Origin of the sequence: uncultured Methylobacterium sp., from assembly GCF_964242245.1 — a bacterium.
GTDB lineage: Bacteria > Pseudomonadota > Alphaproteobacteria > Rhizobiales > Beijerinckiaceae > Methylobacterium.
In genome coordinates this window covers 41059-95652 of record NZ_CAXTBY010000004.1, presented here as the reverse complement: position 1 = coordinate 95652, position 54594 = coordinate 41059, and the positions used below count along the sequence as shown (strand labels likewise).

Genomic DNA, 54594 nt, shown 5'->3' with positions numbered 1-54594 from the left:
GCTTCAACGCCCAGGAGGCCTACGGCCTTCTGGGGCTCGCCGCGCACGCCGACGCGACGGGCGTCAGCTTCCTGCTGAACTTCGATGTCGCGGGGCGGGCGGAGGTCGATGCGCTCGTGCCCGTCGCGGTGGCGGCCGGAGCGAGCCTGATCAAGCCGCCCTACGAGACCTACTACCACTGGTATCAGGCCGTCCTCACCGATCCGGAGGAAAACGTCTTCCGGATCAACACGGTCCTATGAGGGCCTCGGTCGACGGCCGCGTCACGATGAGCGCCGAAGCCGAACGGCGCCGAGGTTCCCGAAGCCTCTTCGCGCGGGGCGGACACCGGCGCGCGCGAAGACGATGCGACGTCACGAGGCTTCAACCCATTTCCACCCGGCCCCGCACCGACGGGGCCGTCCAACCGGGGGTTTGCACGACATGATCCGATCCGTTCTCAAGGCCCTGACCGCAGGAACCGTCTGCCTCCTGCTGTCGACCCTGCCGGGCGCGGCGGCGCCGTTCAAGCTCAAGGGCGAGCCCAAAATCGCCATGGTGCTCTTCGGGGAGAAGAACGACGGCGGCTGGTCCCAGGCCGCCGAGGAGGCGCGCGTGCGCATCGAGGCGGCGCTTGGCCTCAAGATCCCGGTCGTGGAGGGCGTGAAGGAGAACGCCACCGCCATCCGCCCCGTGGTCGAGCTCTTCATCAAGCGCGGGCACAACATCATCCTCGGCACGGCGTTCGGCTACTCCGACACCTTCAAGGAACTCGCCGAGAAGTATCCCGACGTCGCCTTCCTCAACCTGTCGGGGACCACCAACGGCCCGAACCTCGAAGCCGTCTACGGGCGCACCTACGAGAGCCAGTACCTGTGCGGCATGGCCGCGGGCGCCGCCTCGAAGACCGGCAAGCTCGGCTTCGTGGCCGCCAACCCGTTCGGCGTGGTGAACTGGACGATCAGCGCCTACGAACTCGGGGCGCGCAAGATGAACCCCAACGCCACCCTCAACGTGATCTACACCGGCGCCTGGAACGATCCGGTCAAGGAGCGGGCGGCGGCGCAGGCGCTCTTCGAGCAGGGCATCGACGTGCTGGGCCAGCACGTGGACACGCCGGCCACCCAGATCGTCGCGCAGGAGCGCGGCATCCTCGGCACCGGCCACCACCGCGACATGCGCGCGTTCGCGCCGAAGGCCACGATCTGCTCCTCGGTCTGGACGTGGGACAAGTTCTTCATCCCCGAGATCAAGAAGGTCATCGCCGGCACCTGGGAGCCCGGGCCCTACGGCGCCTTCATCACCATCAAGAACGGCGGCACCGACATCGCCTGCTGCGGCGCGGCGGTGCCCAAGGAGGCCGCCGACAAGATCATGGCCGAGCGCCAAGCCATCGTCGACGGCAAGCAGGTCTTCGCCGGCCCGCTGGCGGACGGCAGCGGCCGGGAGCGCGTGGCGGCCGGTCAAGTGCTCAGCGACGCCGATCTCTGGAAGATGGATTGGTTCGTCAAGGGCGTGACCACCCAGAAGTAGCACCCGGGCGCACACCACTGTCAGGCAAGGGAGGCGGCCCCGTCCATGGTCCCGGCACTCGAACTCCTCGGCGTCTCGAAGACCTTCGACGGATTCCAGGCGCTGACCGGGGCGGATTTTGCCGTCCTCCCCGGCGAGGTTCACGCGCTCCTGGGCGAGAACGGCGCCGGCAAGTCGACCCTGATGAACGTCGCGGCCGGGCTGTACCGGCCCGACGGGGGCCGCATCCGCGTGCGCGGGGCCGAGGTCGAGATTGCCGGGCCCGTCGCGGCGCGGCGCCTCGGGATCGGCATGGTCCACCAGCACTACAAGCTCGTGAAGGCCTTCAACGCCGTCGAGAACATCCTGCTCGCCCGCGGGGGGCGGCGCTACGGGCGGGGCCTCGCCGAGGTCGAGGCGGCGATCCGCGCCCAGGGCGAGGCCGTGGGCTTCTCGGTCGACCTGACCCGCCCGGTGGGCAGCCTGTCGGTGGCCGAACAGCAGCGCATCGAGATCCTGAAGGTCCTGGTCGAGGGCGCGCGCATCCTCATCCTCGACGAGCCCACCGCCGTCCTCACCGATCGCGAGGCGGAAGGCCTGCTCGCGACCATGCGCGCGCTGGCCGGCAAGGGCGCGGCCGTCGTCCTCGTCACGCACAAGCTCGGCGAGGTGATGCGCCACGCCGACCGCGTCACGGTCATGCGCGGCGGCCGCGTCGTGGGAAGCGCCGACCCCGCCGGCCTCTCGGCCGCGTCCCTCACCGAGATGGTGGTGGGCGCCACGACCCGCCAGGAGCGCCGTCCCGGCGCCGGCGCCGGCGCGCCGGTCCTCGACATCGCCGGCCTCGTGGGCACCCGCGCGGACGGCCTGCGCACCCTCAACGGCGCCAGCCTCACGGTCCGCCGGGGCGAGATCTACGGCATCGCCGGGGTCGGCGGGAACGGCCAGACCGAGCTCGCCGAGGTGCTGATGGGGGTGCGCCGGCCGCAGGCCGGACGCATCCTTCTCGACGGCGACGACATCACCGCGGCCCCGCCCCGCCTGCGCCGCGCCCGCGGCCTCGTCGCCATCCCCGCCGACCGTCAGACCTACGCGCTCGCCGGCGAGCTCTCGGTGGCGGACAACTACGCGGTGAGCGGCATCGGCTCGGGACGCTTCGGCGGCTGGCTGCGGGTGGACCGCGCCGCGGTCCGGGCCGGCACCCTGGCCGCCCTCGCGGCCTTCGACGTGCGCGGCGCGCGCAGCCCGCGCCAGAAGGCGAGCCTGCTCTCCGGCGGCAACGCGCAGAAGCTCGTCATCGCCCGCGAGTTCGCGCAGGCCCCGCGCTTCGTCGTCGCGCACAGCCCGGCCCGCGGCCTCGACGTGCGCGCGGCCCTCGACGTGCACCACCGCCTGCGCGAAGCCCGCGACGCGGGCGCCGGCGTGCTCCTGATCAGCGAGGACCTCGACGAGGTGATGCTCGTCGCCGACCGCATCGGCGTGATGAGCCGGGGCGCCATCGTCGGCGAGTTCACGGCCCCGGCCGACCGGCAGGCCATCGGCGCGGCGATGGTGCACCATGCCTGACGCGCGGCCCGAGGCCCTCGCCATCCCGTCCGGCGCCATCCGGCGCGTCTCCGAGCCGCCCCGCCGGGGGCGGGTGAGCGTCGAGATCCGCCAGCACGCCCCGGGCTGGTACCAGGCCCTGCTGCTGGCCGGCGGCATCGGGGCGGGCCTCGCCGTGGCCGCGGCGATCCTGGTGGCGACGGGCGTGGGCCTGTCCGACCTCGTCCAGGAGTTCGTCGTCGCGGTGGTGACGAACCCGACCAACCTCTCGGCCGTGCTCGTCCAGGCGGCGCCCCTGGCGATCGTGGGGCTTTCCGCCGCGGTGGCGTTCCGGGTGCGGTTCTGGAACATCGGCATCGAGGGCCAGATGATCTTCGGCGCCGTTGCCGCGACCGCCGTGGCGATCCACGACGTCGGACCCGCCCCCGTCCGCATCGTCCTGATGCTGCTGGCCAGCGCGGCCGCCGGCACGGCCTGGATGCTCGCGCCAGCCCTCCTCAAGATCCGCCTCGGGCTCAACGAGATCATCTCGACGCTGCTCCTGAACTACGTCGCGTTCAACGCCCTCCTGCACCTGCTCTACGGCCCGTGGCGCGATCCGGCGAGCAGCTTCCCGAACTCCGAGCAGTACGACGCCGCCGAGCGCCTGGGCCCACTCGGCTGGGAGAACCTGACCTGGGCGCTGCCCCTGGCGGTCGCCCTCATCGCCCTCGGCTGGTGGTTCCTCGCCGTCAGCCGCTTCGGGTTCCTCGCCCGCGTGGCGGAGGCCAACCCGCGCCTCGGCGAGGCGCAGGGCCTGCCGATGACCGGGGTGATCCTGTCCGCCGCCCTGCTCTCGGGGGCGCTCGCCGGCATCGCCGGGTTCACCGTCTGCGCCGGGGTCGAGTACCGGATGACCCAGTCGTTCTTCAGCGGCTACGGCTTCTCGGGCATCCTGATCGCGTTCCTGGCGCGCAACGATCCCCTCGGCGCGCTGGCGGCCTCCGTCCTCGTCGGGGTGCTGTTCGTGGCCGGGCAGAGCCTCCAGGTGTTCTACGCCGTCCCCGCATCGATGGTGCAGCTCATCCAGGCGGTGATCGTCATCTGCGTGGCCGCGTCCGACTTCTTCGTCCACCACCGGGTGCGGTGGGTCTCGGGGCGGGGGTCGGATGGCTGACTTCCTCGTCCACTGGCTCGCCAACACGCCGGGCTTCGCCCTGCCCTACGCCTTCGCGGCCCTGGGCCTCATCATCACGGAGAAGGCGGGCGTGCTCTCGCTCGGGGCGGAGGGCTTCCTGCTCGTCGGCGCCATGAGCGGCATCGGCGTCATCCTCGGCGTCGGCGACCATCCGTTCCTCGCCCTCGGGGCCGCCGCCGCCGGCGCCGCCCTCCTGTCCCTCCTGTTCTCGTTCCTCGTGGTCACTCTGCGGGTGAACCAAGTCATCGGCGGCCTCGCCCTCGTCTTCCTCGCGCAGGGGCTCACGGGCGTGATCGCCACGCGCCAGGGCTGGACGAACCGGCCCGTCGCGGGCCTCGGGCCGCTGCCGCTCGGCCCGCTTGCCGACATCCCCGGGCTCGGGCCGATCCTGTTCGGCCACGACCTCGTCGTCTACCTCACGGTGCCGCTGTTTGCGCTGGCGACCTGGGCGCTGGCGCGCACGATGGTCGGTTTGAAGCTGCGCGCGGTCGGGGACGGGCCCGACGCCGCCGACGCCGCCGGCGTCGGGGTCGCGGCGACCCGCTACGGCGCGGTCGCGGCCGGGGCCGCCCTCGTCGGCCTCGCCGGAGGCTACCTGTCGGTGGGCGTGGCCAAGATCTGGGTCGAGGGCATGGCCGGCGGGCGCGGCTGGATCGCGGTCGCCCTCGTCATCTTCGCGCGCTGGCAGCCCTGGCGGGCGCTGGCCGGCGCGTTCCTGTTCGGCGGCATCGAGGCGCTGATCCCGCGCATCGCCGCGGTCGGCCTCCCGCTGCCGCAGTACGTCGTGCTGATGACGCCCTACCTCGCGACCCTGGCCGTGATGGTCTGGACCTGTCTCCGCCAGGACGGCCGGGGCCACGAGCCGCGGGCCCTCGGCATCGCCCACCTGCGCGAGGAACGGCGCTGAGGCCGGGCGCTCTCGCCGGGTGAATGGATGGGCGACAGCTCAATTTCTTATATAATGATCGAAATAATTGATGGTTCGCGACAATCCCGCGCGCAGCGGCACCGTGGGCTCCCAACCGAGAAGAGCTTTTGCCTTCGAAATGTCGGGCCGGCGCTGGCGCGGATCGTCCGGCGGCAGCGGGCGTGTCACGATCTTCGACGACGAGTTCGTCATCTCGATGATGAGTTCCGCAAGCTGAAGCATCGTAAATTCGCCGGGATTGCCGATGTTGATCGGACCCGTAATCTCCGGTCCCGTCTCCATGAGCGCGAGGAAGCCGTCGATGAGATCATCGACGTAACAGAAGGATCGCGTCTGCGATCCATCCCCGTAGATGGTCAGGTCGCTGCCCTTCAGGGCCTGAACGATGAAGTTGGAGACGACGCGTCCATCGTTCGGGTGCATGCGCGGCCCGTAGGTGTTGAAGATGCGCACTACCTTGATCGGCAGCTTGTGCTGGCGGTAGTAATCGAAGAACAGGGTCTCGGCGCACCGCTTGCCCTCGTCGTAACAGGAGCGGAAGCCGATCGGATTGACGCGCCCCCAGTATTCTTCAGGCTGCGGATGAACCTCGGGGTCTCCGTACACTTCCGACGTCGAGGCCTGGAACACCTTGGCCTTTACGCGCTTGGCAAGGCCAAGCATGTTGATCGCGCCGACGACGCTCGTCTTGGTCGTCTGTACGGGATCGAATTGATAATGCACGGGCGAGGCTGGGCAAGCAAGATTGTAGATTTCGTCGACTTCGACGTAGAGCGGAAATGTGATGTCGTGCCTCATCATCTCGAAACGCGGATTGTCGATGAGGTGAGCGATGTTGCGGCGCGTGCCCGTGAAGAAATTGTCCACGCAAAGAACTTCATGTCCCTGATCGAGAATCTTCTCGCAGAGATGCGATCCCAGGAAACCGGCTCCGCCCGTGACGAGGACTTTCTTCGTGTTGGCGTACCGCACGTGGTGGATCTCCGAGTTCGGGCAGGCGATGGCGGCGAGCGAACAAGCCTTCCGTCAAAGGACGGCCAGCCTCGATACGACGAAGAGCCGGGCCCCTCATCCTGCCGCTTGCGGTAGAGGTTTCGTCGGTCGACGAGTAATGCCCGAGTCATGGTTGTGCGCGGGCGTTCGAGTCAAGCGCGCGGCAGGCGTTCCACGCGGGTGACGAGAACGAAGGTGTCCTCGGCGCTGGCGGTCCTGAGCCAGGAAGAGCCTGGGCCGGAGCCTCTTCGCCGACGGCATTGAAGCGGCGTGCCGTTTCTGCCATAAGCCGGCCCGCGTGGAACCGCCCGGCCGGTTAGGGCTGCCGTGGCGGTTCATGCTGCTCCACCAGAAGCATCCATCGAGCGCACCCCTCCGGCCGTCGTCGGACCGTCAGGGGTTTCGCGCAGCGGAGAGCCAAATGCCCAAGCTGAAGACGAAATCGGGCGCCAAGAAGCGCTTCAAGATCACCGGGACCGGCAAGGTCATGTACGCCCAGGCGGGCAAGCGCCACGGGATGATCAAGCGGACGACGAAGCAGATCCGCAACCTGCGCGGCACCACGACCCTGTTCGAGGGCGATGCCGCCAACGTGAAGAAGTACTTTTTGCCGAACAGCCGGTAAGCCTTCACGCACGCCGAGACTGACTTCATCTGATCCAGGAGAGACCCCATGGCCCGCGTCAAGCGCGGCGTGACCAGTCACGCGAAGCACAAGAAAGTCCTCAAGGCCGCCCGCGGCTATTACGGCCGGCGCAAGAACACGATCCGCATCGCCAAGCAGGCGGTCGAGAAGGGCATGCAGTATGCCTACCGCGACCGCAAGAACAAGAAGCGCAGCTTCCGCGCCCTCTGGATTCAGCGCCTGAACGCGGCGGTCCGCGAGCACGGCCTGACCTACTCGCGCTTCATCGACGGCCTGTCGAAGTCCGGCATCGAAGTCGACCGCAAGGCCCTGTCGGACTTGGCGATCCACGAGCCGGCGAGCTTCGCCGTCGTGGTCGAGAAGGCCAAGGCCGCGCTCCCAGCCCCCGCGGCCAAGGCCGCCTGAGCCTCATCCGCGCGACGATCCGGGCCAGGGCGCGGCGCTTCCCGGGGGAGCGTTGCGCCTTCGTCGTGCGCGCGCGGCACCCCACGCGGCGCGTGCCCTGAACCGCGACAGGACGGCGATGACCGATCTCGACACCCTCGAACGCGATCTCCTGGACCAAGTCGCCGCCGCTGCCGACGAGGCGGCGCTCGAGGGATTGCGCGTGGCGGCCCTCGGCAAGAAGGGCAGCGTCTCCGACCTGCTGAAGACGCTGGGTGCGATGAGCCCGGACGAGCGCAGGGTTCGCGGCCCGCTGATCAACGGCCTGCGCGACCGGGTTCAGGACGCGCTGGCGCGGCGCCGCGCGGCGCTGGCGGAGGCGGCGCTGGAGGCGCGGCTCGCGGCCGAGCGCATCGACGTGTCGCTGCCCGTCCGCGAGGCCCCGGAGGCGCGCGGCCGCATCCACCCGATCAGCCACGTCATCGACGAGATCACCGCGATCTTCTCCGGGATGGGCTTCTCGGTGGCGGAGGGGCCCGACATCGAGACGGACGAATTGAACTTCACCGCGCTGAACTTCCCGCCAGGCCACCCGGCGCGCGAGATGCACGACACCTTCTTCCTGGCGCCCGATCGCGACGGGCAGCGCAAGGTGCTGCGCACCCACACCTCGCCGGTCCAGATCCGCACCATGCGCGCGCAGGCGCCGCCGATCCGGGTGATCATCCCGGGGCGGACCTACCGGCACGATTCCGACCAGACCCACACGCCGATGTTCCATCAGGTCGAGGGGCTGGTGATCGACAGGGCGGCCAACATCGCCAACCTGAAATGGGTGCTGGAGGCGTTCTGCAAGGCGTTCTTCGAGGTCGAGAACGTCAAGATGCGCTTTCGGCCGTCGTTCTTCCCCTTCACGGAACCGTCGGCGGAGGTCGACATCCAGTGCGCGCGGAAGGGGGGCGAGATCCGCTTCGGCGAGGGGCAGGATTGGCTGGAAATCCTCGGCTGCGGCATGGTCCACCCGAACGTGCTCCGGAATTGCGGGCTCGACCCCGACGCCGTCCAAGGCTTCGCCTTCGGCGTCGGCATCGACCGCATCGCCATGCTCAAGTACGGCATGCCGGACCTGCGCCCGTTCTTCGAGGCGGACGTGCGCTGGCTGGAGCATTACGGCTTCCGCCCGCTCGACGTGCCGAGCCTAGTCGGCGGGCTGACGGGATAGGTTCTACGTAAGGGAGGTCGTGGTGCTGACGACGATCGAAATACGCGATCTCGCCGACGAGGTTTTGCGCGCGAAGCTCGGACCTTTCGGATTCGAGCGGTCCGACGTCGCCGACGACGTAGATATCGACGGCGAACAGGCCGTGCGCGTGACGGCTCACTTCCTTCCCGGATCTGGACCGGCAGACGCCCCATCGGTGATGGCAGCCCTTACAGAACTGCGTGCGCGTCTGAAGCGGGAAGGCGAAGCGCGCTTTCCCTTCGTTCGCTACGCCTATCCCGACGACGATATGCCGTATGCGGATCCTGAGGATTTCGAACCGTGACAGCGAAGACTCGCAATCCGCTTGCGAGTGGGTTGCTCGAAGTCGCGGAACATCTGGCGCAGATCCGTAGCCGCCGTATCGTGGAGCAGGCCGCCTTCAGGCGCGCAATCAGCAGCGCCTACTACGCGGCGTTCCACACGCTCTGCCAAATCTGTGCCGAAGGCTTAGGTCTGTGGACTTCGGCCCCTGACGATCTGGAGCCAATCTACCGCAACCTGGAGCATTCCAAGGCCCGCGAAGTTTTGAGTTCCGCCAAGGCGAGGGCGCTGCACGAGGACATCGAGCGGATTGGCGATGTTCTCCTCGAGCTTCGCCGATTACGAGAGAACGCTGATTACAGTCAACCTGGCCGCTTCGGAGCAACGCAGAGGCTTCTGACACGCAGCGAGACCCAAACGTTGATTGCTCTCGCGGAAGGTGCGGTCCTTCTGCTCGATGGACTACCTCTCGATGCACGCCGCAGACTGGCAGTGATGTTAACCGTCAGATCCAGCCGGCGGTAAGATTTCAAGGTATCCCATGAAATTCACCCTCTCCTGGCTCAAGGACCACCTCGACACCGAGGCGTCCCTCGACACCATCAGTGAGACGCTCACCCGGATCGGGCTGGAGGTCGAGGGCATCGCGGACAAGGCCGCCGCGCTGAGGCCCTACGTGGTCGCGCGGGTGGTCGAGGCCGCGCAGCACCCGAATGCGGATCGCCTGCGGGTCTGCACGGTCGACGTTGGCGATGGGGCACCCGTGCAGGTCGTCTGCGGCGCGCCCAACGCCCGGGCCGGGATGCTCTCGGTGTTCGCAGCCCCCGGCACCTACGTGCCGGGCAAGGACATGACCCTGTCCGTCGGCACCATCCGCGGCGTCGAGAGCCGCGGCATGCTGTGCTCCGCGGCGGAATTGGGCCTGGGCGAGGATCACGACGGCATCCTCGACCTGCCCGCCGACGCGCCCGTCGGCGGCGCCTACGCGTCCTACGCCGGCCTCGACGACCCGGTCATCGAGATCAACCTCACCCCCAACCGGCCCGACTGCGCCTCGGTCCACGGCATCGCCCGGGATCTGGCCGCCACCGGCATCGGCGCCCTCCGGCACGCGAGCCCGCCGCGAATCCGCGGCGAGGGCCCGTGCCCGGTGCCGGTGACGCTGGACCTCGCGCCGGCCCACGCCGACCTCTGCCCGCACGTCGCCCTGCGGCTCGTGCGGGGTGTGCGGAACGGGCCGTCGCCGGCCTGGATGCAGGCGCGCCTGCGCGCCGTCGGCCTGCGCCCGATCAACGCGCTCGTCGACATCACCAACTACGTGACCTTCGACCGCGGCCGGCCGTTGCACGTCTTCGACGCGGCCAAGGTGGCCGGCGGCCTCGTCGTCCGGCTCGCGCGGGAGGGTGAGCGTTTGAGGGCCCTCGACGGCCGCACGCACGCGCTCGCGCCCGAGATGGTGGTGATCGCCGACGACAACGGCGTCGAATCGGTCGCCGGCATCATCGGCGGCGCAGCCTCGGGCTGCGACGCGGCGACCACCGACGTGCTCATCGAGTCGGCCCTGTGGAACCCGGCCAACATCGCCCAGACCGGGCGCCGGCTCGGCGTTGTCACCGATGCGCGCTACCGCTTCGAGCGCGGCGTCGATCCGGCCTTCACGCTGCCGGGGCTCGACCTCGCGACGCGGTGGGTGCTCGACCTCTGCGGCGGCAGCCCGACCGAGGCGACGGTGGCGGGCGGGATGCCCGAGACCGACCGGGTCATCGACTTCCCCTGGACGGAGGTGCGGCGCCTCGCCGGCCTGGATCTGTCGCGCGTCGAGATGAAGGTGACCCTGGAAACGCTGGGCTTCCACGTCGCCGGCACGGGGGACCGGGTGAAGGTGCTGGCCCCCTCCTGGCGGCCCGACATCGCGGGGAAAGCCGACCTCGTCGAGGAGATCATCCGCATCGCCGGCCTCGACCGGATCGAGCCGAAGCCCCTGGCGCCCCTGGCGGGATTGGTGCCGCCGGCGCTCACGGTGATCCAGACGCGCACCCGCCGCGCCAAGCGCGCGCTGGCAAGCCGCGGGCTGATGGAGGCGGTGACGTGGTCGTTCATCCCACACGCCGACGCGGTGCTGTTCGGCGGCGGCGGGGCCGATCTCGCGCTCGCCAACCCGATCGCCGCGGACCTCTCGGACATGCGCCCGAGCCTCGTGCCGGGGCTCCTGCGGGCGGCCCAGCGCAACGCCGACCGCGGCTATCCCGACGTCGCCCTGTTCGAGGTCGGCCAGTGCTTCGTCGGCGACGCGCCGGAGGGGCAGAGCATCCGCGCGGCCGCCGTGCGGCGGGGCACGGCGAACCTCGCCGGCGGCGGGCGTCACTGGGACGGTTCGGCCGCGACGGTCGACGCCTTCCAGGCCAAGGCCGACGCGCTGGCGCTGCTCGCCGCCCTCGGCATCCCGACCGGCGGCCTCCAGGTCGCGGCCGGCGGCCCGGGCTGGCTGCATCCCGGCCGCGCGGGCACGCTTCAGTTCGGCCCGAAGAACCCGGTGGGCCATTTCGGCGAGGTGCATCCGCAGGTGATGCGGGCGCTCGACCTGAAGGGCACGCTGGTCGCCTTCGAGATCGTGCTCGACGCGGTCCCGCCGCCCAAGCACCGGGCGACCCGGACGAAGGGCGCGCTCGTGCTGCCCGAGTTCCAGCCGGTCTCGCGCGACTTCGCCTTCGTCGTCGGCCGCGACGTGGCGGCGGGCGATGTCGTCCGGGCGGCGCAGGGGGCCGAGCGCAAGCTCGTGGCAGGCATCGACGTGTTCGACGTCTACGAGGGCGCCGGCATCCCGGAGGGCTGCAAGTCGGTCGCCATCGCGGTGCGGCTGCAGCCGGTCGAGCGGACGCTGACCGATGCGGAGATCGAGGCGGTGGCTGCGCGGATCGTCGCCGAGGTCGGCCGCAGGACCGGCGCGACGCTGCGCGCCTGACCGCGATCCTTGGTCCCGCGGATGGCCGCGGCGAAGAATGCCGTTGGCCGAAGAGGAGGCAAGCACCGGCATGACCGACGACGCGACCCTGGTCCGCGACCTGTCCGCGGCCGACCACCTGCCCGAGGCGGCCCTGCGGCGGGCGTTGGCTGAACCCGAGGCGGTCGCAGGGGAGACCCTGCGCCTGCTGGCGGCGGCGGCCGAGGGCGCCGAGTTGGAGGCCGGCGCGCAGAACCTGATGTTCTGGGGCCTGCACGTGCTGGCGCACGGGCGGGACACCCGCGCGCTGGCGCCGCTCCTCGCCCTGCTCCGCCAGGACGGCGACACGATCGACGCGCTCCTGGGCGACGCCGTCACCACCACCCTGCCGCGGGTGGTCGCGAGCCTGTTCGACGGGGAGACGGCCCCTCTGTTCGCGCGGATCCTCGACAGCACCGGCGACGGGGCCGTCCGGACCGCGCTGTTCTCGGCCTGCGTCTTCCTCGCCCACGAGGGTCGGATCGGGCGGGACGCGGTCCGCGCGCTGCTGGTCCGCTTCGACGACGCACAGGCGGCGATCGAGGGCGACATGGCCTGGATCGGCTGGGAGGAGGCGATCGCCTACCTCGGGTTTCGCGATCTCGCCCCCCGCGCGGAGGCCGCCCGCCGCGATCGTCGCATCACCGACGAATTCAGCGACGCGCAGTGGTTCAGGGACACCCTGCGTGCGGCCGAGCGGAAGCCGAACGATCGCGCGCGCCTCGACCCCCGGCACCACGGCGACCTCGACGATCCGATCGGCCAGCTCGCCTGGACCCGGGAGGGGGCGGGCCTGCCCCAGCGCAACCCGTTCAAGGATGTCGGCCGCAACGATCCCTGCCCCTGCGGCAGCGGATTGAAGTTCAAGAAGTGCTGCCTCGGCAGGCAAGCGATGGCGCCGTCAGGATTCTGACGGAACCGTCCCGCTGAGCGGGTTCGCCGCGTCCCAGCCGTAGCTCAGCGTTTCGAACCGCATGGCGCGGGCATCGACCATCAGCAGGCGGCCGACCAGGGGCTCGCCGAAGCCGACGACCGCGCGGATCACCTCCATCGCCATGAGCGAGCCCATCACGCCGGCGAGCGCGCCGAGCACGCCCGCCTCGGCGCACGCGGGCACGCTGCCGGGCGGCGGCGGGGTCGGGAACAGGCAGCGGTAGGTCGGGTTGGGGCGCCCGTCCGGCCCGGTCTCGTGGGCACGGATCGTGGTCAGCGTCCCGTCGAACTGGCCGAGCGCCGCCGTGACGAGGGGGCGCCCCGCGCGGTAGCAGGCGTCGGACACCGCGTAGCGCGTGGCGAAGTTGTCGGAGCCGTCGGCGACGACGTCGTAGTCGCCCGCCAGCGCCTGCGCGCTCCGCGCGTCGATCCGGAACGGGTGCGCCACCACCTGGACATGCGGGTTCAGGCGGGCCACCGCGTCGGTCGCGCTCTCGACCTTGGGCCGGCCGATGTCGGGCGTGCTGTGGATCACCTGCCGCTGGAGGTTCGAGAGCGAGACCGCGTCGTCGTCAACGATGCCGATCGTGCCGACGCCGGCGGCCGCGAGATACTGGATCAACGGCGCGCCGAGGCCGCCGGCGCCGATCACGAGGATTCGGGCCGCCCTCAGCCTCGCCTGCCCCGGACCGCCGACCTCGCGCAACACGAGGTGCCGGGCGTAGCGTTCGACCTCGTCCGGACTCAGCGCCATGCGCGGCCGGACTGTGGCTTGGACGCCATCATACCCACCGGTCGATCATCCGGTCGGCAGGACCGGCACACCGGGCAAGGTTCGGATCTCGTCACGCGGCCGGGCGATACCGCGCTCGGACCCGACGGGGCCGGGTCGAACATCGCTAAGGTCTCAGCGCGGGGCGAGGATCATGATCATCTGCCGGCCCTCGAGCATCGGCTCGCTCTCGACCTTGGCGATCTCGGCCGTCTCGGTCTTGACGCGCTCCAGGAGGCGCAGGCCGATGTCCTGGTGCGCCATCTCGCGGCCGCGGAAACGCAGGGTCACCTTGACCTTGTCGCCCTCCTCGAAGAAGCGCTGAACCGACTTCATCTTGACGTCGTAATCGTGCTTGTCGATGCCGGGGCGGAGCTTGATCTCCTTCACCTCGACCGTCTTCTGCCGCTTGCGGGCCTCGTTCTGCTTCTTCTGCTCGTTGAAGCGGAAGCGGCCGTAATCGAGCAGCTTGCAGACGGGCGGCGCGGAGTTCGGCGCGATCTCCACGAGGTCGAGGCCGGCCTCCTCGGCGAGCGTGAGGGCATCGAAGAAGGCGACGACGCCCCGGTTCTGTCCGGTGTCGTCGATGAGCTGCACTTCGCGAACGCCGCGGATATCCCGGTTGGCGCGCGGCCCGTCCTTCTGCGGGGCCGGCATGGCTCTCATGGGTCTACGAATGGCTTTGATCTCCTGATGCAACGACGAAACGGCGGCCCGTGGCACCCCGTTCCGGGATACCCTGACCGCCGACCGCTCCGGCCAATCCCGGACGGCTTACCTTGGCCGAACCGTGCGGCAAGTCAACACATGGCTCTCAACACATGACTCTCAACCCATGCCGCCGCCTCGACGCGAAACGATGCCGCTCCTCGCGATGCGAACACCGTCTTCGCGATGTGAGAACCCGAATCGGCGTGGGCAAGATCCGCGCAGCGATCCGGCGTTCACGCGGATCGCTTCAGCAACCGGGCGTAGATCGCCAGGGTGTCGGCCACCATGCGCTCCAGCGAGAAGTTCGCCTCCACGTGCGCCCGCTCGCGCCGCGCCAGGGCGTCGCGGGCGCTGGCACCGAGCGACAGGGCCTCGCCGAGCGCCGCGGCGAGCGCGTCCGCGTCGCCCGCGGGCACGCGCCAGCCGGTGCGCTGGCCGGCCGGAACCTCGGGCGGGCTCAGCACCGTCTCGGGCACCGCGCCGAGGTCGGACACCACCACCGGCGTGCCCAGGGCCTGCGCCTCCACCGCCGAACGGCCGAAGGCCTCGGGCTCGACGGAGGGCACCGCCACGACGGAGGCCGCCCGGAAGGCCGCCGGCATGTCGCTGCAATGGCCGACCCGGCGCACGACGCCGTCGAGGCCGCGGGCGGCGACGAGGGCGTCGAGCTCGCGCTCGTAGGCGGCGCGCCCCTGCGGATCGCCCGCGAGGACGACCGCGAAGTCGGCGATCCCCTGCGCGCGCATCCGCGCGGCCGCCTCGATCAGGATGCGCTGGCCCTTCCAGGCGGTGAGCCGCGCGGCGAGCAGGATCACCCGCTCGTGCGGGGCCACGCCCCAGCTCCGGCGGAGCGCTTCGACCCGGCCCGCGCCGACCGCACCCGGGCTGAAGGCGGCGAGGTCGGTGCCGCGGTGGATCACCCGCACGCGGTCGCCCGCCTGCTCGGCGTGCAGGCTGCGGATCAGGTCGGCGGTGTAGTGCGAGTTGGCGATCACCGCGTCGCCCCGCGCCATCACCGAGTTGTAGAGCACCTTGACGCCGGTGCGGCCGGAATAAGCGCCGTGATAGGTCGTGACGAAGGGAAGCCCGAGCCGGCGCGCCGCGCCGAGCGCGACCCAGGCCGGCGCGCGCGAACGGGCGTGGATGATCTGCACGCCCTCGCGCCGGCACAGCCGCGCGAGGCGGCCGACGTTCAGGGCCATTGCCGCCGGGTTCTTCGACGCGGCCGGGAACGGCAGGCAGATCCCGCCCTTGGCCTGCAGCTCGCCCACGAGCCGCCCGCCCTCGGTGGCGACGAGGGCGCGCGCGCCCGCGGCCGCCAAGCCCGCCGCGATGTCGACCGTGGTCCGCTCGGCGCCGCCGGCATCGAGGGCGGGGATGATCTGGAGCACGCAGGTCCCGGCGAGCGGCGCGGCGTCACCTGGAAAACCGGACGCGGCGCGGATGTCCCCGTTCATGAACATGCCGCCGACGGGATCACCCCGGGGCATGGCGCGCCCGCACCCAACCTCATCGCAGCGTTCATTGTCCTAGGATCGCGGGTGCGCTTTACGGTTCGGTAAACGGATGCTGAAGGCGACGTGTTCAGGCTGGGAACGGAGAACGGGATGCGGGACGGCACGGTTGCAGACTTCATCACGGTCGGCGACGGCGCGATGCAGCGACGCATCGCTGTGCGCGTGCGCGACGGCAGCGGGCCGCCGGTCGTGTGGCTCGGAGGCTTCCGCTCGGACATGGGCGCCACCAAGGCGCGGGCGGTCGATGCCTGGGCAGCAACGGCCGGGCGCCGGTTCGTGCGCTTTGACTATTCCGGCCATGGGGAATCCGGCGGCGACTTCTCCGCCGCGACGATCTCGACCTGGCTCGCCGACGCGCAGGCGGTGCTCGCCGCCCACGCGCCGGAAGCGCCCGTGCTGATCGGATCGTCGATGGGCGGCTGGATCGCGTGCCTTGCCGCGCGCGTCCTCGCGGAACGGGGCGGCGCACCGCCGACAGGGCTCGTGCTGATCGCGCCGGCGCTCGACTTCACCGAGGACCTGATGTGGGACCGGTTCCCGCCGGAGGTGCGCGCGACGCTGGAGCGCGACGGCGTCTGGCTGCGGCAGAGCGCCTACGCGCCGGAGCCGGACGGGATCACGATGGCCCTGATCGAGGACGGCCGCCGCAACCGGCTTCTGACCGGCCCCCTCGACCTCGGCTGCCCGGTCCACATCCTCCAGGGCATGCAGGACCCGGACGTGCCCCACACCCACGCCTTCCGCATCCTCGACCGGTTGCCGGCGGCGGGCACGGTGCTGACCCTGATCGCGGATGGCGACCACCGCCTGTCGCGGCCGCAGGACATCGCGCGGCTGCTGTCGGCGGTGGCCGGGATGGGCGCCTGCCCGCTCAGTGCAGGCTGACGGGATGCAGGTCGTGCGCGGCCGCGTTGGCGAGGATCACGTCGCGCGAATCCGCGAGCAGGATCGGCGCGCCGCTCGCCGAGAGCAGGGCGAACAGGTCGAGGCCCGGGGTGAGCTGGGGGGCCTGGGGGAACAGGCGCATCACCTCGTCGGAGCGGATCGGCCGGACGTAGGCGATGTGGCCCTCGCCGAGCGTCGCGAGGTCGGCGGCGTCGAACTCCGCCGGATCGAGATCGGCGGGGGTGAGCGGGGAGGCGTTCAGTTCGGTCATGTCGTGCCCTCCTTCCAAGGCAGAGCAATCGGCCCAAGCGATCCCGTCGCGGTCGAAGACCTTCGGCGATCGTGGGCCCTGTCAGGGATGTGGTGTGTTCCGCGCCGGGATCAATCGCGCTCGACGATGGCGATCCGGCGCACCACCCGCTCGGGCTCGGGGCGGGCGAGGTCGATCGAGAGCAGCCCGTTGGAGAGGTCGGCGCCCAGCACCTCCATGCCGTCGGCCAGCAGGAACGCCCGCTGGAACTGCCGCGCCGCGATGCCGCGGTGCAGGAACAGCCGCTCCTTCTCCTCGACCTGCCGGCCGCGCACGACGAGCTGGTTCTCCTCCAGCATCACGTCAAGCTGATCGCGGGTGAAGCCGGCCACCGCCAGTGTGATCCGAAGCCGGTCGGGCTCCCGCTCCGTGCGGGCGAGCCGCTCGATGTTGTAGGGCGGATAGCCGTCGTTGGCCGCCTTGGAGACGCGGTCGAGGGCCTGCTCGATCTCGTCGAACCCGAGCAGGAAGGGGTGTCCGAACGGGGAGGGACGGGTCATCGGTGCAGGGTTCCTCATCCCGAGGCCCCGGGGCCGGACGGCCGATGGGCGCCTCGCTCCCGGAGCCCGCCCAGTGCAGCGCTCCATCGACCGGAACGGCCGGCCTGAGACGATATGAACGAGCCGAACCGCGCCATCAAGGGAACGCGGGCCGCGCGCGGGCTGCATCGGGGCCGGATCGATCCGTTCCGAGGTCGCTTCTCGGGAAAAATTGGCAATCGATACCGGGATCGATCGGCAATCCGGCACGGCGAAGCTTGGCCTCTGCCCGTAACAGTTTGGAATGGCTCTGATTTTCGGCGCAGCCCTTGATCCGCGTCCACCACCTCGGATACTTCCCCGCGGCGGGCGTCATGCGGGCCGTCGGAACCCGGTCCGGCGGACGCACCCACTTGCCGGAGGCTGAATGAACGCGCCGTCCCTGCCACCGCGCCACGACCGGATGCCGATGGTCTCGGAGGTTTGCGGCGACGACGCGGAGGTGCTGGCCCTGTCCGTCGCGCGGTTCGTCGCGGCCGGATACATAACCAGCGACGTCGCCCGCTGGGATGCGGCCTTCGACGGAGCGGAGCGCCTGCTCGGCGCCGCGGAGGGCGGACGGTTCGTCTCCTGCGTCGTCGGGATCGTGCGGGCGCTCCGGTCCGAGCGCGACGCGGAATGGTCGTTCATGCCGGCCACCTGCTGCCGGCTGACCGGGCACGAATGCGCCCTCGTCGGGTTGATCGGTCATGGCCGGCGCCGGCTCTGGGACGAGGTCGGGCTCGGCGCCGCAGCGATCACCGGGCGTGATGCGGCACCGCGCCTCGTCGCTGCGGTGCGGAACGCCGTCGCGGCGATCGATTCGGCGGCAGGCCGGCTCGGAGGCACCGCGCCGCGGCGACCGCGCGCGGCGCTGCACTGAGGAACCTGCAACGGCGATCCCGGCCTCGCCGTTGTGTCTGCCAACCGGGCCGGCGCGCCTCGTCGCCCGGACGGGACGCTGAGCGTCGAAGGAGTTGATGACGTGTCGATGGTACAGGTGCGCGGACGGGGTATGCCCCTCTACCGGCTGAAGATCTGGCGGCTCGCCCTCGACACGGCGGCCTGCCTCGCGCTCTCGCTCGTGTTCGTCGTGTCGTTCCTCGCCTCGGCGCTGGCGCAGGACGCGGCGCCCGCCGAGAAGGCCCCTCCGATCAAGCTCCAGCTCAACCGCATGGAGTCCGCGGGCGAGGCCTGCCGGGCGACGATGCTCGTGGACAACAGCCGCGGCACGCCCCTGAAATCCTACAAGATCGATCTGTTCGCCTTCGACACGGACGGCATCGCGCAGAAGCGCGTCGCCGTCGAGCTCGGACCGATCCCGGCGCGCAAGACGACCGTCAAGATCTTCGACTTCCCAGGCATCGCCTGCGCGAAGGTCGGCCGGGTCCTGCTCAACGACGTCCTCGCCTGCGAGGGCCGCGACGCCTGCCTCGAGCACACCGAGACCGAGACCAAGGCGAGCGTGTCCTTCGACCGCTGAGCCGCCGAACGCCGAGATCAGAACCGTGCGCCGGATCGCCCCGGCGGGCGGTCCGCGGCCCCCGCCGCTTCCGATTTGAGACACGAGGCCGAGATGGATCCGACAGCCGCCCCGATCGACGCCGGCCCCGACTTCTCGTTCGTGGGCCTGTTCCTGCAGGCCGATCCGATCGTGAAGGGGGTGATGATCCTGCTGGCGGTCGCCTCGCTCGCCTGCTGGACCGTGATGTTCGAGAAGATCATCCGGCTTGCCGCCGCGCGGCGCCAAGCCAAGGCCTTCGAGGCGCTGGTGCGCTCCGGCGGGAGCCTGGAGGGCGATCAGAAGGGCATCGCCGCGCACATCGTCAGGGCGGCGCTCGACGCGTGGCGCGACCAGGACCAGACCGAGACCCGGGCCGAGCGGCGAGACCGCATCGAGCGGGCCATGCGCGGGGCGCTCGGCGTCGAGGTCAAGCGCCTCCAGACCGGGTTGTCCCTGCTCGCGACCTCGGGCTCGACCGCGCCCTTCGTGGGCCTGTTCGGGACGGTGTGGGGCATCATGAACTCCTTCTCGTCGATCGCGCGGAGCCAGGACACCTCGCTCGCGGTGGTGGCGCCGGGCATCGCGGAGGCGCTGTTTGCGACCGCCATCGGCCTCGTCGTCGCGATCCCGGCGGTGATGGCCTACAACAAGCTCGCCAACGACGTCGGCCGGGTCCAGACCTCGTTCGTCTCCTGCATCAACGTGCTCGGCAACCGCCTCGCCCGCGACCGCGCCGGCCAGCACCGCGCCGCCGCCGAGTAGGCCGGGCCGGACATCCGCTCCGACGCGCCGGCCGGTCCCCGAGGACGGCCGGTCCTCATTTTCCGCTGCGGCGGCCGTGCGCGGCTCGGCCGCCGATCCCGGAGGACGCCGCATGGCGATGGGTACGATCCGCGCGAGCGGTTCCGACGACGGGGACGACCTCGGCACGGCGCCGATGTCCGAGATCAACGTCACCCCGATGGTCGACGTGATGCTGGTGCTGCTGATCATCTTCATGGTGGCGGCGCCGCTGATGACGACGGGCGTTCCGGTGCAGCTTCCGAAGACCGCCGCGGCCAAGGTCGCGCAGTCGAAGAAACCGATGGAGGTCACCATCGACAAGGAGGGCAAGCCGTCGATCGCCAAGGAGGTCTTCACCAGCGAGACCCTGGTGCCGCGCCTGCGCGCGATGGCCGCCGTCGACAAGGATCAGGTCGTGCTGGTGCGCGGCGACCGGGAGGTCCCGTACGGCAAGATCATGGAGGTGATGGGTCTCGTCGGCCAAGCCGGCTTCACCAAGGTCTCGCTGATCGCGCAGGCTCCGGGCGGAGCGGCGCCGGCCGCGGCCCCGTCCGGCGGGGCGGCGCAGTAAGCCATGGCCGTCGTCGTCAGCACCGGAGGCGGTCCCGAGCCTCGCGCATCGGGCCTCCTGCCCGCGTTCCTCGTCGCCCTCGCGCTGCATCTGGCGGTGCTGGCCGGCCTCGCGGTGTTCAAGCTGACGCCGCCGGCGCCTCCCGGCGAGCAGCAGGTCTCGATCGATCTCGCCCCGCTCATGACCGAGGCCGAGACGCAGGCGCCGAGCGAGCAGCAGATGAGCGAGGCCGCGCCACCGGAGACGAAGCCGGTCGAGGAGCCGACCGAGGCCGAGCCGACCAAGCCGCCACCGGAGGTCGCCGAGGTGAAGCCCGACGAGGCCGTCGCCGAGCCGCCGCCGGTCCAGGCGGTCACCGAAGCACCGCCCGACGCGGTCCCGGTCACGCCGGAGAGCCAGGTCATCACGTCGACGGCCGAGCAGGCCGAACCGCTGGCGCCCCCGCCCCCCGCACGCGCGCAGGCGCCCGAGAAGCCCGTCGAGGCCAAGCCGGTCCAGCCCAAGCCCGACCTCGCCAAGCTCAAGGCGGAGCGCGAGGCGAAGATTCGGGCGGCCAAGCGGCGCGAGCAGATCGAGGAGGCGCGCCGCGAAGCCGCCGAGGAGCGCGTCGAGGCGGTCCGCGAGGCCAGGGCCAAGGCGGCGCGCGAGGCGCGGGCGAAGGCGGCCCCGGCGCGCCAGGGCGCCGACACGCGGAGCTCGGCCTCGGCCTCGCGCCAGAACGCGGCGGGACAGGCTGCTGCCGGCAACGATCCGAGCGCGATGCGGCAGTGGACCGGGGCGATCAGCTCGGCGATCCACAGCCGAATGAATCCGGGCGCTGCCAACGGCACCGCGGGGGGCACCGCGATGGTGCGCTTCACGGTCCTGCGCTCGGGACAGGTGACGAGCGCGGGCGTCGCGCGCAGCAGCGGCGTCGGCCAGATCGACAGCGCGGCGCTGGGCGCGGTCCGCGGCAGCCTGCCGGCCGCGCCTTCGGGCGTGACGCAGCAGAGCCTCTCGGTCACCATCCCCTTGAACTACCGCGTCCGCTGACGGCGCCGGCCCGCGAAGCGCGCGCGGATGACGGAGCTTCGACGCGCAAACCGAGGACGCGGGATAACGTCATCGGACTCCGGCGGCGCGGCGACCTTGGCATTCGCCTTCGACGGCAGCCTCATGCTACAAACCGGGTTATTCCGCACGTCGCCCCCGGAGCGCGATGGACTGGCGGAGACGATGAGAACCGGCCGCCCACCCACTGTCCGGGCGCGCCGGACCTGCCCCTTCCGACGATTCCGACGCACGCTCCCGCGTGACGACGGATCGTCGCGCCGGAAGCGGGACGGGACGAAAGGGATGCGATGAGCGACGAGATCGATACGGGCACGGACACCGAGGACGAGGTCAGGACCCCGGAAGAGGAAGCCAAGCACAAGGCCGAGGAGAGGGCCGAGCGGGCCGAGCGGGCCGAGCGCATGCAGCGCGAGGGCGCCCAGGCGATGGCCGAGCACTTGGCCTCGATCAAGGCCGTGGACGAGCGCACCACGCGCCTGCGCGCGCTGCGGCTGGCCAAGGAAGCCGCCGACGCTCAGGCGAAGGCCGCCGAGGTGAAGCCGAAGACCAAGGCCGCCCTCGCCAAGGCTGCGAAGGCCGCCGCCGAGGCGCCGGTCAAGACGGTCTCCGCCAAGACCTCCGCCAAGTCCGGCAAGAAGGCTTAGAGGGGCAGCGATGGCCTACGACCGGAACCGTCGCATCACCGATCCGCGGCAGGCGGCCGAGGCCGCCTTCAAGGCCGCGACGACCGCCAAGCCCGTGCCGGAGCCGGAGCCTGAACCGAGGGCCGCACAGGCCGCGCCCGGCGCGCGCGAATCGGTGACCCTGCGCATCGACAGCGGCGTGCTCGCCCATTTTCAGAAGGATGGGCCGGGCTGGCAGGACCGCATCAACGACGCGCTGAAGCGGCTGGTCGGCGCCTGACCGGGCTGCGGCTCGCGGACCCGGCGCGCACCGGCAGGGTCACCGCGCCGATCGCCTGAGCCGGTTCACCGCACCGTCCAGCGCGCCGAGGAAGCCCGATCGATCGCGGGCCGAGAACGGCCGCGGACCGCCCGTGACGGCGCCCGCCTCGCGCAGGTCCTGCATCAGGTTGCGCGTGGCCAGCGCCAGGCCGACCGAGGCGTCGGTGAACGGCTTGCCGTTCGGGCCGAGCACCGTGGCGCCCGCCTTCACGCAGCGGCTGGCCAGCGGCACGTCGGCGGTGACGACGATGGCGCCGGGGGCGGCGCGCTCGGCGATCCAGTCGTCGGCGGCGTCGAGGCGGTCGCTCACCACCACCCGTTCGATCCAGGGCTCGCGCGGCACCTTGAGGAGGCTGTTGGCGACGACGTAGACGTGCAGCCCGTAGCGCGCGGCGACCCGGTAAGTCTCGTCCTTGACCGGGCATGCATCCGCGTCGAGGTAGATCGCGATCGCGCGACTCACGGCGATCCCGTCACGGCGCGCGCTCCGGCGCGGACTTGAGCGAAGACTTGGGCAAAGACTTGGGAACGAGGCGGGCTGAGACGCTCAGCGCCATCAGCAGCACCCCCAGGGCGAACTGGCCCTTCTCGATCTCGCCGCCGATCGACACGACGACCGCCCGACCGATGAGGAGGAGCCCGAGGAGCGGCAGACCGTAGCGCAGCAGCAGGCGAAGGGCCGTGAGGAGGGGCGCCGCGGGGCGGCGGGACGCTCCGCTCATCGTGCGGCCCTGCGCGCCGGCGCCAGTTCGATCGCGGGCCGGGGCGGCGCATCGGCTGCCCGCTCCAGGACCGCAACCGAGAGGGGCTGGCCGCGGCCGCGCAGGGCGTGCGCCCCCAGCGAGCGAGCCCTGATCCCGGGGGGCAGCGCGTCGAGCCGGTCGAGCAGATCCTGCGAGATCAGGATGCCGGCGCGCAGCGGCCGGCACAGGGCCTCGATGCGGGCGGTCACGTTCACGGCGTCGCCAAAGTAGGCGATCTTGTGCCGGTCGACGCCGACCTCCGCGGTCACGACCGAGCCGCCGTGGAGCGCCGCGCGCAGGCGCGGAACGGCGCCGAAGCGGGCGGTCCAGGCGGCGGACTCGGCCTCGATCCGGTCGAGGACGTCGAAGACGCACGCGACGCAGCGCGCATCCTTCAGGCCGCGCCGCATCGGCCACGTGATCATCGCCATGTCGCCGATGTAGTCGTCGGTGGAGCCGGCGTTGCGCCGCACCGGCTCGGCCAGCGCGGCGAAGATGGCGCCGAGGTGTTCCTGCGCCCTCAGGTCGCCGTGCGTCTCGGCGAAGGCCGTCGAGCCGACGACGTCGAGGAACAGGAAGATGCGCTCCTCCCGCACCGGCTTGTGGTAGCGTCCGACCAGGAAGTTCACGAAGACCTCGCCGCCGATCAGGTCGCGCATCCGCACGACGAAGACGAGGAGCGCCGAGACCGCCAGCGAGTAGGCCAGCACCCGCGGCGTGATCCGCACCGCCGAGGCGAGGGTCTCGCCGGTGAGCCCGAACGCCCAGACGACGAGGCCGCCGAGCGCGCAGCCCAGCGCGATCATCAGCACGTAGAGCAGTTCGGCCGCGGGCACGTAGAGCATCGCCGGCAGCCGCCGCAGGCGGGTCTGGAGACCCGACAGGATCAGGCCGCGGTCGAAGGCGAGGACCGTCGCGCCGACGGCGAGGCCGTAGATCAGCGCGGCGAGCAGCGACGTCCCGCCGACGAACACGAGGTTGTAGACCATGCCCGCGCCCCCCGACGCGACCAGGATCAGGCCCCAGAACCAGCGGTGCTGCGGCAGCATCAGCGCGCCGCCCGGGCAGAGCCGGCCGAGCGGGCGGGACCGGCACGGCGCAGGTCCGCGCGCCGAACGGACGCCGCGCGGGCCGTTGCGTGGACGCTGCGGGCGCCGCGTCCGTCGGCTCGCGTACCGGTCTCGTTCGTCTGGGAGGGCGCCTGCGTCACGTGAGCCGTCCATCGCACCCGAGAACGCTCTCGGCCCCCCGCGCCGCGGCGCGATCCGAGGATCGGACGGGGACGCGAGCCTGAAGTCCTGGTCCGGGTCGGCGCCCGGCCCATTGCTCATCCCCCTATGATGGCGCGATTTGGGCGTCGGCGCCACAGGTTCGTCCATCGCCGGCGGATACGGCGCGGAAGCGAGACGGCGACGGCGGTCGCCGCATCGGTCGAACGTCCCCGGACCAGGAGCCTGACCATGCGCGCAAGACCCTTCGGCAAGACCGGATTTCGCGTCCCCGTCATCGGCCAGGGCACGTGGCGGATCGACACCGCCCGCCGGGACGACGCGGCGGCGGCGCTCCGGGCCGGGATCGCGGCCGGAATGGCGCACATCGACACCGCCGAGATGTACGGCGACGGCGAGGCGATCGTCGGCGCGGCGATCGACGGGCTTCGCGACGCGGTCTTCCTGGTCTCGAAGGTCGTGCCCGGCAACGCCACCCGCCGCGGGGTCGTCCGGGCCTGCGAGCAGTCCCTGCGCCGCCTGGGGACGGACCGGCTGGACGCCTACCTGCTGCACTGGCCCGGCAGCCACCCGCTCGAGGACACCATCGCCGGCTTCGAGGACCTGCGGCAGGCGGGCAAGATCCTGTCCTGGGGCGTCAGCAACTTCGATGTCGACGACCTCGAACGTGCGCTGCGCATCGTCGGCCCCGGCCGCATCGCCTGCAACCAAGTGCTCTATCACCTCGGCGAGCGGGCGATCGAGCACGCGGTGCTGCCGTGGTGCGCCCGGAACGGCGTCGCGCTGGTCGGCTACGCGCCGTTCGGCAGCGGCGACTTCCCCGATCCGGCCAGTGCCGGCGGCCACGTGCTCGCGCGGATCGCGCAGGTCCACGACACGACGCCCTACGCCGTCGCCCTGGCCTTCCTCACCCGCCTGGAGGACACCTTCACGATCCCGAAGACCGGCCGCCCGGCCCGCGCCGTCGAGAACGCCGGGGCGGGCGCGCTGCGCCTCAACGCCGCCGAGACCGCGACGATCGACGCTCAGTTCCCGCGCGGGCCGCGCCGCCGGAGCCTGCCGATGCTGTGACAGAGCGCGTCACCGGAAAATCTCGGTCGGCGCGCGGGTTCCCTCTCCCGCACGGGAGAGAGGACCCGCGCGATCCGGCATTCCTCGTGATCCGACGGTGGATCATCCTTGGACGGCACAGGCGGCGCCGGAGGGCAATCGCGCCGCGCGAGGGGTCAGGCGCGGCAGGCGACCGACACGGCATCGGCCGCGGACGTCACCGCCGACCGGACCCGGTTGCGGCCGGCGCGCTTGGCCGCGTACAGGGCCGCGTCGGCCTCGGCGAAGAGCGTGCCGGGCCCGTCGAGGGCACTCGGGGTGCGGTGGGCGAGGCCGATGCTGATCGTCGCCACGCCGCCGATGTCCGGAGCATGCGGGATCTGCAGGTCGACCACCGCCCGGCGGATCTGCTCGGCCACGGCCCGGGCCGCATCCGGTTGCAGGTCCGGCAGGATCACGGCGAACTCCTCGCCGCCGATCCGGCAGGCGATCGCCTCGATGCCGTCGAGGTGCCGGAGCATGCAGCCGGCCACCGCCCGAAGCACCTCGTCGCCCCGGGGATGCCCGAAGCGGTCGTTGAACTGCTTGAAATGGTCCGTGTCGAGGAGCAGCAGCGCGATCGGCCCCCGGATGCGGACGGCGCGGCGCCACGCCTTCGCGAACGCGTCGTCGTAGCGCCGACGGTTGGGCAGACCGGTGAGGCTGTCGGTCAGCGCGAGCCGCGACAGCTCGGCGTTCGCCGCGCGGGAGGAGATCTCGGCCCCGGCGCGGCGGGAGATCTCCCGCTGAAGGACGAGGGTCAGACCCAGGGTCACGATGCTGAGGCCGGCGATCAGGCTGGCGATCATGGCGGCCTTGGACATCCATCCGGCCCGGATGCCGTCGACGCCGACCGCGACGTTGACGAGGAGCGGCAGGTCCTTGAGGTTGGCGAAGGCGTAGAGACGGCGCGTGCCGACGAGCGGCGACCAGCCGACGAACAGGCCGCGCGCACTCGCGCGGAACCGCCCGTAGCTCTCGCCATCGGCGATGCTCCGGCCGACGCTGGCGGCGCTGTAGGGCTCCTTGACGAGGAGCCTCCCGTCGGCGTGCAACAGGTTGATGGCGCTGCCCTCGGCGATGTGCAGGCGGGCGAACAGGGCCTGGAAGTGATCGAGGAAGATGGCACCGATCACGATGCCGCCGAAGGAACCGTCCGGATTGGTGATGCTGCGGCTCATCGACATGATCGGCCTGCCGGTCAGGCGGGACGGGCGAGGCCCGGATATGACGAGACCCGCGGCGGGATCGGCCCGGTGGGTCGCGAATTCGGGCAGATCGGCGAAGGATTGACCGGTGGGCATCCCTGGATCGGAGGTCAATCGGACTTGTCCCGCGGCATCGGTCACGGCGATCAGGCCGAGCCCCGAAGCGGTCGCGGCGCGCTCGAAGAGGACGAGCCGCCGGATTTCAGGATGCAGCGCCCCGACGTCCGCCCGCGCCGCCCTCTCGGCGGCGGCCTGCAGGGAGAGGTCGTACATGGCCACGGTCTGCGCCACGCCCTCCTCGATCAGTGTCAGGAGGTTCTCCGCATTCTGCTCCGCCTGCCGCCACGTCCCGTCCCGCAGGTCGCGGATCAGGTAGGCGCCGAGCAGGATCAGGCAGAGCGTGACGCCGAGGCCGAGGCAGGCGATCAGGCGCGAGGCGCGGTCGTTCAGAAGGTGCGCCAAGGCGCGCGTCCATGTGGAGAGCATAGGACCCGAGTTCATTGCTTCCGTACTAGCCGAGCTTTGCCTGCGAGTCCTTGTATTGATGGTGTGCCAGCGCCCCTAATTCGGGGCGACGCAGGAGTATGCTCAACGAAGCGTTGTGCCGAACATACGGACGGCCGGACCTCGCAGCCGCGGCCGGGCCCGGGGGCTTTGCCGCGTCGCGTTCCGGGAGGGCCGAAGGTTCAGGGCGTTCCGCGAAGCGCCCGTGGCCCCGGCGCGCCGCGCGCGCCGGGGCCGGGGCGTGGACCTTCCGTGAGAGCCCCTCATTCGCCCAGGCCGAACAGCTTCTCGATGAAGTTGCGGTCGTCGCGGCTCGGGCCCTGCTGGCGGCGGGCACCCTGGGCCGGGGGCTTCGGGGCGGGCGGCTCGCCGAGCAACTGGCCGAGCAGGCCGCCGGGGCTGCCGGCGCTCGCCACCGACGCCGTGGTCTCGGGGGCCTTGCGCCACCGGTTCAGGCCCGGAAGCGGCACGGGGGTCTGACCTCTCAGCGCGACGCCCATGTAGGTCTTCCAGATCTCGACGGGCAGGTTGCCGCCCGACGCCTTCTTGGTGGGCTCGCCGTCGTCGTTGCCGAGCCAGATGCCGGTGACGAGGCTGCCCGAGTAGCCGATGAACCACGCATCGCGGAAATCCTGGCTCGTGCCGGTCTTGCCGGCGAGATCCCAGCCGGGGATGTCGCCCTTCCTGGCGGTGCCGATGACGAAGGTCTCGTGCATCATCGCGTTCATCATGCCGACGGCGTTGGGCTCGATCACCCGCCCGAGGCCGCCTTCGCCGCGCTTGTAGAGGACCTTGCCGTCGGTGCCCTTCACGGCTGCGACGACGTAGGGGATCACGCCCGTGCCGCCGTTGGCGAAGGCCCCGTAGGCGCCGACCATCTCCAGCGGCGTCACCTCGGAGGTGCCGAGCGCGATCGAGCCGTTGGCCTGGAGCGCCGAGGTGATGCCGAGGCGCTGGGCCGTCTGCACCACGGCCTTCGCCCCGACCTCCTGGCCGAGCCGGACCGCGACCGTGTTCAGCGACAGCGCCAGCGCCGTGCGGAGCGTGACGGCGCCCTCGTACTGGTGCGAGTAGTTCTCCGGTTGCCAGTTGCCGATCCGGATCGGCGCGTCCTCGCGCACCGTGTCGGGCGTGGCGCCGCGCTCGACGGCCGCGAGGTAGACGAAGGGCTTGAACGCGGAGCCCGGCTGGCGCTTGGCCGTGGTCGCCCGGTTGAACTGGCTCTGTGCGTAGTCGCGCCCGCCGATCAGCGCCCGGATCGCCCCGTCCGGGCGCATCGAGACGAGCGCTCCCTGGCCCACGTTGTAGCGGGCGCCCTTGGCGTTCAGCTCGTCGACCAGGGCCCGCTCCGCGACGCCCTGGAGGGCCGCATCGACGGTGGTCTGCACCACGATGTCGCGCTCGAACGTGCCGACGAAGTCGTCGAGCACGTCCATCACGAGGTCGGCGACGTAGTTGGCCGAGCCGCCGCCGCGGGTGCTCGCGGGCCGCGCCGGCTGGGCGAGCGCGACCTTCGCATCCTGGGCGGTGATGAAGCCGAGCTCCTGCATCGCCGCGACCACCTGGGCGGCGCGCGCCTGGGCGGCCGGCAGGTTGCGGTTCGGCGCCAGCCGCGAGGGCGCCTGGACGAGGCCGCCGAGCATCGCGGCCTCCGCGACGCTGACGCCCTTGGCGGGCTTGCCGAAGTAGCGCTGCGCCGCCGCCTCGACGCCGTAGGCGCCGGCGCCGAAGTAAACCCGGTTGAGGTAGAGTTCGAGCAGCTCGTCCTTGGTGTACTTGTGCTCCAGCCACAGGGCGAGGATCGCCTCCTGGATCTTTCGCGAGGCCGAGCGCTCGGGCGTCAGGAACAGGTTCTTGGCGAGCTGCTGCGTCAGGGTCGAGCCCCCTTGCGCGACGCCGCGCCGGGTCAGGTTCTGCCCGACGGCGCGCAGGATGCCGACCGGGTCGATGCCCATGTGGCCGTAGAAGCGCCGGTCCTCGATCGCCACGAAGGCGCGGGGCAGGTAGGGCGGCAGCTCCTTGATGCCGACCACCCGGCCGCCGGTCTCGCCGCGGTTGGCCAGGAGCGAACCGTCGGAGGCCAGGATCGCGATGTTCGGCGGGCGCTTCGGGACCGCGAGCTGATCGATCGGCGGAAGCTGCGAGGCGTGATAGGCGACGAGGCCGGCCAGCCCGATGACCGCCCAGAGCCCGAGCACCACGCCGGCGTAGACCATCCGCCCGAGGAGCGACCGGCGTCCGGCCCGGCGCGGCGGCGATCCGCGCCGTGCGCCGCCCTTCGCGGCGGGCGCCGCCTTGCGGCCGCGCTGCCCGTCGTCCCGCCGTCGTCCCGCGTCCGCCACGCCGCCCCCCGCGCGATCCTCGCGGGACAGGCGCAGGTCGAGGCCGCTCCGAGCCGCGGCGCGCCCCTCGGGCACGTCGAAGTTCGGCTCGCCCCGGCCGGCCCGTCCGCGTCCGTTCGCCATGCGTCCCGTTCGTCCTCAGGCCCCGTCGCGCAGCGCCGCGCCGGTCGGACGCGGAGCCGGTCACCGAGCGGCCCGGTACCGCACGGTAAATGCGGCGGGTTTAAGGGGTGTTAACCGCGCATGTTCAGAGTCCTTTTTCCATCAATGCGTTAGCTTTCAGCCGATGCCGTCGCGCTCGCCGTGCGCCCCGTGACGTGGGGGTATCCGCTCGAATGCGATGAGACCGGCACACCCTTGCTTCACGAATTTCATGCTGGGATGGAACGCGGAAGAGGGGCCGGGCATGGCCACCGCTGCCGCGCTGCGGGCCACCACGACGACGCAGCGCCTGCGCGACATGAGGATCTGAGCCATGGATGATCGCCGCATCTCATCGCGCCAGCGCGTCGACGAACGCGCCTCCATCGCGGTCGACGAGCACACGTCGATTCCCTGCCTGATCTTCGACCTGTCGCGCGAGGGCCTGCGCGTCGTGGCGCCCGAGGTGCAGGCGGTGCCGCGGGTCTTCCTGCTCTCCGCGCACCGCTTCAGCGAGGCTCAGGTCTGCCAGGTCGTCTGGCGGAAGGGCGAGGAGATCGGTGCCCGCTTCCGGACGCCGCTCGGCTGATCCCGACCGACACGTCGACCGTGCCCTCCGCCGGAGAACGTCCCGTGCGGGCCGGCCTACCTCGTCGAGAGCGTGTCCAGCGCCTGCAACCTCGTCCAGCGCACGTTCCGGCACCTGCGTAAGCCGGACATCATCACGCCTTTCCAAGTGGCATGCGATCGAGACCCCTGATCTGCCACGCCATCGACCACGTTCGGCCCGCCCGGCACCCGCCGCGGCGGGCTTTTTCGCGTGGAGGTGCGTTGTATGATCCGGCTTTTTGCGTTCTGCTCATCTATTTTCCGGATCAGATCGACCTGTGTCTGCAACGCAACAGGCGCAAGGCGCACCATGGTAGCAACCTCAGATCGTGCGCCATAGGCTTGCAACGCCTCGAAAAAAACGACTTTGGACTCATCCTTGCGCTCAATGGATTTCTTCTCACGCAATAAAGGCCTGAGAAGATAGATTAGAGAGCAATGTATTGTCTTACGTCGCACAACTCGGATATCCGTTTGTTCCCGATCTTCTAGGAGAGCAAGGCGGGGACGTGCGCGTGCTGTGTGCCGGCACGTGTCAGGTCGGCTGGCTCTTGGAGTACGCGCACGTTTCGCACGTCGCGGCGAGCATCATGCTGTACGAGTCGAGGCCGCAGAATCCAGCGCCAGATGTCGACCCCGATGACTTCGACCTGATCCTTGTGGCACCGACGCTGCGCTGCATTCTTAATGAAGTAACCGCAGGCCCTCAGACCGCTGGCGACATGACATTCGCTCGCCTCAGCAGCGTCGAGGAGAAGGACGCTTTACTCGACCGCTGTTCAGACATCCTGCGGTTGGAAGTCGGTAAATTTCACGCCAAGTTTCCCTCCAAGCCCATATTCTTCATGTCGCTCCTTGAGCCAAGTTTCAATTTCCTTGGCGGCGTCGTAGGTCGTTTCGACCCCTGCGCGCAGCACAATATAATCCGGCAAATGAACGAGCGTTTGTGTCAATTCCTCGAATCGACGCCCGACGCGTATTATTTTGACCTTAACGAATGCTTCAACTCTGTTGGCCGCGCACACCTTCAGGATGACATCTCCTATGGCGGTGCGCACGCGGCGCTGATCTCCGATTGGGACCTCGCGCTGGACCAGGATCGCCTTCAGCCTCCGTCGTCGCGAAGTGCGACTTTCCGCACAGCCAGCAACCTCCCTGTGCTTGCCACGGTGATCTGGCGCCAAGTCACAGATAACTACAGGGTCGTGCGTCAGAAGAATGCCATTAAGCTCATCGTCGTCGACCTTGATGACACGCTGTGGCGCGGCGTGGCAGCCGAAGAGGCCTACGAGCACTGGCGTCGTGTCGAAGGATGGCCGACGGGCTTCGTCGAGGCACTGCTGTGGTTCAAGCGCCGCGGCGGCTTGCTGGCTATCTGCAGCAAGAACGAGCGTGAGGCAACGCTTCAGCGCCTATTTCAAATTTGGAACGGAGCCTTGAGAGAAGACGATTTCGTCGCCATGGAAATCAGCTGGGATCGCAAGTCGGAGGGGGTCGCAGCTATTTTGAAGCAGGTAAATCTTCTGCCTCAGAGCGTATTGTTCATTGATGACAACCCGCGCGAGATTGATGAAGTTGTAGCGCGGTTCCCAGATATGCGAACCTTGAGCGCGGATAACTATGATTGGCGCAGGATTCTTCTGCGATCCCCCGAAACACAAGTCAGCACACTGACACCGGAATCGCAGCGGCGAACAGAAATGACGCGTGCAATTTTGGACCGCAGTCTCACGGCGACCGAGATGCCACGTGACGAGTGGTTACGGTCGTTGAGCCTCAAGCAAAATGTCCGTTTAGCCTCGACTTCGAACTTAATCGAGTTTGAGCGGGCGTTCGAACTCATCAACAAGACAAATCAATTCAACACGACCGGCAAACGATGGGATCGCGGAGAGTTGAGTCAGTTCCTATCGGAAGGAGGTCTATGTTTCGTGGCATCCGTCAAGGACAAGACGGTAGACAACGGTATCGTCTCTGTTGCTCTCATCAAGGGCGCGGAAATTGTTCAAGTCGTGCTGTCTTGCCGCGTGTTTGCGCTTGGCATTGAGATTGCAATGGGCTCCATCATCACCGATGTTGCCTTGCGGGCCGGGCCTGTTTCTTACGGTGTCATCGTGAAAACCGGGAAAAATTTAGCGTGCCACAAGTTCTTCGAGAGCATAGGTTTCGCGGCGGTCGGCGACCGTTTCGAGACATCGACAAGCTGTGAACCGCCGGAATGGATCGAATTGTCCGTTTCGATCCCTGAAGTCGCGACGTGATGCCAACACGGGCGGGTCTTCTCCATTCTGCCACTCCCACCGGATCCGCCCCAGTTCGAGAGAGGAGGGCGCGTCCTACCCGTCCTCCTCTCCATCCCGCCCGCTCAGGGCCGAGGGGATCACTTCCGCATGAGTTGGGAACGTAGAGCACGAGACGGCGGCGGTGGCGGTCGGGCGGTTTCATAGCCTCACCATCCAAGATAGCGGCCGATACCATGGATGGCACCATACAGGACAAGCACGACGATCACGACGGCACGGCAGATCGGGGCGCGGAACACATCAACGAATTCAATGGCTTATCGTTGGAGGGGCGTTAACCGGAGATTTTCAGAACGCGTTGTCCATCAACGACTTGGCTTTCGCGGACGTCGCTTCGTGACCTTGCGGACTTCGGTAAGCCCAGCAGCGTTTGTTAAGTCCTCGGAACCACGATCCACCCCGAGTCGAGCCCCAAGTGATCCCATGAGCGACAACCGACGCAGCGCACCGCGCAAGGATGCCTTCCGGGTCGCGAATCTCTCGGCGGACGGCCGTGCGGACGCCCTCGAATGCCTCATCTGGGACGTCTCGGAGACCGGTGCGCAGGTCGAGGTCGCAGCCGACGCCGTGGTGCCCGACCGGTTCACGCTTCGCATCACCGCCTACGAGCCGCCGCGGCGCTGCCGCGTGGTTCGGCGCGACGGCCGGCGGCTCGGGGTGCATTTCGAAGCCTGAGACCGGCTCAGGCCGGCTGAAGCGCGGCGTTGCGTGCGGGCCGCGCGCCGACGATGTGGAACGCCTTCGGGCGGACGAACAGGAAGCCTAGGGCGGTGCCGCGGATCGCACGCTCGAAGGCGAGCGGCACGATCACGGCCACGGCCATCACGATCAGGCTGGCAAGGCCGATATCGGCGATCAGCCCGGTCTTGACGATCAGCGTCCGGGTCGCGGCCATCGGCAGGAAAAAGGCGAGGTAGATCACGATCGAGCGGCTGCCGCAGGTTCTCAGCGCCGCGGTCATGGGGCCGCCGGCGCGCGTCGCCAGGGATGCCGCCGCGACGATGGCGAGCGCGCCGGCTCCGCCGAGGATCAGGCTCAGGAGCGGCAGGCTCGCGAGCGTCGGATAGCCGGGCAGGCTCGCCGGCGTGAAGGCGAGCCAAGTCTCGATCCCGGCCCAGAGCCCGAGGGCCGCGACGGCCGGCGCCGGGTTGCGCGCGACCCAGCCCGCCAGCGCGAAGATGCGCCCGGCGAAGAGGTATCCGGCCACGAAGTAGACGTAGCGGGCGCAGAACTCCTCCGCGAGGTAGGACGACGTCGCCACCGGCACGACCTGCAGCAGGGCGGCACCCGCGAGCAGCACGGCGGCGGGCACGCGGCGCAGCAGCTTGGTGACCACCGAGAACACCGCGAGCAGGTAGATGAACCACAGGGTCGAGTACGGCTCGACGAGCGCATGCAGAAGATGCGCGGCGAAGGCGCCGGGGCCGGCATCGCCCACGATCGCGGGATATTTCGCGAGCGACTGGATGATCACCCAAAGCCCGTAGAAATAGGCGAAGTGCACGACGCGGCGGTCGGCGAACAGGCGCCAGTCGCGGTCGATCACCCGGCCGACGAAGAGCCCCGAGAGCAGGAAGAAATCCGGGATCCGGAACGGCTTGGCGAAGGTCACGACGGTGTGGAGGAAGCCCTCGCCGCCCATCGCCTCGCCGGTGCCCAGCGTCGAATGCATCATCACGACGAGGAGAATGCAGATGCCCTTGGCGACGTCGACCCAGGCGAGCCGCAGCGCGTCCTCCGGTGCCGTCGCGCTCAGGTGCCCCGCCATCGCCGCCTCCACCGACCGTTCACGCGGCCGATGTTTCGCGTGCGCGGGTAAAGGGGGCGTGATCGCCGCCGCGCCGTCGCGCGGCATGCCGAACGGCCGGTAAACGCCCGGCCTAACGCTTCCGCTTGGCCCCGCGCCGGTCCCGCGTCAGGCGCGTGGCCGCGTGGAAGTCGTCGGGCTTGGTCCGCACCCAGGCGATGAAGCGGGCGAGTTCGGGATCGGCCCGCAGGGCGGCAACATCGGCGAGGCGGCGGGCGATCTCGGCCTCGCTGTGCCGGGCATGGATCGCCGAATGGCAGACCTGATGCAGGCGCACCGTGCCGCCGTGCGTCCCGCCCTTCAGCTTCGGCGTGAGGTGGTGCAGGCTGGAGCGGGCCCGCGGCGGGATCGGCCGCTCGCACAGGGGGCACACCGGATCGGCGGCGCCGAGGGCTGCCTCCGCCTCGTCCGCGCGCCAGCGCCGCTCGCGTCGCCCCACCGCTCCGATCCCCTCAGCGCCTCCGGACCCCGCGCGATATGGGATGCGGGGCGCGGGCCGGGAGGCGTCAGGGCGCCGCTGCCGCGCGAGGTCACCACACGGCGGCCTGCCCGTCGCGGCGAGGGTCGCTCGCGGCGACGTAGCCCTCGATGCCGGGGTCGCCCATCCGCCAGATGAACTGGCCGGCGCCGAAATCCTGGTAGCTGTCGTCGATCACCTCGACCGCGTGGCCGCGCGCCAGCAGGCCGTCGAGGGTCGCTGCCGGCATCGTGGCCTCGGCGTTGATCGCGAGGCCCTCGTTGACGCGCCAGCGCGGCGCGTCGCAGGCGGCTTGCGGGTTCTGGCCGTGGTCGATCATCCGCACGAGCGTCTGCACGTGCCCTTGCGGCTGCATGTTGCCGCCCATCACCCCGAAGCTCATCACCGGCGCGCCGTCCTTCGTCAGGAAGCCGGGGATGATGGTGTGGAACGGGCGCTTGCCCGGCGCGACGCAGTTGGGGCTCGCGGGATCGAGCACGAAGCCGTAGCCGCGGTTCTGCAGCGACAGGCCCCAGCCCGGCACCACCACGCCGGAGCCGAAGCCCATGAAGTTCGACTGGATGAAGCTGACCATCATCCCTGATTCGTCGGCCGCCGTGAGGTAGATCGTGCCGCCGCGCACCGGGTTGCCGGCGCCGAAATCCTGGGCGCGGCGCGGGTCGATCAGGCGCGCGCGCGCGGCCAGGTAGGCGTCGTCGAGCATCTGCTCCGGCGTGAGGTCCATCGCGCGGGAGTCGGCGACGTAGCGGTAGGTGTCGGCAAACGCGAGCTTCATCGCCTCGATCTGCAGGTGCTGGGCTTCCGGCCCGTCGGGGGCCAAGCTCGCCAGATCGAAGTTTTGGAGGATGCCGAGCGCGATCTGCGCGGCGATGCCCTGCCCGCTCGGCGGGATCTCGTGCAGGGTGTGGCCGCGGTAGTCCTTGGCGGTGGGCGTGACCCATTCCGGGCGGTAGGCGGAGAGGTCCGCGACCGTCATCGCGCCGCCGTTCGCGGCGGCGTGGCGCGCCATCGCCTCGGCGATCTCGCCCTCGTAGAAGGCGCGGCCCTTGGTCTCGGCCACCGCGCGCAGCGTCCGGGCGGCGGCCTTCAGGGTGACAAGCTCGCCGACATCCGGGGCGCGCCCGCGCGGCAGGAAGAAGTCCGAAAAGCCCGGCTGGCGCACGAGGTCGGGCACGCGGGCGGCCGCCGCCCACTTCTGCTGCACCACGATCGGCGCGAGGAGCCCGCGCTCGGCGATCTCGATCGCGGGCTCGAGCAGGTCGGCGAACGGCAGGCGGCCGAAGCGCTCGGAGAGCGCCACCCAGGCGCCGACCGCGCCGGGCACGGTCACGGAATCCCAGCCGCGCATCGGCGGGCGGGCGGCATCCGGCCCGTACTTCCTGTGGAAGTAGTCGCGGGTCCAGGCCGCGGGCGCCCCGCCCGAGGCGTTCAGCCCGTGCAACGCCTTGCCGTCCCAGAGGATGCAGAACGCGTCCGAGCCGAGGCCGTTGCTGCACGGCTCGGTCAGCGTCTTGGCGGCTGCGGTCGCGATCGCCGCGTCGACCGCGTTGCCGCCCTTCCACAGCATCCGGATGCCGGCCTGGGCCGCGAGCGCGTGCGAGGTCGCGACCACGTTGCGGCCGAACATCGGCATCCGGATCGAGGGATAGGCGGATGTCCAATTGAAATTCTGCGGCATCGGCGGTCCGTCGGAGGGGTCGGGTCGTAGCAGGCAGGATTCGTGCGCGCGATGCTTCGTGCGCTCCTTGGCACCGGTCAGCGCGCCTGCATGCGCAGCGCGCCGTCGAGGCGGATGGTCTCGCCGTTCAGCATCGGGTTGGCGACGATCGCCAGGACGAGGTCGGCGTACTCCTCCGGCCGCCCGAGGCGGGCGGGGAACGGCACCGCCGCCCCGAGGGTGTCCTGCACGGCCTCGGGCAGGCCGCGCACCATCGGCGTCGCGAACAGGCCGGGCGCAATCGCGCAGACGCGGATGCCGAGGCTCGCGAGCTCGCGCGCGGCCGGGAGCGTCAGCCCGACGACGCCCGCCTTCGAGGCGGCGTAGGCGGCTTGGCCAACTTGGCCCTCGTAGGCGGCGATCGAGGCCGTGGACACGATCACCCCGCGCTCGCCGCCATCGAGCAGTTCGAGCCCGGCGGCGCCCGCCGCTACGAGCCGCATCAGGTTGAAGCTGCCGATCAGGTTAACCTGGATCACCCGGGCGAAGGCGTCGAGCGAGGCCGGCCCGTCGCGCCCGACGATGCGCGCCGCCGGCGCGATGCCGGCGCAGTTGACGAGGATGCGGGCGGCCCCGTGCGCGGCGGCGGCGCGTGCCACCGCAGCCTCCGCGCTCCCGGCGTCCGCCACGTCGCAGGCGAGCCCGAGCCCGTCGATCTCCGCGGCGAGGGTGATCGCCGCCGCCCCGTCGAGGTCGAGGAGCGCGACCCGCGCCCCGGCGGCGGCCAGCGCACGGCCCGTCGCCGCACCGAGGCCCGAGGCTCCGCCCGTCACGATCGCCGCCAGACCCTGGACGTTCATGGCATTCTCCCGCGCGAAGGACCGTCCTCGACGCGCGGCCGAATCGCGGAGCCTTCCTCTACCGGATCGGGCGGACCGTGGAAGAGGGCAAGGATAGGGGCGTTACCGGACGAGGCGCGGGTCCCCTCTCCCGTTCGGGAGAGGGACAGGGTGAGGGATTAGAACGCGCCGGAGAGGTCACGCCCCTCACCCCGATCCTCTCCCCATGGGAGAGGGGGCCGCCCAGTGCTGCGCGCGATCCATCGAACGCCGGTCTCGCAAGAAGTGTGAAGCCGCAAGCCTGCACGGGAGAGGGAGCCTGTCGGCGTATCCGCGAACCGCGACGGAGCGCCTCAGCGCGTCGGCGGCTCGTTGTACATCGGCACGTTGGTGTTGCGCGGCAGGTAGGCGCGCACGATGCTGGGCGGGCCGTAGCCGGACAATCCCGGAGCGTACCCGCGCGCCGCGCGGTCGGCGCCATCCGGCGACGGGCGCCGGATGCGATGATGCGACGGCGCGGAGCGCGGCGCAGCGTCGTCCCCGAAGCCCGGCGCCCGGGCCGAGGCGGACGGCGCGATCAGGAGCATCGCGGCCGCGCTCGCGAGACCTGCGATGAGATTCGGCATCCGTGCGGGCATGGGCGGGTTCCAGCTGGGGGCGTGTGAGGGAGTCGCAGTTCGGGGCGAGCCCGTGGGGCTTGGAGATCACGGGATCGACGCGCCGCCGAACCCGCGTTTCCCCATCCTCCAAACCTCATCCCGCGGTGCCGGGACGAAGCGGACGCTTCGATGGCGTTCTCCGGCACGCCCTGCGGGTTCCGGACGGCTCCTTCGAAGCCCGCGTGCGCGGGTGCCTCGGGACGAGGCCGAGGATGGAGGGACCTGTTTCGAGCGATACCGCTTCGTTCGAACCGGCTCCCCGGGAAGCGTGCAGGTCAGAATTTGACCGCCGCGCCGCCGCGAACGGTGTTGATGGTGGCCTTGTGCCCGTCGAAGTCGTTGAAGAGCACGTACTGGTACTCGGCGCGCAGGAGGATGCTCGGCGTGATCGCGTATTCGAGGCCGCCGCCCAACGTTGCGCCGCCGACCACCTTGGTCTTCGATTGCGTAACGTAGGTGGTGTAGGGAACGCCCGTGGACGGATTGGTTTGGCTGAACGTCCCGGCCTTGTATCCGAAGTTGTCGACGTAGGCGGGATTTCCCGTCGTCAATGCTTGGTTGGCATTGTAGGTTGTGAGGTTGTAGCCGGAATCCTCGATGGCCACGCCGTCGGCGATGCGCGCCCGGCCGATCGCGAAACCGCCGGTGACGAAGGGCAGGAAGTTGTCGAAGGCGTAACCCGCTCGTGCGCGGATCGTCCCGAACTCGTTGATCTTGGTGGTCGAGGCACCTGCGAGGCCGACGGTCTCGACAAGCCCGGCGCTGTTCGTCCTGAACCGGCTGATGTCATCGTACGTCCTGCCACTCCGTCCGAAGCTGGTGTAGTCGGCCTCGATGCCGACCACGATGCCGTCGAACTGGACGTTGTAGCCGGCGAAGGCGCCGAAGCTCGCATCGCCGACCCGCTTCGACGTCGGGGAAATCAGTGTCGAGGCGTTGAAGTCCTGCTCAGCGGTCGAGTTATGCGTATGTTGGTAGATCAGCGGCTGAAAGGCATTCTTGAACCCGAGCGAGGCGGAGCTGTAGCCGCCATGTCCGCCCAGGTACACGCCGCTCCAGTCGATCGCGGCGACCGCCAACGGCGGATCGTAGTCCGGTCCGCGCAGGAAGTCGTAGTCGAGGTCGGCGGCCAGCGCAGAGGACGGGCCGGCGAGGCCCAGGGCGGCAAGCACAGCGAGGAGGCGGATACGCATCGAGATCGTCCTCAGGGCGGCAACGAGGCCGCTCAACGAAACCTGTTCTCACTGTGTAGATCGGTAACCTTAATACGGGGTTTCCTTTCAGACGATCATGCTGTTCCGATGCGGCGCCGCGTGCCGGAAACGCCGTCGTGGAAGGAATCCGGACGGTCGAAGCGGCGCGAAAACGCCGCGGCCGGCCCACCGCATGGCGAGCCGGCCGCGCACGCACGTTTGGGACGGGATCAGTTGCCGTAGGCGCTGCCGCCGACGCCGATGAGGTTCGGCAGAGTGCCGAAGCGATCGCCGAGATCGTAGCGCAGGCCGACGCGGAACTCGTTGGCGGCGATGTCCTTCAGCCGCGTGCCGGAGCTGTAGCTGTCGAGGCCGCTCTTGGCGGGGCCGAATTCGACGTAGCGGTAGGCGGCGTCCAGGCTGAAGCCGCCGCCCAGCGCGTAGGAGAGTCCGGCGCTGAGCGCCCAGGCCAGCGCGGCGACCGAGCGGTTCGGGCGCTTCACGGCGGTCCGCGCGCCGGCGCCGTCGATGCCGTCGCAGGCCTCGACCACGCAGGTGGTCTGGGTGTAGCCGTGCGAGACGCCCATGTCGGAGAATCCGACGCCGCCGCCGACGTAGGGGGTCAGCCCCCACCACGTGCCGAGGTCGGCGTAGACATTGACGAGCCCGGTCAGCGCCGAGACGTGCGCCGCCTCGATGTTGGAGCCGGTGGTGAAGTTCGAGCGGGAAGAGTAGGCCCGGTAGCGTCCGGGGCCGCGGTCGTCGACCGTCGCGTCGACGCGCAGCCAGTCGGTGACGTGGTAGCCGACGCCGCCGCCGTAGCCGGTGGCCTCGCTCAGGCGCAGGCCGACCAGCGGCGGCATTCCGGGGTCATTGGCATCGGCCCGCGTGTTGTCGGAGGGCCGACCGTAGACCGATTCGGTGAGGTCGGCCCTCAGGTACCAGCCGGACCCGACCGCGACGGGGGCCGCCTCGGGCGGCGGAGGCGGCAGCAGGTCGGCGGCGCGGACCTCGCCCGTGCCGAGAGCCTGCCCCAGACCGAGGATGAGGAGCGCCGCAGCGGCGCGGCGAGGTGTGAACGCGACCATGGCACCGTCCTGACGCAACATCGGGCGCACCGCGCGGGTACGCTGGAGGAAACCGTAAACCGTAAAGCTTGTGAACGGCTTAACCCTGCCTGTTCTCAGCAGGTGACCTCGGAACGAAGAGACGGCGCGGATGCGATCCGCGCCGTCCTCCGATCGTCGTTGATGATGCCGCGGATCAGTACTTGCGGACGATCGGGCCGGGGGCGGGCTGGTAGTCGGGCAGCAGCGGCGGCAGCGGGGCGGCGACGAGGCCGCCGAGCAGGTAGCGGACGCCGATCTTGATGTCGTGCGCCTCGATGTCCTTCACCTTCACGGCCGGGAGAGCCGTGCTGCAGCACAGCTCGCTCCCGGTGCCGGTCTTCACGCTGCCGAGGTTGAGGTAGCGGTAGGCGAGCTCGACCTTGAAGGCGTCGGTGACGTTGTAGGCGAGGCCGGCATGGAGCGCCCAGGCGAAGCTGGTGCCGGTGTTGGACTTGTAGAACTTGGAGTACGACTGCGATTGATAGACCGGGTTGCCGTGGGCGTCGTAGACCGGCTTGTAGGCGTAGCTCGGCTGGCAGTAGCAGTCGTCGCCTTCGCCGTAGCTCGGGTGGCCGTAATCGTAGGCGTAGCTCGGGCTGGTGAAGGTCGAGTTGGTGCCGTAGCCGGAGACGTGGTTGAAGGCCACGCCCGCGCCGCCGCCGATGAACGGCGTGACGCCGTACCACGTACCGAGGTCGAAGTAGGCGTTGGCGAGCACCACCGCCGAGTCGAAGTGCCCGGTCGACTTGTTGTTGCCGTAGGAACCCAGGCCGTCGTCGTAGTCGGGGCCGCGATAGTACTCGCTGCCGCGCAGGCCGGTGGAGTAGCGGTACTCGCCGGTGACGTCGCCGCGCAGGAACGGGGTGAACTGGTAGCCGACGCCGACGCCGGCGAAGCCCCCGCCGCCGAGGCCGTTGCCGTAGGAGCGGTTGGCGTCCGCGTAGCCGGTGTAGTCGTAGGTGCTGCTGTAGGTCGTCTTGTCGTAGATGCTGGCCCCGACGTCGCCGCGCAGGTACCAGCCGCCGCCGACCTCGATGGGCGGCGCGAACGGCGGCGGAGGCGGAGGCGGCAGCAGGTCGGCGGCTGCGGCGAGGGAGGGCGCGCCGACGCTCGCTGCGAGCGTCAGGGTGCGCGCCAAGGCGAAGAGCTTGGAGCGGGCCATAAGATATCCTTCACGCATTCGGGTGCCGGAAGCTTGATACGCCGGCTCTGATGACGCCTCGGAGAATGGCCGCAAGGTCTTAAATCAGACTTAACGTTAAGTCTTAGCATTACCCCACGCTTCCGGCGCAGGTGATGCTGCCCGTGCCCTGCGGCGGCCGGGACACAAACCCCGTCCGCAGGCGTTGAGCGGGCGACGCCTTCGATCGCGACGGGAGTTCCATGTCCAGCTTGTTCATCGCCCACGTGCGGACCGGTTCCGGGCCCCGCCCCCTCGTCACGGTCCGCGCGGCGTCCGAGGCCGAGGCGCGGCTGTTCCTGGAGGCGCGCTACCCCGACGACCTGATCGAGGCCGTCGCGCAGCCGGCCGATTGGGCCTCCGATGCCGATACCGGGAACGCCTCCGGCGACATCCGCGAGCATCCGGGCACCACGTGGCAGCCGCCGCTGGGCACGGCCTGAGCGCGTGCGGCCCGAGGACGTGCGGGCGCTGGCCCTGATGCTGCCCGATGCGGTCGAGGGCGCCCACAGCGGCAATCCGGATTTCCGCGTGGGCGGCCGCATCTTCGCGACGCTGTGGGTCGAGGAGGCGCGGACCGTGCTGCGGTTGCCGCCCGCGCAGCAGGCCGCGTGTGTCGCGGCCGAGCCCGACCTGTTCTCGCCCGTACCCGGCGCGTGGGGGCGACGCGGCTGGACTAGCCTCGACCTCGATCCTTGCGAGGAGGAAACGCTGCGGGCCGCCCTGCTCGCGGCTTGGCACGCGACGGCGCCGGCCGGTCTCGTGGCCGCCTACGATCCGGCGTGAGGCCGTGCAGGCGTGACCCGGCGGCCTCCCGCACCCTCAGCGGGAGAGGGTTGGGATGAAGGATGAGAACGCTCCGGAGAAGTCATGCCCCTCACCCTGTCCCTCTCCCATGGGAGAGGGGAGCCGAGCTTGGTCCTGATCCGATCCCCGAGCGGCCGCGTCCTCAGGCGGCGCGGGTCACGGCGTCCACCACCTCGTCGACCACGGCGTTGACGAGGCCGCGGTCGTCGCCCTCGGCCATCACGCGGATCACCGGCTCGGTGCCGGACGGACGGATCACGAGCCGCCCGCTGTTGCCCAGCCGCTCGCGGGCGTGCTCGATCGCGGTGACGACGGTCTGCTGGCGGAGCGGCTCCCCGGAGCGGTAGCGCACGTTCTTGAGGATCTGCGGCAGCGGATCGAAGCAGCGGCAGACCTCGCTCACCGGCCGCGCGCTCCGCTGGACTACGCTGAGCACCTGGAGCGCGGCGACCAGCCCGTCGCCGGTGGTGGCGTAGTCCGACATGATGATGTGGCCGGACTGCTCGCCTCCTAAGTTGTAGCCGTGCTCGCGCATGTGCTCCAGCACGTAGCGGTCGCCGACCGCGGTGCGGGCAAGCGACAGGCCGAGGCCGCTCAAGAAACGCTCCAGGCCGAGGTTCGACATGATGGTGGCGACCACGCCGGCTTTCGTGAGGCGGTCGTCCTCCTGCCACGAGCGGGCGACGACGGCCATGAGCTGGTCGCCGTCGACCACCTGCCCCTTCTCGTCGACGATCAGCACCCGGTCGGCGTCGCCGTCCAGCGCGATGCCGATGTCGGCGCGCAGCTCCCGCACCTTGGCGACGAGCGCGCTCGGGGCGGTGGAGCCGACATCGCGGTTGATGTTGAAGCCGTCCGGCTCGACGCCGATGGCGATCACCTCGGCGCCGAGTTCCCACAGGGTCTCGGGGGCGACGCGGTAGGCCGCGCCGTTGGCGCAATCGACCACGACGCGCAATCCGTCGAGGGTGACGTTGCGCGGCAATGTCCGCTTGGCGAACTCGATGTAGCGGGCGTGCACGCTCTCGATGCGCTTGGCCCGGCCGAGCGCCACAGAGCCCGACAGCCGCGTGTGCAGCTCGCCGTCGATCAGCGCCTCGATCGCGTGCTCGATCGCGTCGCTGAGCTTGAACCCGTCGGGCCCGAACAGCTTGATGCCGTTGTCCTCGTAGGGGTTGTGCGAGGCCGAGATCATCACGCCGATATCGGCGCGCATGGAGCGGGTGAGCATCGCCACCGCCGGCGTCGGCATCGGCCCGAGCTGGAGCACGTCCATGCCCACGGACGTGAAGCCGGCGATCAGCGCGGTCTCGATCATGTAGCCGGACAGCCGCGTGTCCTTGCCGATGACGACGCGGTGGCGGTGGTCGCCGCGCTGGAACACGAGGCCTGCCGCCTGACCGACCTTGAGGGCCAGTTCCGGCGTGATCACGCCGTTGGCGCGACCGCGGATGCCGTCGGTCCCGAAATACTTGCGCACGCCTGTCTCCGTCCGATCGGAAGTGCGACCCTGACGCCAGCCTAGCATCATTCGTCCCGGCCAGGCCGTTCCGTTCGCGTCACGGTGAATCGCAAGAGCTTGGACTCCGTAGGGGCCGTGACAACGAAAAAGGGCGCCGCGAGGGCGCCCTTTCCATGTAAGACTGCTGAGGCAATCAGCCCTGCGGCTGCGGCTCCAGGCCGCCGTCGCTCTCCTTCGGCCGGCCGCGGCCGGCCGACGGCACCGAGGAGCCGCGGACGGGCGCCGGGGGCACGTCACCGCCGTCGCGGACGGGGGGCCGTCCTTTCAGCAGGTTCTTGATCTCGTCGCCCGAGAGGGTCTCGTACTCCAGCAGCCCCTGCGCCAGGGCTTCGAGGTCGTCCTTCCTGTCGGCGAGGATGCGACGGGCCTCCTCCAGCCCGGTCTCGACGAGGCGGCGAACCTCGGCATCGATCTTCTGCGCAGTCGATTCGGACACCGTCTGCTGACGCCCCATCGACATGCCGAGGAAGACCTCGTCGTTGTTCTCGCCGTAGGCCACGGTGCCGAGTTCGGGCGAGAAGCCCCAGCGTGTGACCATCATCTTGGCGAGCCGGGTCGCCTGCTCGATGTCGGACTGCGCGCCCGAGGTCACTTTGTCCTGCCCGAAGGTCATCTCCTCGGCGATGCGCCCGCCCATCATGATGGCCAGCCGCGAGGTCATCTGCTCGTAGGACATCGACAGCTTGTCGCGCTCGGGGAGCTGCATGACCATGCCGAGCGCCCGGCCGCGGGGGATGATCGTGGCCTTGTGGACGGGATCGGTTGCCGGCACGTTGAAGGCGACGATGGCGTGGCCGCCCTCGTGGTAGGCGGTGAGCCGCTTCTCGTCCTCGGTCATGACGAGGGTGCGCCGCTCGGCACCCATCATCACCTTGTCCTTGGCGTCCTCGAACTCGTGCATCGTGACGATGCGCTTTCCACGACGCGCAGCTAAGAGAGCCGACTCGTTCACCAAGTTCATCAGGTCGGCGCCCGAGAAGCCGGGCGTGCCGCGGGCGATGACCTTGAGGTCGACGTCCGGCGCCAGCGGCACCTTGCGGACGTGGACGCGCAGGATGCGCTCACGGCCGGTCACGTCCGGGTTCGGCACCATGATCTGACGGTCGAAGCGGCCGGGCCGCAGCAGCGCCGGATCGAGCACGTCGGGGCGGTTGGTCGCCGCGATGATGATGACGCCCTCGTTGGCCTCGAAGCCGTCCATCTCGACGAGGAGCTGGTTCAAGGTCTGCTCGCGCTCGTCGTTGCCGCCGCCGAGCCCCGCGCCGCGGTGACGGCCGACGGCGTCGATCTCGTCGATGAAGATGATGCAGGGCGCGTTCTTCTTGGCCTGCTCGAACATGTCGCGGACGCGGCTCGCGCCGACGCCGACGAACATCTCGACGAAGTCCGAGCCGGAGATGGTGAAGAACGGCACGTTGGCCTCGCCCGCGACCGCCCGGGCGATCAGGGTCTTGCCCGTGCCGGGGGGGCCGACGAGGAGCACGCCGCGCGGGATGCGCCCGCCGAGCCGCTGGAACTTCTGCGGATCGCGCAGGAACTCGACGATCTCCTGAAGGTCTTCCTTGGCCTCTTCCACACCCGCCACGTCGTCGAAGCTGACGCGCCCATGCGCCTCATTCAGGAGCTTGGCCTTGGATTTCCCAAAACCCATGGCGCGGCCCGCGCCCGACTGCATCTGGCGCGACAGGAACACCCAGGCGCCGATGAAGACCAGGATCGGGAGCCAGCTCACCAGGAGCTGGATGAACCAGGGGGTGTTGTCCGAGGGCGGACGCGCAGTGATCTGCACGCCCTTGCCGGAGAGCTTCGAGACGAGGCCGGGATCGTTCGGCGCGTAGGAAGTGAAGCTGCCGCCGCCGACGTAGGAGCCGGACACGTCCTGACCCGAGATCACCACCGACTGGATCTTGCCCGAATCGGCATCGTTGAGGAGCTGGCTGTAGGCGATCTCGCTCCCGCCGCCGCGATGACCCGGGTTCTGGAACAGGGTCACCAGCGCCAGGACGAGGAGGAAGATGACGACCCACAAGGCGAAATTTCGGAAATTCGGGTTCATCGATCAATCCCTGGAGCGTGCGGATCGCGTGCCGCTTGCTGCGGGTCCGTCCGCACGCTCCGGGTCAATGTAGGCAGAGGGCTCCCCCTTGCCAAGTAAGTCGAGCGGCCCTGCGGCAAGGCCAGCCGGCCGCCGCGGCGGCGCGGCTTGAATCGTCACCCGGCCGGCCGAATCGGCGGTCACGACCAGTCCGCGCAGCGTGCGCCGGACCGGCCGGCCGGCGCGGAGCGCCGGGAGCAGATCATCGAGGACCAGCCGCTCCAGCCGCCCCAGCCTCCGCGGCAGCGCGCCGCCGGCCTGGTCGAGGGCGCGGTCGAGGACGCGCAGCGCCACCGCATCGGGGAGTGCGGCGATCATGGGGCCGTGGAGGTGGCGGATTTCGGCTGCCGCCAACGATCCCATGGCACCCCCTCCCCCCCCTGCGGGGGAGGCTGGCCCTCGCGTCAGCGAGGGTCGGGAGAGGGGTGCGCCGGTTCCGGCATCGTCGCACCCCTCTCCCGACTTAGCTCGCGGGCCACTCTCCCCCGCAGAGGGGGAAGGCAGACGCGCGGTCTCACCGTCTGCCCCCGCAATTCGGCGCATCGCTGCGTCGAGCGCAAGGTCGGCCGCATCCGCCAGCGCAGCATCGTCCCGAGCGGCGCGCGCGGCGAGCGTCACGAGCCGGTCGGTGGTGAGACCCTCGCCCGCCAGGAGCGGCAGCAGCCGGCGCAACCGGACGCGGCCGTAGCGGTCGTCGGCATTCGACGGGTCGCGGACGAAGTCGAGGTTTCTGGCCTCGCACCACGCGACGAGATCGGCCTTGGGAAGCGCGAGGAACGGGCGGCCGAGGACGATTCCCTCGGCGAGCGGGCGCTCGGGCCGCATGCCGGCGAGCCCTGCGGGGCCGCTGCCGGCGATCAGGCGCATCAGCACCGTCTCGGCCTGATCGTCGCGTGTGTGGCCGGTGAGCACGATCTTGGCGCCGACGGAGACCGCGTGCGCGGCGAGCAGGCGATAGCGGGCGGCCCGGGCCTCGGCCTGGATCGCGCTCTTCGCAGGCACTCCCTCCCAGCGGAGGGTGACGTGCGGGAGCCCGAGCGCGTCCGCGGCACGGCCGACCTGACGCGCCTCGTCGGCGGCCTCGAGGCGCAGGCCGTGATCGACCGTCGCCACGAAGAGCGATCGGGGCCGCAATGAGGCGGCGGCGTGCATCAGGGCGGTGGAATCGGGGCCGCCGGAGACGGCGAGCAGCACGGCCGCGCCGGGCCGGAGCCAGGGTTCGAGCGCGCGGCGGATTCGTGCGTCGGGATCGCCGCGCGAAGCGCTCAAGCGGCGCAGCGCGCGCGCTTCTGCTCGCGCACGACGCCCTGGCGCACGCTGGCGCCGGCGGCCGGAAACTTGCGCTCCAGTTCGGCCAGGGTCGCGCAGGCCTGCTCGCGGGCGCCGAGTGCGCTCAGCGCAGCGCCGAGCTTCAGCATCGCCTCGGGCGCCTGGGGCGAGCGGGCGTAGTCGGTCGAGACCTTCAGGAACTGCTCGGCCGCCTCGCGGTTGCGGTTGCGCTGGAGATAGCTCTCGCCGAGCCAGTAGGTCGCGGCGGGGACGTGGCCGTCGCGGGGATGGGACTGGATGAACTGGCGGAAGGCCATCTCGGCCTGCTCGTAGCGCTTGGCGCGGAGGTTGTCGTAGGCCGCCGCGTAATCGGCGCCGGCGTCGCCCGTGCCGGTGGCGGCAACGCTGGCCGCCGGCCGGGCCGGCAGCGGCAGCGCGCCGGTGGTGCCGACGCGCGCGGGCGGCGCGAGGTCGACGGGCTCGTCGTAGCCCGGAGCGGCCTGCATCTCCCCGTCGTCGCCCTCGTCGATCGCGGGCTGCGGCAGGCGCCGGGCCTGCACCGGCGCGGCCTGGACGGGCGCCACCGGCGCGGAGGGCTGGGTCGCGCCGAGCTGCATCGGCGCGCCGGGACGGCCCGGGTTCTGGTCGGGATCGAAGGCGTCGCCGCGCTTCTGCGGCCGGCCGGCCCCGGGGTTGCCTCCTCCGGGATTGCCGCCGTTGACGGCGCCCGCGGGCGCAGGCGCCGCCCTGCCGCCCTTCCCTTCACTCTTGCCCTCGCCCAGGCGGAACTCGACGTCCTCCTGGAACTTGCGCAGCTGCTCCTTGAGCTGCCGGTTTTCGTACTGCAAAGTCTCGATCTGCCCGGCCATCATCCGGGACTGGTTCTCGATCCGGTTGAGGCGCACCACGAAGTCCGACGCGTCCTGGGCCGCGGCCGGCGCGGCGGCGGCGAGGACGAGGCAGGTCGCGAGGAGCAGGCGGCGGAGCATGGCGGCACCGGTCGTGTCGGGGAAGCGCGCCAGCAGCAGTGCGCCCCAGCGCGGCGAAGTTAAGGCGCTCAGGTTCCGGCGCCGCGGTCGAGCACCGTCACCGCGCGGCGGTTCTGCGACCAGCACGAGATGTCGTTGCAGACCGCGACCGGCCGCTCCTTGCCGTAGGAGACGGTGCGCATCCGCCCGGTCGCGATGCCGCGGGAGGCGAGGTAGTCGTTGACCGCCTGGGCGCGCCGGGCGCCGAGGGAGTAGTTGTACTCGCGGGTGCCGCGCTCGTCGGCGTGGCCCTCGATGAGGAAGCTGTAGCGCGGGTAGCGCTGGAGCCACGCCGCCTGCTTGTCGAGGGTGCCGGTCGCGGTGGGCGTCAGGTCCGTGGCGTCGGATTCGAAGAACACCCGGTCGCCGACGTTGACCACGAAGTCCTGCGCGCTGCCGGGGGTCGCGGCGCCCGCGCCGAAGGCGGAGGCGTCCGCGAGGTCCTTGTCGCTGCTGCAGGCGGAGACGGCCAGCGCCGCGCAGAGGGCGAGGCCGAGGGACGCGGCGCGCAGGCGCGCTGATCTGGGCATGGGTCTGTAACTCCACGGGCGGGCTTCGGCGCCGGCCGCCACCGTTCGAGGCATGTCCGCGCGAAAACCCTACTGTAGGCCGGCGAGGTTAAGCGAAGGTTCCATCAACCCTGACGCGGGATACCGGCCGACCGCCGATGCCGCCGCGCGGATCGACGATCATCCGGCGACCGTCGTCAGGCGCCCGGAATGCGGCGGTGCTGCGGCCCACCCGGCGCCCCGCCCGATTCCGGCGACCGCCGTTGCGGCAGAGCAACACGCTCGTTCGGCGTCAGGCCGGCTCGGCCAGCATCCCGTCGATCGTCTCCCGCGCAACCCGGGCCGCCTGCCCGGCGAGATCCAGGGCCGGCGAGAGGTCGACGCCGTCGCGGCAGGCCCGGCCGAGCTCGGCGCAGGCCCGGGACAGGTCGAGGAAGCCGAGCATTCCGCTGGCCGAGACCAGGACGTGCGCATCGCGCTCGAGGGTCTCGCGCTCGGCGGGCGAGGCCACGAACCGGGCGGCGATCTCCGCGCGCAGCAGCCCGAGCAGGTCGCGCAGCCGTGCCCGCCCGAAGCATGCTTCGAGATCCGCGACGATGCCGGGATCGTAGGCGGGGGCGGACGACGATCGCTCCACTGAGCGATCGGGAGCGGGCTGAGACGGCGGCATCGTCGCCTGCGCTTCAATGAATCTTAAGTCCGATATCCTTCACTGCTCCGGACGACAACCGGATCATTGCGATGCACCCCGCCCAGAGCGTGCTCATTGTCGAGGACAGCTACCTGCTCCTCGAAATCATCGCGACATTGTGCGCGACGCAGGGCATCCGCGTGATCGAGGCGTCGAGCGGGGAGGCGGCCCTGACGATCCTGCGCGATCAGGGATCGGCGGTCGACTGGCTGTTCACCGACATCAACCTTCCGGGCCTGATCGACGGGTGGAGCGTCGCCGAGGCGTTCCGCGCGCAGCATCCCGACCGGCCGGTGGTCTACACCTCGACGGGCTCCGGGAGGCATCCCCGCGCCGTCGGCGGCAGCCTCTACCTGCGCAAGCCTTTCCAGATCCGCGACGTCAACCAGCTCGTGCGGATGATGGTGCAGGGACTCGCCGACGGGCAGCTCCGCGCGGCCGGCTGAAGCGCCGCGTCCGGGGCCGCGCGCTGCGGGCGGAACCTCAGGCGTTCCGCGCCTCGCGGAACACGTCGGCGATCCCCGGCGCGTCGATCCAGGCCTCGACCCGGGCGCAGGCGAGATCCGCCGGATCGGCGGCGTCGTAGATCGCGAAGCTCGCCGCGAGGAAGCCGGGCAGGTCGTAGAGGGTCGGGAACGCCTCGCCCCGGGGCTTGGTCTTGAACAGGTACGAGCCGGTCAGGCCGTAGGTCTCGGCGATGGGCGGGTAGACCGGCCAGACCACGTCGCGGGCGAGTTCGTCGCCGAGGTAGTCCTCGATCTCGACGGGCTCGGGCGAGAAGCCGCTCCCGGTCAGGAGCCGTCTGGCGAGGTCGCCGACCACGAAGGCCTTCGGGTGGTTGATCACGTGCATGAACGCGCCGCGCCGCGCCCAGCGGCTCATCTCGCGCTCGAGCCCGAAGCCGATCGCCGCCGCGCCGCCGAGCAGCTCGCGCACGGCCGGCTCCCAGTGGTCGAGGTAGCCGAGGCGGCGGAAGACATCCTCGCGGAACAGGGGTTCGGCCTGCCGCGCGGTCAGGCCGACGCGGTGCGCGCACAGCGCGATCGCCGAGTGGTACTGGCCGAGCGGTGAGCGCGCGAGCTTGAGGGCGGAGAGGTCCTCGACGCGGCCGGCATAGACCATGTCCGGATGGAAGGCCGAGAACACGATCGTCGGGAACAGCACCGTGCGCGGTTCGCGGGCCAGGAGGGTGGTGATGTCGCCGCCGGGGATGAGACCGCCGGGGAAGGATTGCGAGAAGACGTGGTCGTCGCCCGCGAGCGTGCCCAGCAGTCCGTCGATGTGCCCGTGGTCGCGCTTGAGCGAGCCCATCGGCACGAAGCGGACCGGGCTGTTCGGCGCGAGCAGCCGCATCGCCTGCGCCACGCCCCGCGCCTGGCAGTTGCCGAGCACGGCGATCCGCGGCCCCGTGCGCGCGCCATCCTCCGAGCCTCGCATGCGCCACGGTGTTGCCCAGGATGGCGCCGACAAGGCGAGTGCGTCGCGCGCGCGCCGGGACAGGTCGGTGAGGGCCACGATGCGCGCCGGGTCTCGCTGAACGGGGGACTTCGGGGCGCCGGCCGCGAACCGTCCCGAGGAGCGCCGCGTCATGGGTCGGAGGATGGATCGGGAATGGCGGTAAATCCCTATAGCGGTCTACCGGCCGAGCGTTTCTGGCGCAAGGTCGTGACCAACGTGGCCCCCTTCGCCGTCGACCCGCGGCCGAAGGCGACCTTCGCGATCACCCGCACCGACCGGGTCGCCACCGGCGGCTCGTGCTTCGCCCAGCGCGTCGCCGAGGCCCTCCGGGCGGCGGGCTTCAACTACTACGTGACGGAGGGAGCGCCCGCCGGCACGCCGCCGGCGGAGGCCGAGGCGCGCCAGTTCGGCACCTTCTCGGCGCGCTACGGCAACCTGTACTACACCCGCCAGTTCGTGCAGCTCTTCGACCGGGCCTACGGCCGGTTCGCGCCGGAGCTGACGGCGTGGCCGCGCGAGGACGGCCGCTTCGTCGACCCGTTCCGTCCCACCGTCGAGCCGGCGGGGTTTGCGAGCGAGGCCGAGGTGGTCGCCGCCCGCGACGAACACTTGGCCGGGGTGCGCCGCCTGTTCGAGACGCTGGACGTGTTCGTGCTGACGCTGGGGCTCACCGAGGGCTGGCGCTGGCGCGCCGACGGCGCGGCGCTGCCGCTCGCGCCGGGGGTCGCCGGCGGCACCTTCGATCCGGTGCTCTACGAATGCGTCAACGCCGGCGCGGCGGAGGTCCTGGGAGACCTCACCGGCTTCCTCGAACGGCTCTGGAGCGTGAACCCGGCGGCGCGCATCATCCTCACGGTGTCGCCGGTGCCGATGATCGCCACCTACATGGACCGGCACGTGATGGAGTCGAACAGCTACTCGAAGTCGGTGCTGCGGGTCGCGGCGGGGGAGGCCTGCGCCTCGGGCGACCCGCGGGCGGTGTACTTCCCCGCCTACGACATCGTCACCAGCAACGTGAACGCGGGCCGCTACTACAACGACGACCAGCGCACCATCAACGACGCGGGGGTGCGCCACGTGATGCGCTCGTTCCTGGCCACCTTCGCGGCCGACCGGACCGCGCCCGCCCCGGCGCAGGCCGGGTACGACGTCGCTGCCGAGTACGAGGGCACCGCGGGGGTGATCTGCGACGAGGAGCAGATCGAGCGCAGCGTGGCGTGAGGACGGATCGCCTTTATTCGACGCGCGCGCCCTTGTCCCCGCGTGCGGGGAGAGGCCCGCATGCACCCCGTCGTGCAGGCGGGAAGCGCAGGTGAAGCCGAGGCGACGGTGGGGGAGCGGATGAGCCGCCCCTCACCCTCGGCTGCCGCCTCGCTTTGCCGACGACGCAGTCGGCAAAGCCCTCTCTCCGCAGGCGGGGTGAGGGGATGCGCGGCCGCCATCGAGCCGGAATGAAAGGCGTGCATGGGCAAGCCCGCACGGGAGGGAGGACCCCGCACGGCCATCGTGGGTCTCGCAAGCCCTGGCCTCTCAATCCTGCGCGTGCTCGGCGATGTAGCGGTCGAGCGCGCTCGCGGCGTTGAGCATGTGCGCCCGCATGCGCCGGGCCGCCTGCTCCCCGTCGCCCTCGGCGATGGCGGCCAGGATCTCGCCGTGCTCGATCCGCGAGCGGCCTATGCGATCCCCCTGCCGGAGCTGCGTGCGGCGGAAGGCCGAGAGCCGGGCGCGGATGGCAAGCGCCTGCTCGGCCATGAAGCCGTTGTGGGTGCCCGCGTACAGGCCCTCGTGGAAGCTCCGGTTCAGCCCGTCGTAGGCGTCGAAGTCGCCGGTCTCGACCGCCGCGCCCGAGCGCGCGTGCAGGTCCATCAGGGCGCTGAGTTCGAGTGGGCGCATCCGGTAGGTGGCGAGCCGGACGCACAAGGCCTCGATCTCGGCGGTGGCCTCGAACATGTCCATGATCCGTTCAGGCGTCATCCGCGCGACGACGACGCCCCGGCGCGGGCGCTGCTCGACGAGCCCGTTGAAGGCGAGCTGGCGCAGCGCCTCGCGGACGGGGGTGCGCGAGGCGCCGAAGCGGGCGGCCAAGTCCTGCTCGTCGAGGGCGTGGCCGGCGGGAAGCGAGCCCGCGGCGATGTCGTCGGTCAGCGCGTCGCGGATGCGATCCGAGATCAGCCCGCGCCCGTCGGCGGTGTCGCGCATCGTCCCCCTCGGTCCCGCTCGCTTCGATCGTCGTCGACGCGTATGCCGAATGGCCCTGCGTCTGCATACCGTGAAATGCTGAAACGCGCTATCCGAACACCGGACGGCGGATTACGATGCCGCCCGGATACGAGACCATCCCTCGGCAAGGACCCGCATGACCGACTGGCGCAGCGAGAGGACGGCGCGCGACGCCCGGATCGAGGCCGGCCGCGCCTACGGTGCGGGAAAGGTCGTGCCGGCCGCCGACGTGGTCGCGCTGCTGGAAGCCGTGCTGCGTCCGGGCGACCGGGTCTGCCTCGAGGGCGACAACCAGAAGCAGGCCGATTGCCTCGCCCGGGGACTGAGCGCCTGCGATCCGGGGACGATCCACGACCTGCACATGGTCCAGTCCGGCATCGTGCTGCCCGAGCACCTGGACGTGTTCGAGACCGGCATCGCCAAGCGCCTGGACTACTCGTATTCCGGCCCGCAGGGGGCACGCATCGCCAAGATGCTCTACGGCGGGCAGATCGAGCTCGGCGCGGTGCACACCTATCTCGAACTGTTCGCGCGCTACTTCATCGATCTCACGCCGAACGTGGCGCTGATCGCGGGCGTCAGCGCCGACCGCGACGGCAACCTCTACACCGGGCCGAACACCGAGGACACGCCGACGGTGGTCGAGGCCACCGCCTTCAAGAACGGCGTCGTCATCGCCCAGGTGAACGCGATCGTCGACCGCGTCCCGCGGGTCGACATCCCCGGCGACCGGATCGACTTCGTGGTCGAGGCCGACGCGCCGTTCTACGTCGAGCCGCTGTTCACCCGCGACCCGGCCGCCGTGACCGAGACGCAGGTTTTAATGGCGATGATGGCCATCAAGGGCATCTACGCCGAATACGGCATCCGGCGCCTCAACCACGGCATCGGCTTCGGCACCGCGGCGATCGAATTGCTGCTCCCCACCTACGGCGAGCGCCTCGGGCTCAAGGGGAGGATCGCGACGCACTGGGCGCTCAACCCGCACCCGACCCTGATCCCGGCGATCGAGGCGGGCTGGGTCCGCCAAGTCCACTGCTTCGGCTCGGAGGTGGGCATGGACCGCTACATCCGCGCGCGGCCGGACGTGTTCTTCACCGGCTCGGACGGCAGCCTGCGTTCCAACCGGGCCTTCTGCCAGACCGCGGGCCTCTACGCCTGCGACCTGTTCATCGGCTCGACGCTTCAGATCGACCTCCAGGGCCACTCCTCCACGGTGACGCAGAACCGCGTGGCGGGCTTCGGCGGCGCGCCCAACATGGGCTCGGACCCGCACGGGCGGCGCCACCCCTCCGAGACCTGGATGAAGGCGGGGCGCGAGGCGCAAGAGGGCGGCGACCCGGCGCTGATGCGCGGGCGCAAGCTCGTGGTGCAGCTCGTCGAGACCTTCGGCGACGGGCTGGTGCCGGCCTTCGTCGAGCGCCTCGACGCCCTGGAACTCGCCCGGACAATCGGGTTGGAACTGGCACCGGTGATGATCTACGCCGACGATGTGACGCACATCGTCACCGAGGAGGGCATCGCCAACCTGCTCCTGTGCAGGACGGCGGACGAGCGCGAGCAGGCGATCCGCGGGGTCGCCGGCTACACCGAGGTCGGGCGCGGACGCGACCGGGCGAAGGTCGAGGCGCTGCGGGCGCGCGGCATCGTCCGCCGGCCGGAGGATCTCGGCATTGAGCCGCTCGACGCCGACCGCAGCTTACTCGCGGCGCGATCGATCAAGGATCTCGTGCAC

57 protein-coding genes and 1 pseudogene (1 of these 58 only partly in view) are annotated in these 54594 nt (G+C 70.5%); 29 read left to right on the top strand and 29 right to left on the bottom strand.

Features of this window, described 5'->3' with window-relative positions:
* From ACFE8Y_RS02195 to ACFE8Y_RS02175, 5 genes are all read left to right on the top strand, one after another.
* Positions 1-242: the 3' portion of a VOC family protein gene (locus ACFE8Y_RS02195; RefSeq protein WP_375462748.1), read on the top strand. 160 nt of this gene lie to the left of the window's left edge; only the last 242 of its 402 coding nucleotides appear in the window; its start codon lies off the left edge, out of view; the stop codon is at positions 240-242.
* A gap of 181 nt (positions 243-423) precedes the next feature.
* Positions 424-1512: a BMP family ABC transporter substrate-binding protein gene (locus ACFE8Y_RS02190; protein WP_375462747.1), complete on the top strand. Its 1089-nt coding sequence runs from the start codon at positions 424-426 to the stop codon at positions 1510-1512.
* 45 nt (positions 1513-1557) lie between these two features.
* Positions 1558-3057 (top strand): ABC transporter ATP-binding protein, encoded by a 1500-nt coding sequence (locus tag ACFE8Y_RS02185; RefSeq protein ID WP_375462746.1) that lies wholly within the window; start codon positions 1558-1560, stop codon positions 3055-3057.
* On the top strand, positions 3050-4192 hold the full coding sequence (locus ACFE8Y_RS02180) for an ABC transporter permease (protein WP_375462745.1): 1143 nt from the start codon (positions 3050-3052) through the stop codon (positions 4190-4192). The genes ACFE8Y_RS02185 and ACFE8Y_RS02180 overlap by 8 nt, the downstream gene beginning before the upstream one ends.
* The gene (locus ACFE8Y_RS02175; RefSeq protein WP_375462744.1) at positions 4185-5120 is read left to right on the top strand and encodes an ABC transporter permease; all 936 of its coding nucleotides are present in this window, start codon (positions 4185-4187) and stop codon (positions 5118-5120) included. Before ACFE8Y_RS02180 ends, ACFE8Y_RS02175 begins: the two co-directional genes overlap by 8 nt.
* A 39-nt stretch (positions 5121-5159) precedes the next feature.
* Here ACFE8Y_RS02175 and ACFE8Y_RS02170 read toward each other — a convergent pair whose 3' ends face one another.
* Entirely contained in the window at positions 5160-6113 is a 954-nt protein-coding gene (locus tag ACFE8Y_RS02170) for a UDP-glucuronic acid decarboxylase family protein (protein ID WP_375462743.1), read from the bottom strand.
* A 442-nt stretch (positions 6114-6555) separates the two neighbouring features.
* Here ACFE8Y_RS02170 and rpmI point away from each other — a divergent pair, with 442 nt between their 5' ends.
* From rpmI to ACFE8Y_RS02135, 7 genes are all read left to right on the top strand, one after another.
* Entirely contained in the window at positions 6556-6759 is a 204-nt protein-coding gene (rpmI, locus tag ACFE8Y_RS02165) for a 50S ribosomal protein L35 (protein WP_018044555.1), read from the top strand.
* A 48-nt stretch (positions 6760-6807) separates the two neighbouring features.
* Positions 6808-7185: a 50S ribosomal protein L20 gene (rplT, locus tag ACFE8Y_RS02160; protein WP_375462742.1), complete on the top strand. Its 378-nt coding sequence runs from the start codon at positions 6808-6810 to the stop codon at positions 7183-7185.
* Between the two features lie 118 nt (positions 7186-7303).
* Entirely contained in the window at positions 7304-8386 is a 1083-nt protein-coding gene (gene pheS / locus ACFE8Y_RS02155) for a phenylalanine--tRNA ligase subunit alpha (RefSeq protein ID WP_375462741.1), read from the top strand.
* Positions 8387-8408: 22 nt separating this feature from the next.
* Entirely contained in the window at positions 8409-8711 is a 303-nt protein-coding gene (locus ACFE8Y_RS02150; RefSeq protein ID WP_375462740.1) for a hypothetical protein, read from the top strand.
* Positions 8708-9214: a hypothetical protein gene (locus tag ACFE8Y_RS02145; protein ID WP_375462739.1), complete on the top strand. Its 507-nt coding sequence runs from the start codon at positions 8708-8710 to the stop codon at positions 9212-9214. Before ACFE8Y_RS02150 ends, ACFE8Y_RS02145 begins: the two co-directional genes overlap by 4 nt.
* Before the next feature lie 16 nt (positions 9215-9230).
* Positions 9231-11651 carry a phenylalanine--tRNA ligase subunit beta gene (pheT, locus tag ACFE8Y_RS02140; RefSeq protein WP_375462738.1) on the top strand — a complete coding sequence of 807 codons (2421 nt, stop codon included), beginning with the start codon at positions 9231-9233 and terminating at the stop codon, positions 11649-11651.
* A 70-nt stretch (positions 11652-11721) separates the two neighbouring features.
* Positions 11722-12582: a DUF1186 domain-containing protein gene (locus tag ACFE8Y_RS02135; protein WP_375462737.1), complete on the top strand. Its 861-nt coding sequence runs from the start codon at positions 11722-11724 to the stop codon at positions 12580-12582.
* Here the strand turns inward: ACFE8Y_RS02135 and ACFE8Y_RS02130 are convergent.
* The 3 genes from ACFE8Y_RS02130 to ACFE8Y_RS02120 form a co-directional block, all read right to left on the bottom strand.
* Entirely contained in the window at positions 12571-13356 is a 786-nt protein-coding gene (locus ACFE8Y_RS02130) for a ThiF family adenylyltransferase (protein WP_375462736.1), read from the bottom strand. The two genes, ACFE8Y_RS02135 and ACFE8Y_RS02130, sit on opposite strands and share 12 nt — an antisense overlap.
* Positions 13357-13509: 153 nt before the next feature.
* Complete coding sequence (infC, locus tag ACFE8Y_RS02125) at positions 13510-14031, bottom strand: translation initiation factor IF-3 (RefSeq protein WP_375462735.1); 522 nt, start codon at positions 14029-14031, stop codon at positions 13510-13512.
* Between the two features lie 287 nt (positions 14032-14318).
* Positions 14319-15542 (bottom strand): glycosyltransferase family 4 protein, encoded by a 1224-nt coding sequence (locus ACFE8Y_RS02120; protein ID WP_375462734.1) that lies wholly within the window; start codon positions 15540-15542, stop codon positions 14319-14321.
* 150 nt (positions 15543-15692) lie between these two features.
* Here ACFE8Y_RS02120 and ACFE8Y_RS02115 point away from each other — a divergent pair, with 150 nt between their 5' ends.
* On the top strand, positions 15693-16487 hold the full coding sequence (locus tag ACFE8Y_RS02115) for an alpha/beta fold hydrolase (protein WP_375462733.1): 795 nt from the start codon (positions 15693-15695) through the stop codon (positions 16485-16487).
* On the opposite strand, the gene ACFE8Y_RS02110 is transcribed toward ACFE8Y_RS02115, so the two are convergent.
* Together ACFE8Y_RS02110 and ACFE8Y_RS02105 are read right to left on the bottom strand one after the other, a co-directional pair.
* Entirely contained in the window at positions 16474-16758 is a 285-nt protein-coding gene (locus ACFE8Y_RS02110) for a DUF1150 family protein (RefSeq protein WP_375462732.1), read from the bottom strand. The genes ACFE8Y_RS02115 and ACFE8Y_RS02110 overlap by 14 nt on opposite strands.
* A gap of 110 nt (positions 16759-16868) precedes the next feature.
* Positions 16869-17297 carry an Hsp20 family protein gene (locus tag ACFE8Y_RS02105; RefSeq protein ID WP_375462731.1) on the bottom strand — a complete coding sequence of 143 codons (429 nt, stop codon included), beginning with the start codon at positions 17295-17297 and terminating at the stop codon, positions 16869-16871.
* Between the two features lie 406 nt (positions 17298-17703).
* On the opposite strand from ACFE8Y_RS02105, the gene ACFE8Y_RS02100 reads away from it, so the two are divergent.
* The 7 genes from ACFE8Y_RS02100 to ACFE8Y_RS02070 all read left to right on the top strand — a co-directional run bounded on the left by ACFE8Y_RS02100 (position 17704) and on the right by ACFE8Y_RS02070 (position 22129).
* On the top strand, positions 17704-18198 hold the full coding sequence (locus ACFE8Y_RS02100) for a hypothetical protein (protein ID WP_375462730.1): 495 nt from the start codon (positions 17704-17706) through the stop codon (positions 18196-18198).
* 108 nt (positions 18199-18306) lie between these two features.
* Positions 18307-18798 carry a Tat pathway signal protein gene (locus tag ACFE8Y_RS02095; protein ID WP_375462760.1) on the top strand — a complete coding sequence of 164 codons (492 nt, stop codon included), beginning with the start codon at positions 18307-18309 and terminating at the stop codon, positions 18796-18798.
* A 93-nt stretch (positions 18799-18891) separates the two neighbouring features.
* Positions 18892-19581 carry a MotA/TolQ/ExbB proton channel family protein gene (locus ACFE8Y_RS02090; RefSeq protein ID WP_375462729.1) on the top strand — a complete coding sequence of 230 codons (690 nt, stop codon included), beginning with the start codon at positions 18892-18894 and terminating at the stop codon, positions 19579-19581.
* Positions 19582-19693: 112 nt separating this feature from the next.
* A complete protein-coding gene (tolR, locus tag ACFE8Y_RS02085) occupies positions 19694-20173 on the top strand; it encodes a protein TolR (RefSeq protein WP_375462728.1) in 480 nt (159 codons plus the stop codon).
* 3 nt (positions 20174-20176) lie between these two features.
* Positions 20177-21205, top strand: coding sequence for a TonB family protein (locus tag ACFE8Y_RS02080; protein ID WP_375462727.1), 1029 nt, complete (start codon positions 20177-20179; stop codon positions 21203-21205).
* A 308-nt stretch (positions 21206-21513) separates the two neighbouring features.
* Positions 21514-21870: a hypothetical protein gene (locus ACFE8Y_RS02075; RefSeq protein ID WP_375462726.1), complete on the top strand. Its 357-nt coding sequence runs from the start codon at positions 21514-21516 to the stop codon at positions 21868-21870.
* A gap of 10 nt (positions 21871-21880) precedes the next feature.
* A complete protein-coding gene (locus ACFE8Y_RS02070) occupies positions 21881-22129 on the top strand; it encodes a BrnA antitoxin family protein (RefSeq protein WP_375462725.1) in 249 nt (82 codons plus the stop codon).
* 39 nt (positions 22130-22168) lie between these two features.
* On the opposite strand, the gene ACFE8Y_RS02065 is transcribed toward ACFE8Y_RS02070, so the two are convergent.
* The 3 genes from ACFE8Y_RS02065 to ACFE8Y_RS02055 are packed head-to-tail and all read right to left on the bottom strand — an operon-like array spanning position 22169 to position 23962.
* The gene (locus tag ACFE8Y_RS02065) at positions 22169-22633 is read right to left on the bottom strand and encodes a YaiI/YqxD family protein (RefSeq protein WP_375462724.1); all 465 of its coding nucleotides are present in this window, start codon (positions 22631-22633) and stop codon (positions 22169-22171) included.
* Positions 22634-22643: 10 nt separating this feature from the next.
* Complete coding sequence (locus tag ACFE8Y_RS02060) at positions 22644-22892, bottom strand: hypothetical protein (protein ID WP_375462723.1); 249 nt, start codon at positions 22890-22892, stop codon at positions 22644-22646.
* Entirely contained in the window at positions 22889-23962 is a 1074-nt protein-coding gene (locus ACFE8Y_RS02055) for an adenylate/guanylate cyclase domain-containing protein (protein ID WP_375462722.1), read from the bottom strand. Before ACFE8Y_RS02055 ends, ACFE8Y_RS02060 begins: the two co-directional genes overlap by 4 nt.
* 411 nt (positions 23963-24373) lie before the next feature.
* Between ACFE8Y_RS02055 and ACFE8Y_RS02050 the strand changes: the two genes are divergently transcribed.
* On the top strand, positions 24374-25213 hold the full coding sequence (locus tag ACFE8Y_RS02050; RefSeq protein WP_375462721.1) for an aldo/keto reductase: 840 nt from the start codon (positions 24374-24376) through the stop codon (positions 25211-25213).
* A gap of 155 nt (positions 25214-25368) precedes the next feature.
* Here ACFE8Y_RS02050 and ACFE8Y_RS02045 read toward each other — a convergent pair whose 3' ends face one another.
* The 3 genes from ACFE8Y_RS02045 to ACFE8Y_RS02035 all read right to left on the bottom strand — a co-directional run bounded on the left by ACFE8Y_RS02045 (position 25369) and on the right by ACFE8Y_RS02035 (position 29762).
* Positions 25369-26901 carry a diguanylate cyclase domain-containing protein gene (locus ACFE8Y_RS02045; protein ID WP_375462720.1) on the bottom strand — a complete coding sequence of 511 codons (1533 nt, stop codon included), beginning with the start codon at positions 26899-26901 and terminating at the stop codon, positions 25369-25371.
* Between the two features lie 305 nt (positions 26902-27206).
* Positions 27207-29408, bottom strand: a complete 2202-nt coding sequence (locus tag ACFE8Y_RS02040; RefSeq protein ID WP_375462719.1) for a transglycosylase domain-containing protein — start codon at positions 29406-29408, stop codon at positions 27207-27209.
* Between the two features lie 156 nt (positions 29409-29564).
* A complete protein-coding gene (locus ACFE8Y_RS02035; protein WP_375462718.1) occupies positions 29565-29762 on the bottom strand; it encodes a hypothetical protein in 198 nt (65 codons plus the stop codon).
* Here ACFE8Y_RS02035 and ACFE8Y_RS02030 point away from each other — a divergent pair.
* Entirely contained in the window at positions 29761-30015 is a 255-nt protein-coding gene (locus ACFE8Y_RS02030) for a PilZ domain-containing protein (RefSeq protein ID WP_375462717.1), read from the top strand. The two genes, ACFE8Y_RS02035 and ACFE8Y_RS02030, sit on opposite strands and share 2 nt — an antisense overlap.
* A gap of 56 nt (positions 30016-30071) precedes the next feature.
* On the opposite strand, the gene ACFE8Y_RS02025 is transcribed toward ACFE8Y_RS02030, so the two are convergent.
* Entirely contained in the window at positions 30072-30443 is a 372-nt protein-coding gene (locus ACFE8Y_RS02025) for a hypothetical protein (protein ID WP_375462716.1), read from the bottom strand.
* Positions 30444-30625: 182 nt separating this feature from the next.
* Between ACFE8Y_RS02025 and ACFE8Y_RS02020 the strand changes: the two genes are divergently transcribed.
* Positions 30626-32296, top strand: coding sequence for an HAD-IIIC family phosphatase (locus ACFE8Y_RS02020; RefSeq protein WP_375462715.1), 1671 nt, complete (start codon positions 30626-30628; stop codon positions 32294-32296).
* A 465-nt stretch (positions 32297-32761) separates the two neighbouring features.
* On the top strand, positions 32762-33013 hold the full coding sequence (locus ACFE8Y_RS02015; RefSeq protein WP_375462714.1) for a PilZ domain-containing protein: 252 nt from the start codon (positions 32762-32764) through the stop codon (positions 33011-33013).
* 7 nt (positions 33014-33020) lie between these two features.
* On the opposite strand, the gene ACFE8Y_RS02010 is transcribed toward ACFE8Y_RS02015, so the two are convergent.
* From ACFE8Y_RS02010 to ACFE8Y_RS01975, 8 genes are all read right to left on the bottom strand, one after another.
* Positions 33021-34106, bottom strand: coding sequence for an acyltransferase family protein (locus ACFE8Y_RS02010; RefSeq protein WP_375462713.1), 1086 nt, complete (start codon positions 34104-34106; stop codon positions 33021-33023).
* 112 nt (positions 34107-34218) lie between these two features.
* Positions 34219-34584, bottom strand: a complete 366-nt coding sequence (locus ACFE8Y_RS02005; protein WP_375462712.1) for a restriction endonuclease — start codon at positions 34582-34584, stop codon at positions 34219-34221.
* Between the two features lie 91 nt (positions 34585-34675).
* On the bottom strand, positions 34676-36301 hold the full coding sequence (locus ACFE8Y_RS02000; RefSeq protein WP_375462711.1) for a gamma-glutamyltransferase family protein: 1626 nt from the start codon (positions 36299-36301) through the stop codon (positions 34676-34678).
* 77 nt (positions 36302-36378) lie between these two features.
* A complete protein-coding gene (locus ACFE8Y_RS01995) occupies positions 36379-37140 on the bottom strand; it encodes an SDR family NAD(P)-dependent oxidoreductase (RefSeq protein ID WP_375462710.1) in 762 nt (253 codons plus the stop codon).
* Between the two features lie 332 nt (positions 37141-37472).
* Positions 37473-37757, bottom strand: coding sequence for a hypothetical protein (locus ACFE8Y_RS01990; RefSeq protein ID WP_375462709.1), 285 nt, complete (start codon positions 37755-37757; stop codon positions 37473-37475).
* 296 nt (positions 37758-38053) lie between these two features.
* Positions 38054-38971 carry an outer membrane protein gene (locus ACFE8Y_RS01985; RefSeq protein WP_375462708.1) on the bottom strand — a complete coding sequence of 306 codons (918 nt, stop codon included), beginning with the start codon at positions 38969-38971 and terminating at the stop codon, positions 38054-38056.
* A 230-nt stretch (positions 38972-39201) separates the two neighbouring features.
* The gene (locus tag ACFE8Y_RS01980; RefSeq protein WP_375462707.1) at positions 39202-40059 is read right to left on the bottom strand and encodes an outer membrane protein; all 858 of its coding nucleotides are present in this window, start codon (positions 40057-40059) and stop codon (positions 39202-39204) included.
* Positions 40060-40234: 175 nt separating this feature from the next.
* Positions 40235-41242 carry an outer membrane protein gene (locus ACFE8Y_RS01975; RefSeq protein ID WP_375462706.1) on the bottom strand — a complete coding sequence of 336 codons (1008 nt, stop codon included), beginning with the start codon at positions 41240-41242 and terminating at the stop codon, positions 40235-40237.
* Positions 41243-41463: 221 nt separating this feature from the next.
* Here ACFE8Y_RS01975 and ACFE8Y_RS01970 point away from each other — a divergent pair, with 221 nt between their 5' ends.
* Together ACFE8Y_RS01970 and ACFE8Y_RS01965 are read left to right on the top strand one after the other, a co-directional pair.
* The gene (locus ACFE8Y_RS01970) at positions 41464-41703 is read left to right on the top strand and encodes a hypothetical protein (protein ID WP_375462705.1); all 240 of its coding nucleotides are present in this window, start codon (positions 41464-41466) and stop codon (positions 41701-41703) included.
* A 4-nt stretch (positions 41704-41707) separates the two neighbouring features.
* Positions 41708-42046 carry an MmcQ/YjbR family DNA-binding protein gene (locus tag ACFE8Y_RS01965; RefSeq protein WP_375462704.1) on the top strand — a complete coding sequence of 113 codons (339 nt, stop codon included), beginning with the start codon at positions 41708-41710 and terminating at the stop codon, positions 42044-42046.
* 163 nt (positions 42047-42209) lie between these two features.
* On the opposite strand, the gene glmM is transcribed toward ACFE8Y_RS01965, so the two are convergent.
* From glmM to ACFE8Y_RS01935, 6 genes and pseudogenes are all read right to left on the bottom strand, one after another.
* Entirely contained in the window at positions 42210-43547 is a 1338-nt protein-coding gene (gene glmM, locus ACFE8Y_RS01960) for a phosphoglucosamine mutase (protein WP_375462703.1), read from the bottom strand.
* Between the two features lie 175 nt (positions 43548-43722).
* Positions 43723-45645 carry an ATP-dependent zinc metalloprotease FtsH gene (gene ftsH / locus ACFE8Y_RS01955; protein ID WP_375462702.1) on the bottom strand — a complete coding sequence of 641 codons (1923 nt, stop codon included), beginning with the start codon at positions 45643-45645 and terminating at the stop codon, positions 43723-43725.
* A gap of 129 nt (positions 45646-45774) precedes the next feature.
* Positions 45775-46953: pseudogene (gene tilS / locus ACFE8Y_RS01950) on the bottom strand (tRNA lysidine(34) synthetase TilS); the annotation flags it as partial.
* Positions 46950-47942 carry a tol-pal system protein YbgF gene (gene ybgF, locus ACFE8Y_RS01945; RefSeq protein ID WP_375462701.1) on the bottom strand — a complete coding sequence of 331 codons (993 nt, stop codon included), beginning with the start codon at positions 47940-47942 and terminating at the stop codon, positions 46950-46952. The gene ybgF and the pseudogene tilS, both read right to left, overlap by 4 nt.
* Before the next feature lie 68 nt (positions 47943-48010).
* Complete coding sequence (gene pal, locus ACFE8Y_RS01940; RefSeq protein ID WP_375462700.1) at positions 48011-48511, bottom strand: peptidoglycan-associated lipoprotein Pal; 501 nt, start codon at positions 48509-48511, stop codon at positions 48011-48013.
* A gap of 271 nt (positions 48512-48782) precedes the next feature.
* Complete coding sequence (locus ACFE8Y_RS01935) at positions 48783-49127, bottom strand: Hpt domain-containing protein (protein WP_375462699.1); 345 nt, start codon at positions 49125-49127, stop codon at positions 48783-48785.
* A 104-nt stretch (positions 49128-49231) separates the two neighbouring features.
* Between ACFE8Y_RS01935 and ACFE8Y_RS01930 the strand changes: the two genes are divergently transcribed.
* Positions 49232-49627 (top strand): response regulator, encoded by a 396-nt coding sequence (locus ACFE8Y_RS01930; RefSeq protein WP_375462698.1) that lies wholly within the window; start codon positions 49232-49234, stop codon positions 49625-49627.
* A gap of 37 nt (positions 49628-49664) precedes the next feature.
* Here the strand turns inward: ACFE8Y_RS01930 and ACFE8Y_RS01925 are convergent, their stop codons facing one another.
* Positions 49665-50618: a WcbI family polysaccharide biosynthesis putative acetyltransferase gene (locus ACFE8Y_RS01925; protein ID WP_375462697.1), complete on the bottom strand. Its 954-nt coding sequence runs from the start codon at positions 50616-50618 to the stop codon at positions 49665-49667.
* Positions 50619-50792: 174 nt separating this feature from the next.
* Here ACFE8Y_RS01925 and ACFE8Y_RS01920 point away from each other — a divergent pair, with 174 nt between their 5' ends.
* Complete coding sequence (locus ACFE8Y_RS01920) at positions 50793-51860, top strand: GSCFA domain-containing protein (protein ID WP_375462696.1); 1068 nt, start codon at positions 50793-50795, stop codon at positions 51858-51860.
* A gap of 309 nt (positions 51861-52169) precedes the next feature.
* Here the strand turns inward: ACFE8Y_RS01920 and ACFE8Y_RS01915 are convergent, their stop codons facing one another.
* Positions 52170-52838 carry a GntR family transcriptional regulator gene (locus tag ACFE8Y_RS01915; protein WP_375462695.1) on the bottom strand — a complete coding sequence of 223 codons (669 nt, stop codon included), beginning with the start codon at positions 52836-52838 and terminating at the stop codon, positions 52170-52172.
* A gap of 157 nt (positions 52839-52995) precedes the next feature.
* On the opposite strand from ACFE8Y_RS01915, the gene mdcA reads away from it, so the two are divergent.
* Positions 52996-54594 (top strand): malonate decarboxylase subunit alpha (mdcA, locus tag ACFE8Y_RS01910; RefSeq protein ID WP_375462694.1); only part of this gene is annotated, 1599 nt, incomplete at its 3' end.

Excerpts from the sequence above, each read along its gene's own strand:
- ACFE8Y_RS02190 (WP_375462747.1), top strand. The coding sequence starts at position 424 with ATGATCCGATCCGTTCTCAAGGCCCTGACCGCAGGAACCGTCTGCCTC.
- ACFE8Y_RS02185 (WP_375462746.1), top strand. The coding sequence starts at position 1,558 with ATGGTCCCGGCACTCGAACTCCTCGGCGTCTCGAAGACCTTCGACGGA.
- ACFE8Y_RS02180 (WP_375462745.1), top strand. The coding sequence starts at position 3,050 with ATGCCTGACGCGCGGCCCGAGGCCCTCGCCATCCCGTCCGGCGCCATC.
- ACFE8Y_RS02175 (WP_375462744.1), top strand. The coding sequence starts at position 4,185 with ATGGCTGACTTCCTCGTCCACTGGCTCGCCAACACGCCGGGCTTCGCC.
- rpmI (WP_018044555.1), top strand. The coding sequence starts at position 6,556 with ATGCCCAAGCTGAAGACGAAATCGGGCGCCAAGAAGCGCTTCAAGATC.
- rplT (WP_375462742.1), top strand. The coding sequence starts at position 6,808 with ATGGCCCGCGTCAAGCGCGGCGTGACCAGTCACGCGAAGCACAAGAAA.
- pheS (WP_375462741.1), top strand. The coding sequence starts at position 7,304 with ATGACCGATCTCGACACCCTCGAACGCGATCTCCTGGACCAAGTCGCC.
- pheT (WP_375462738.1), top strand. The coding sequence starts at position 9,231 with ATGAAATTCACCCTCTCCTGGCTCAAGGACCACCTCGACACCGAGGCG.
- ACFE8Y_RS02135 (WP_375462737.1), top strand. The coding sequence starts at position 11,722 with ATGACCGACGACGCGACCCTGGTCCGCGACCTGTCCGCGGCCGACCAC.
- ACFE8Y_RS02130 (WP_375462736.1), bottom strand. The coding sequence starts at position 13,356 with ATGGCGCTGAGTCCGGACGAGGTCGAACGCTACGCCCGGCACCTCGTG.
- infC (WP_375462735.1), bottom strand. The coding sequence starts at position 14,031 with ATGCCGGCCCCGCAGAAGGACGGGCCGCGCGCCAACCGGGATATCCGC.
- ACFE8Y_RS02120 (WP_375462734.1), bottom strand. The coding sequence starts at position 15,542 with ATGAACGGGGACATCCGCGCCGCGTCCGGTTTTCCAGGTGACGCCGCG.
- ACFE8Y_RS02115 (WP_375462733.1), top strand. The coding sequence starts at position 15,693 with ATGCGGGACGGCACGGTTGCAGACTTCATCACGGTCGGCGACGGCGCG.
- ACFE8Y_RS02110 (WP_375462732.1), bottom strand. The coding sequence starts at position 16,758 with ATGACCGAACTGAACGCCTCCCCGCTCACCCCCGCCGATCTCGATCCG.
- ACFE8Y_RS02105 (WP_375462731.1), bottom strand. The coding sequence starts at position 17,297 with ATGACCCGTCCCTCCCCGTTCGGACACCCCTTCCTGCTCGGGTTCGAC.
- ACFE8Y_RS02100 (WP_375462730.1), top strand. The coding sequence starts at position 17,704 with ATGAACGCGCCGTCCCTGCCACCGCGCCACGACCGGATGCCGATGGTC.
- ACFE8Y_RS02095 (WP_375462760.1), top strand. The coding sequence starts at position 18,307 with ATGGTACAGGTGCGCGGACGGGGTATGCCCCTCTACCGGCTGAAGATC.
- ACFE8Y_RS02090 (WP_375462729.1), top strand. The coding sequence starts at position 18,892 with ATGGATCCGACAGCCGCCCCGATCGACGCCGGCCCCGACTTCTCGTTC.
- tolR (WP_375462728.1), top strand. The coding sequence starts at position 19,694 with ATGGCGATGGGTACGATCCGCGCGAGCGGTTCCGACGACGGGGACGAC.
- ACFE8Y_RS02080 (WP_375462727.1), top strand. The coding sequence starts at position 20,177 with ATGGCCGTCGTCGTCAGCACCGGAGGCGGTCCCGAGCCTCGCGCATCG.
- ACFE8Y_RS02075 (WP_375462726.1), top strand. The coding sequence starts at position 21,514 with ATGAGCGACGAGATCGATACGGGCACGGACACCGAGGACGAGGTCAGG.
- ACFE8Y_RS02070 (WP_375462725.1), top strand. The coding sequence starts at position 21,881 with ATGGCCTACGACCGGAACCGTCGCATCACCGATCCGCGGCAGGCGGCC.
- ACFE8Y_RS02060 (WP_375462723.1), bottom strand. The coding sequence starts at position 22,892 with ATGAGCGGAGCGTCCCGCCGCCCCGCGGCGCCCCTCCTCACGGCCCTT.
- ACFE8Y_RS02055 (WP_375462722.1), bottom strand. The coding sequence starts at position 23,962 with ATGCTGCCGCAGCACCGCTGGTTCTGGGGCCTGATCCTGGTCGCGTCG.
- ACFE8Y_RS02050 (WP_375462721.1), top strand. The coding sequence starts at position 24,374 with ATGCGCGCAAGACCCTTCGGCAAGACCGGATTTCGCGTCCCCGTCATC.
- ACFE8Y_RS02040 (WP_375462719.1), bottom strand. The coding sequence starts at position 29,408 with ATGGCGAACGGACGCGGACGGGCCGGCCGGGGCGAGCCGAACTTCGAC.
- ACFE8Y_RS02030 (WP_375462717.1), top strand. The coding sequence starts at position 29,761 with ATGGATGATCGCCGCATCTCATCGCGCCAGCGCGTCGACGAACGCGCC.
- ACFE8Y_RS02035 (WP_375462718.1), bottom strand. The coding sequence starts at position 29,762 with ATGGCTCAGATCCTCATGTCGCGCAGGCGCTGCGTCGTCGTGGTGGCC.
- ACFE8Y_RS02020 (WP_375462715.1), top strand. The coding sequence starts at position 30,626 with ATGCTGTACGAGTCGAGGCCGCAGAATCCAGCGCCAGATGTCGACCCC.
- ACFE8Y_RS02015 (WP_375462714.1), top strand. The coding sequence starts at position 32,762 with ATGAGCGACAACCGACGCAGCGCACCGCGCAAGGATGCCTTCCGGGTC.
- ACFE8Y_RS02010 (WP_375462713.1), bottom strand. The coding sequence starts at position 34,106 with ATGGCGGGGCACCTGAGCGCGACGGCACCGGAGGACGCGCTGCGGCTC.
- ACFE8Y_RS02000 (WP_375462711.1), bottom strand. The coding sequence starts at position 36,301 with ATGCCGCAGAATTTCAATTGGACATCCGCCTATCCCTCGATCCGGATG.
- ACFE8Y_RS01995 (WP_375462710.1), bottom strand. The coding sequence starts at position 37,140 with ATGAACGTCCAGGGTCTGGCGGCGATCGTGACGGGCGGAGCCTCGGGC.
- ACFE8Y_RS01990 (WP_375462709.1), bottom strand. The coding sequence starts at position 37,757 with ATGCCCGCACGGATGCCGAATCTCATCGCAGGTCTCGCGAGCGCGGCC.
- ACFE8Y_RS01985 (WP_375462708.1), bottom strand. The coding sequence starts at position 38,971 with ATGCGTATCCGCCTCCTCGCTGTGCTTGCCGCCCTGGGCCTCGCCGGC.
- ACFE8Y_RS01980 (WP_375462707.1), bottom strand. The coding sequence starts at position 40,059 with ATGGTCGCGTTCACACCTCGCCGCGCCGCTGCGGCGCTCCTCATCCTC.
- ACFE8Y_RS01975 (WP_375462706.1), bottom strand. The coding sequence starts at position 41,242 with ATGGCCCGCTCCAAGCTCTTCGCCTTGGCGCGCACCCTGACGCTCGCA.
- ACFE8Y_RS01970 (WP_375462705.1), top strand. The coding sequence starts at position 41,464 with ATGTCCAGCTTGTTCATCGCCCACGTGCGGACCGGTTCCGGGCCCCGC.
- ftsH (WP_375462702.1), bottom strand. The coding sequence starts at position 45,645 with ATGAACCCGAATTTCCGAAATTTCGCCTTGTGGGTCGTCATCTTCCTC.
- ybgF (WP_375462701.1), bottom strand. The coding sequence starts at position 47,942 with ATGCTCCGCCGCCTGCTCCTCGCGACCTGCCTCGTCCTCGCCGCCGCC.
- pal (WP_375462700.1), bottom strand. The coding sequence starts at position 48,511 with ATGCCCAGATCAGCGCGCCTGCGCGCCGCGTCCCTCGGCCTCGCCCTC.
- ACFE8Y_RS01930 (WP_375462698.1), top strand. The coding sequence starts at position 49,232 with ATGCACCCCGCCCAGAGCGTGCTCATTGTCGAGGACAGCTACCTGCTC.
- ACFE8Y_RS01925 (WP_375462697.1), bottom strand. The coding sequence starts at position 50,618 with ATGCGAGGCTCGGAGGATGGCGCGCGCACGGGGCCGCGGATCGCCGTG.
- ACFE8Y_RS01920 (WP_375462696.1), top strand. The coding sequence starts at position 50,793 with ATGGCGGTAAATCCCTATAGCGGTCTACCGGCCGAGCGTTTCTGGCGC.
- ACFE8Y_RS01915 (WP_375462695.1), bottom strand. The coding sequence starts at position 52,838 with ATGCGCGACACCGCCGACGGGCGCGGGCTGATCTCGGATCGCATCCGC.